At 70.2% G+C, this 57,671-nt stretch carries 48 protein-coding genes (1 of these 48 running past the window's edge); 25 read left to right on the top strand and 23 right to left on the bottom strand.

Features of this window, described 5'->3' with window-relative positions; translation table 11 throughout:
- The 5 genes from ACWEOO_RS39240 to ACWEOO_RS39220 all read right to left on the bottom strand — a co-directional run.
- A protein-coding gene (locus tag ACWEOO_RS39240) for an AAA family ATPase (RefSeq protein ID WP_452147379.1) crosses the window boundary here: on the bottom strand, positions 1–2,304 show its 5' portion. 456 nt of this gene lie to the left of the window's left edge; only the first 2,304 of its 2,760 coding nucleotides appear in the window; its start codon is at positions 2,302–2,304; its stop codon lies off the left edge, out of view.
- 39 nt (positions 2,305–2,343) lie between these two features.
- Entirely contained in the window at positions 2,344–3,747 is a 1,404-nt protein-coding gene (gene pdxR, locus ACWEOO_RS39235) for a MocR-like pyridoxine biosynthesis transcription factor PdxR (RefSeq protein WP_452147378.1), read from the bottom strand.
- A gap of 63 nt (positions 3,748–3,810) precedes the next feature.
- Positions 3,811–4,803 carry an aldo/keto reductase gene (locus ACWEOO_RS39230; protein WP_363708362.1) on the bottom strand — a complete coding sequence of 331 codons (993 nt, stop codon included), beginning with the start codon at positions 4,801–4,803 and terminating at the stop codon, positions 3,811–3,813.
- Positions 4,804–4,907: 104 nt separating this feature from the next.
- Positions 4,908–6,353 (bottom strand): sensor histidine kinase, encoded by a 1,446-nt coding sequence (locus ACWEOO_RS39225; protein WP_452147377.1) that lies wholly within the window; start codon positions 6,351–6,353, stop codon positions 4,908–4,910.
- A complete protein-coding gene (locus ACWEOO_RS39220) occupies positions 6,346–7,023 on the bottom strand; it encodes a response regulator transcription factor (protein WP_452147376.1) in 678 nt (225 codons plus the stop codon). The genes ACWEOO_RS39225 and ACWEOO_RS39220 overlap by 8 nt, the downstream gene beginning before the upstream one ends.
- 92 nt (positions 7,024–7,115) lie before the next feature.
- On the opposite strand from ACWEOO_RS39220, the gene ACWEOO_RS39215 reads away from it, so the two are divergent.
- The 3 genes from ACWEOO_RS39215 to ACWEOO_RS39205 are packed head-to-tail and all read left to right on the top strand — an operon-like array spanning position 7,116 to position 11,871.
- A complete protein-coding gene (locus ACWEOO_RS39215; RefSeq protein ID WP_452147375.1) occupies positions 7,116–8,504 on the top strand; it encodes a DUF2079 domain-containing protein in 1,389 nt (462 codons plus the stop codon).
- Entirely contained in the window at positions 8,486–9,433 is a 948-nt protein-coding gene (locus ACWEOO_RS39210; RefSeq protein WP_452147374.1) for a glycosyltransferase, read from the top strand. Before ACWEOO_RS39215 ends, ACWEOO_RS39210 begins: the two co-directional genes overlap by 19 nt.
- Positions 9,430–11,871 (top strand): YfhO family protein, encoded by a 2,442-nt coding sequence (locus tag ACWEOO_RS39205; protein ID WP_452147373.1) that lies wholly within the window; start codon positions 9,430–9,432, stop codon positions 11,869–11,871. The genes ACWEOO_RS39210 and ACWEOO_RS39205 overlap by 4 nt, the downstream gene beginning before the upstream one ends.
- Here the strand turns inward: ACWEOO_RS39205 and ACWEOO_RS39200 are convergent.
- Positions 11,823–15,314, bottom strand: coding sequence for an indolepyruvate ferredoxin oxidoreductase family protein (locus tag ACWEOO_RS39200; protein WP_452147372.1), 3,492 nt, complete (start codon positions 15,312–15,314; stop codon positions 11,823–11,825). The two genes, ACWEOO_RS39205 and ACWEOO_RS39200, sit on opposite strands and share 49 nt — an antisense overlap.
- A 157-nt stretch (positions 15,315–15,471) precedes the next feature.
- Here ACWEOO_RS39200 and ACWEOO_RS39195 point away from each other — a divergent pair, with 157 nt between their 5' ends.
- Together ACWEOO_RS39195 and ACWEOO_RS39190 are read left to right on the top strand one after the other, a co-directional pair.
- Positions 15,472–15,921, top strand: coding sequence for an Lrp/AsnC family transcriptional regulator (locus ACWEOO_RS39195; protein WP_355477749.1), 450 nt, complete (start codon positions 15,472–15,474; stop codon positions 15,919–15,921).
- A gap of 164 nt (positions 15,922–16,085) precedes the next feature.
- Positions 16,086–16,994 (top strand): NADP-dependent oxidoreductase, encoded by a 909-nt coding sequence (locus ACWEOO_RS39190; RefSeq protein WP_452147371.1) that lies wholly within the window; start codon positions 16,086–16,088, stop codon positions 16,992–16,994.
- Between the two features lie 71 nt (positions 16,995–17,065).
- Here the strand turns inward: ACWEOO_RS39190 and ACWEOO_RS39185 are convergent, their stop codons facing one another.
- Positions 17,066–17,248 (bottom strand): hypothetical protein, encoded by a 183-nt coding sequence (locus ACWEOO_RS39185; RefSeq protein ID WP_452147370.1) that lies wholly within the window; start codon positions 17,246–17,248, stop codon positions 17,066–17,068.
- 162 nt (positions 17,249–17,410) lie between these two features.
- On the opposite strand from ACWEOO_RS39185, the gene ACWEOO_RS39180 reads away from it, so the two are divergent.
- Positions 17,411–18,130, top strand: a complete 720-nt coding sequence (locus ACWEOO_RS39180; RefSeq protein ID WP_452147369.1) for an ANTAR domain-containing protein — start codon at positions 17,411–17,413, stop codon at positions 18,128–18,130.
- On the opposite strand, the gene ACWEOO_RS39175 is transcribed toward ACWEOO_RS39180, so the two are convergent.
- From ACWEOO_RS39175 to ACWEOO_RS39165, 3 genes are all read right to left on the bottom strand, one after another.
- Positions 18,131–18,919, bottom strand: coding sequence for an SDR family NAD(P)-dependent oxidoreductase (locus tag ACWEOO_RS39175; RefSeq protein WP_452147368.1), 789 nt, complete (start codon positions 18,917–18,919; stop codon positions 18,131–18,133).
- Positions 18,916–19,707: an alpha/beta hydrolase gene (locus ACWEOO_RS39170; protein WP_452147367.1), complete on the bottom strand. Its 792-nt coding sequence runs from the start codon at positions 19,705–19,707 to the stop codon at positions 18,916–18,918. The genes ACWEOO_RS39175 and ACWEOO_RS39170 overlap by 4 nt, the downstream gene beginning before the upstream one ends.
- 104 nt (positions 19,708–19,811) lie before the next feature.
- Positions 19,812–22,592: an ATP-binding protein gene (locus ACWEOO_RS39165; RefSeq protein ID WP_452147366.1), complete on the bottom strand. Its 2,781-nt coding sequence runs from the start codon at positions 22,590–22,592 to the stop codon at positions 19,812–19,814.
- 79 nt (positions 22,593–22,671) lie between these two features.
- On the opposite strand from ACWEOO_RS39165, the gene ACWEOO_RS39160 reads away from it, so the two are divergent.
- The 3 genes from ACWEOO_RS39160 to ACWEOO_RS39150 are packed head-to-tail and all read left to right on the top strand — an operon-like array spanning position 22,672 to position 25,198.
- The gene (locus ACWEOO_RS39160; protein WP_452147365.1) at positions 22,672–23,346 is read left to right on the top strand and encodes a response regulator transcription factor; all 675 of its coding nucleotides are present in this window, start codon (positions 22,672–22,674) and stop codon (positions 23,344–23,346) included.
- Positions 23,347–23,385: 39 nt separating this feature from the next.
- The gene (locus tag ACWEOO_RS39155; RefSeq protein ID WP_452147364.1) at positions 23,386–24,795 is read left to right on the top strand and encodes a CHASE3 domain-containing protein; all 1,410 of its coding nucleotides are present in this window, start codon (positions 23,386–23,388) and stop codon (positions 24,793–24,795) included.
- A gap of 40 nt (positions 24,796–24,835) precedes the next feature.
- A complete protein-coding gene (locus tag ACWEOO_RS39150) occupies positions 24,836–25,198 on the top strand; it encodes a LytR/AlgR family response regulator transcription factor (protein ID WP_359924382.1) in 363 nt (120 codons plus the stop codon).
- A gap of 49 nt (positions 25,199–25,247) precedes the next feature.
- On the opposite strand, the gene ACWEOO_RS39145 is transcribed toward ACWEOO_RS39150, so the two are convergent.
- From ACWEOO_RS39145 to ACWEOO_RS39125, 5 genes are all read right to left on the bottom strand, one after another.
- Positions 25,248–26,525, bottom strand: a complete 1,278-nt coding sequence (locus tag ACWEOO_RS39145) for a sugar ABC transporter permease (protein ID WP_452147363.1) — start codon at positions 26,523–26,525, stop codon at positions 25,248–25,250.
- Positions 26,522–27,304, bottom strand: a complete 783-nt coding sequence (locus ACWEOO_RS39140) for an ATP-binding cassette domain-containing protein (protein WP_355692224.1) — start codon at positions 27,302–27,304, stop codon at positions 26,522–26,524. The genes ACWEOO_RS39145 and ACWEOO_RS39140 overlap by 4 nt, the downstream gene beginning before the upstream one ends.
- A 9-nt stretch (positions 27,305–27,313) precedes the next feature.
- The gene (locus ACWEOO_RS39135; RefSeq protein WP_452147362.1) at positions 27,314–28,408 is read right to left on the bottom strand and encodes a sugar ABC transporter substrate-binding protein; all 1,095 of its coding nucleotides are present in this window, start codon (positions 28,406–28,408) and stop codon (positions 27,314–27,316) included.
- A gap of 189 nt (positions 28,409–28,597) precedes the next feature.
- A complete protein-coding gene (locus ACWEOO_RS39130; RefSeq protein WP_452147361.1) occupies positions 28,598–28,984 on the bottom strand; it encodes a hypothetical protein in 387 nt (128 codons plus the stop codon).
- Complete coding sequence (locus ACWEOO_RS39125; protein ID WP_452147360.1) at positions 28,918–30,087, bottom strand: carboxylesterase/lipase family protein; 1,170 nt, start codon at positions 30,085–30,087, stop codon at positions 28,918–28,920. Before ACWEOO_RS39125 ends, ACWEOO_RS39130 begins: the two co-directional genes overlap by 67 nt.
- A gap of 192 nt (positions 30,088–30,279) precedes the next feature.
- Here ACWEOO_RS39125 and ACWEOO_RS39120 point away from each other — a divergent pair, with 192 nt between their 5' ends.
- Positions 30,280–31,038, top strand: coding sequence for a peptidoglycan-binding domain-containing protein (locus tag ACWEOO_RS39120; RefSeq protein ID WP_452147359.1), 759 nt, complete (start codon positions 30,280–30,282; stop codon positions 31,036–31,038).
- Here the strand turns inward: ACWEOO_RS39120 and ACWEOO_RS39115 are convergent.
- On the bottom strand, positions 31,031–31,786 hold the full coding sequence (locus tag ACWEOO_RS39115; RefSeq protein WP_452147358.1) for an alpha/beta fold hydrolase: 756 nt from the start codon (positions 31,784–31,786) through the stop codon (positions 31,031–31,033). The two genes, ACWEOO_RS39120 and ACWEOO_RS39115, sit on opposite strands and share 8 nt — an antisense overlap.
- A gap of 83 nt (positions 31,787–31,869) precedes the next feature.
- Here ACWEOO_RS39115 and ACWEOO_RS39110 point away from each other — a divergent pair, with 83 nt between their 5' ends.
- Positions 31,870–32,919, top strand: a complete 1,050-nt coding sequence (locus ACWEOO_RS39110; protein WP_452147357.1) for a LacI family DNA-binding transcriptional regulator — start codon at positions 31,870–31,872, stop codon at positions 32,917–32,919.
- Complete coding sequence (locus tag ACWEOO_RS39105; RefSeq protein WP_452147356.1) at positions 32,916–34,025, top strand: LacI family DNA-binding transcriptional regulator; 1,110 nt, start codon at positions 32,916–32,918, stop codon at positions 34,023–34,025. The genes ACWEOO_RS39110 and ACWEOO_RS39105 overlap by 4 nt, the downstream gene beginning before the upstream one ends.
- On the opposite strand, the gene ACWEOO_RS39100 is transcribed toward ACWEOO_RS39105, so the two are convergent.
- The 5 genes from ACWEOO_RS39100 to ACWEOO_RS39080 all read right to left on the bottom strand — a co-directional run bounded on the left by ACWEOO_RS39100 (position 33,993) and on the right by ACWEOO_RS39080 (position 39,099).
- Positions 33,993–34,523: a LacI family DNA-binding transcriptional regulator gene (locus tag ACWEOO_RS39100; protein WP_452147355.1), complete on the bottom strand. Its 531-nt coding sequence runs from the start codon at positions 34,521–34,523 to the stop codon at positions 33,993–33,995. The genes ACWEOO_RS39105 and ACWEOO_RS39100 overlap by 33 nt on opposite strands.
- 6 nt (positions 34,524–34,529) lie before the next feature.
- Complete coding sequence (locus ACWEOO_RS39095; RefSeq protein ID WP_452147354.1) at positions 34,530–36,086, bottom strand: ABC transporter substrate-binding protein; 1,557 nt, start codon at positions 36,084–36,086, stop codon at positions 34,530–34,532.
- A 43-nt stretch (positions 36,087–36,129) separates the two neighbouring features.
- Positions 36,130–37,062 carry a carbohydrate ABC transporter permease gene (locus ACWEOO_RS39090; protein WP_452147353.1) on the bottom strand — a complete coding sequence of 311 codons (933 nt, stop codon included), beginning with the start codon at positions 37,060–37,062 and terminating at the stop codon, positions 36,130–36,132.
- The gene (locus ACWEOO_RS39085) at positions 37,059–37,997 is read right to left on the bottom strand and encodes an ABC transporter permease (protein ID WP_452147352.1); all 939 of its coding nucleotides are present in this window, start codon (positions 37,995–37,997) and stop codon (positions 37,059–37,061) included. The genes ACWEOO_RS39090 and ACWEOO_RS39085 overlap by 4 nt, the downstream gene beginning before the upstream one ends.
- Before the next feature lie 109 nt (positions 37,998–38,106).
- Entirely contained in the window at positions 38,107–39,099 is a 993-nt protein-coding gene (locus ACWEOO_RS39080) for a hydroxyacid dehydrogenase (RefSeq protein ID WP_452147351.1), read from the bottom strand.
- A 190-nt stretch (positions 39,100–39,289) separates the two neighbouring features.
- Between ACWEOO_RS39080 and ACWEOO_RS39075 the strand changes: the two genes are divergently transcribed.
- From ACWEOO_RS39075 to ACWEOO_RS39055, 5 genes are read left to right on the top strand one after another with little or no spacing between them, the layout of a single operon-like run.
- A complete protein-coding gene (locus ACWEOO_RS39075) occupies positions 39,290–42,760 on the top strand; it encodes a putative Ig domain-containing protein (RefSeq protein WP_452147350.1) in 3,471 nt (1,156 codons plus the stop codon).
- Between the two features lie 15 nt (positions 42,761–42,775).
- On the top strand, positions 42,776–46,036 hold the full coding sequence (locus ACWEOO_RS39070) for an alginate lyase family protein (RefSeq protein ID WP_452147349.1): 3,261 nt from the start codon (positions 42,776–42,778) through the stop codon (positions 46,034–46,036).
- Positions 46,037–46,062: 26 nt separating this feature from the next.
- Positions 46,063–47,817 (top strand): putative Ig domain-containing protein, encoded by a 1,755-nt coding sequence (locus ACWEOO_RS39065; RefSeq protein ID WP_452147348.1) that lies wholly within the window; start codon positions 46,063–46,065, stop codon positions 47,815–47,817.
- A gap of 23 nt (positions 47,818–47,840) precedes the next feature.
- Positions 47,841–49,049: an alginate lyase family protein gene (locus tag ACWEOO_RS39060; protein ID WP_452147347.1), complete on the top strand. Its 1,209-nt coding sequence runs from the start codon at positions 47,841–47,843 to the stop codon at positions 49,047–49,049.
- A 21-nt stretch (positions 49,050–49,070) separates the two neighbouring features.
- On the top strand, positions 49,071–50,057 hold the full coding sequence (locus tag ACWEOO_RS39055; protein ID WP_452147346.1) for an NAD-dependent epimerase/dehydratase family protein: 987 nt from the start codon (positions 49,071–49,073) through the stop codon (positions 50,055–50,057).
- Positions 50,058–50,075: 18 nt separating this feature from the next.
- On the opposite strand, the gene ACWEOO_RS39050 is transcribed toward ACWEOO_RS39055, so the two are convergent.
- Positions 50,076–51,719 (bottom strand): DUF4091 domain-containing protein, encoded by a 1,644-nt coding sequence (locus ACWEOO_RS39050; protein WP_452147345.1) that lies wholly within the window; start codon positions 51,717–51,719, stop codon positions 50,076–50,078.
- Positions 51,720–51,887: 168 nt separating this feature from the next.
- Between ACWEOO_RS39050 and ACWEOO_RS39045 the strand changes: the two genes are divergently transcribed.
- From ACWEOO_RS39045 to ACWEOO_RS39020, 6 genes are all read left to right on the top strand, one after another.
- Positions 51,888–52,463 (top strand): hemerythrin domain-containing protein, encoded by a 576-nt coding sequence (locus ACWEOO_RS39045; RefSeq protein ID WP_452147344.1) that lies wholly within the window; start codon positions 51,888–51,890, stop codon positions 52,461–52,463.
- 53 nt (positions 52,464–52,516) lie between these two features.
- A complete protein-coding gene (locus tag ACWEOO_RS39040) occupies positions 52,517–53,227 on the top strand; it encodes a GAF and ANTAR domain-containing protein (protein WP_452147343.1) in 711 nt (236 codons plus the stop codon).
- Positions 53,228–53,274: 47 nt separating this feature from the next.
- The gene (locus tag ACWEOO_RS39035) at positions 53,275–53,667 is read left to right on the top strand and encodes a PfkB family carbohydrate kinase (RefSeq protein ID WP_452147342.1); all 393 of its coding nucleotides are present in this window, start codon (positions 53,275–53,277) and stop codon (positions 53,665–53,667) included.
- Entirely contained in the window at positions 53,660–54,559 is a 900-nt protein-coding gene (locus tag ACWEOO_RS39030; RefSeq protein WP_452147341.1) for a pseudouridine-5'-phosphate glycosidase, read from the top strand. Before ACWEOO_RS39035 ends, ACWEOO_RS39030 begins: the two co-directional genes overlap by 8 nt.
- Positions 54,560–54,647: 88 nt before the next feature.
- Entirely contained in the window at positions 54,648–55,127 is a 480-nt protein-coding gene (locus tag ACWEOO_RS39025) for a DUF6328 family protein (RefSeq protein ID WP_452147340.1), read from the top strand.
- A 15-nt stretch (positions 55,128–55,142) separates the two neighbouring features.
- Positions 55,143–55,820 carry a GAF and ANTAR domain-containing protein gene (locus tag ACWEOO_RS39020; RefSeq protein WP_452147339.1) on the top strand — a complete coding sequence of 226 codons (678 nt, stop codon included), beginning with the start codon at positions 55,143–55,145 and terminating at the stop codon, positions 55,818–55,820.
- A 146-nt stretch (positions 55,821–55,966) separates the two neighbouring features.
- Here ACWEOO_RS39020 and ACWEOO_RS39015 read toward each other — a convergent pair whose 3' ends face one another.
- Complete coding sequence (locus tag ACWEOO_RS39015; protein WP_355692203.1) at positions 55,967–56,110, bottom strand: GPGG-motif small membrane protein; 144 nt, start codon at positions 56,108–56,110, stop codon at positions 55,967–55,969.
- Positions 56,111–56,235: 125 nt separating this feature from the next.
- Here ACWEOO_RS39015 and ACWEOO_RS39010 point away from each other — a divergent pair, with 125 nt between their 5' ends.
- The gene (locus tag ACWEOO_RS39010; RefSeq protein ID WP_452147338.1) at positions 56,236–57,543 is read left to right on the top strand and encodes a cytochrome P450; all 1,308 of its coding nucleotides are present in this window, start codon (positions 56,236–56,238) and stop codon (positions 57,541–57,543) included.
- Positions 57,544–57,553: 10 nt separating this feature from the next.
- Positions 57,554–57,671 (top strand): SDR family NAD(P)-dependent oxidoreductase (locus tag ACWEOO_RS39005; protein ID WP_452147397.1); only part of this gene is annotated, 118 nt, incomplete at its 3' end.

The raw sequence follows: 57,671 nt of genomic DNA, 5'->3' as shown, positions 1-57,671 counted from the left end.
CTCGCTCAGCAGAGCGCGTGCGCACGCCTCGGCGCCGAGTGCCCAGTCCGTGCCGCTGGCCCGAGCTGTCTCCGAGAGTTGCTCCAGAGAGTTGTACGCCGCCTGGGGTGAACCACCGCGGACGGCCGCCTCGATCAGCTCGGCGAGCGCCCATCGCGGCGCACCGAATTCCTCCTGGTACCTGGCTGCCCTGGCCGCCGCGCTCATCGCCTCGTCGTACCGGGCCAGGCCGTTGCAGAGGACCGCGTGGTGGCAGTTCGCAACTGTCACGCCAAGTCCCTGACCGTGGAGGGTCCCTTCCTTCACCGTCGCATCGATCAGCACGCGGGCGTCTCGCTCCTGACCACGCGCCGCGGCCAGGGCCAGCGCTCCGAAGGGCGGTTGGACGGTGCCGGTCGCCGTACTCACCGTTCGCACCTCCTCGACCACCGCAGCCGCTGCCGTCAGCTCACCGGCGAAGACCAGCACGACAGCCGACGAGTCCAGAGCCAGCGGAAGCCCGCTGAGCGCTCCCGTCCGGCGGGTGAGCTCCACATGGCGTGTCGTGACCGTCTGCCACCGTTCGAGATCCCACAGGTCCGCCGCGATCACTCCCGCCAGCAAGAGCCAGCGGAGCGACTCTTGGACCGGAAGGTCGTCGGCCGAGAAGGCCGTGAGCGCCCTCTCGATCATCGGCACCGAGGCGGTGAAGCCTTCGGTCAGACGGACCGCCAGCGCATCAAGGAGCTCGTCGGTCGCCCGTGGCGACGGCGACGGCGGCGCACCACGCGCCGCCGCTCCGACCTCCAGCCATCCCGGACTCCTCGCGAGGTGACCGTTGAAGATCACTGCCGAAAGGGCTTCCAGGTAGGTCTCACGAGCCAGTGCGCCGTCGAGTTTCTCGAGCCGGCGCGCCGCGCGGAGCAGCGGAGCGGGAGCGTCCAGGCCCCGGCCCTGTGCGAACGCGAGACCGCCCCGCAGGACGTCGATGCGGGCTCGTGCCAGTTCGTCGGGCGGGTCGGCACTCGCGGTCGCCAGGAGATTCGTCGCCGGTTCGAACGCCCCTGCCTGGAACTTCGCGTACGCGGCGTCCAGCGCGCGGGTCGAGCGGCGGCCGGGATCGCCGGTCAGCTCAGACGCGCGCTCCAGGAACGCGGCCACCGCCGCGGCGCCGCCACGCGCCTCAGCGCGGACGGCCGAGCGCTCCAGCTCCGCCGCCACGTCCTCGTCGGGGCCCTGTGCGGCCTGCGCGCGATGCCAGGCCCGGCGATCGGGATCCACCTCCGGATCGATCGAGTCCGCCAGCGCGCGATGCACCGCCCGGCGATCCGTCCCGGATGCGACCCGGTACGTCGCGGAGCGGACCAGCGGATGCCGGAACCGGACGTCGGTGCTCACGTCCAGCAGCTCCGACGCGCTCGCGACGGCGGGACCGACGTCGATCCCCAGACGCTCGGCCGCCCGGTGCAACAGCCCAGCGTCGCCGACCGGCTCGACGGCGGCGACGACCATCAGCGATCGGGCCCCGGCCGGGAGCGACTGGATCCGGCGGACGAACTCCCGCTCGATCTGGCTCTCCAGCAGCGGCGCCTCCGCCGCGACGCCGCCGGCCGCGCCCGCCTCCGTCCAGCTGTGCGGCAGTTCGAGCAGGGCCAGCGGATTGCCGCCGGCCTCGGCCACGATGCGGTCGAGGATCCGCGGATCGAGCGGACCGGTGACGGCGGAGTCGAGCAGCCGCCGGGCGTCCCGGTCGCGCAGCCCCGGGACCGGCAGGTCGGGAAGCCCTACCAGCGACTGATGCGGCGCAGGTTCACGGACAGCCAGCAGCAGTACGACGGACTCCGCCAGCAGTCGGCGGCCGACGAAGCCCAACGTCAACGCCGACGCCTGGTCCAGCCACTGCGCGTCGTCGACGAGACAGAGCAGCGGCTGCTCAGCTGCGGCGTGCGCGAGCAACCCGAGGGCGGCGAGGCCGACGAGGAACCGGTCCGGCGCGATCCCCGTACGGAGGCCGAACGCTGCGCCGAGCGCGTCACGCTGCGGCTCCGGAAGGTGATCGAGACCGGCCAGAAGCGGAGCGCAGAGCTGGTGCAGACCGGCGTACGACAGTTCCATGTCCGACTGGATGCCGGCCGCTCGCACCAGGCGGCATCCGTCCGACCGCTCGAGGACGTACTTCAGCAGGGCAGTCTTGCCGATCCCCGCTTCCCCGCGCAGGACGAGGGCCGCACTCCGCCCCACCCTGGCGCCTCGCAAGAGGTCATCAAGGGCTCGACACTCGTTTCGCCGCCCGATCAGTCCGGCGCCCTGGGGGCCAGGTGCCACCGATCGAGAGTACCGGCAATCGCCTCCGGGCCGATACGGCTACGAGGCGCGTAGTCGCACCAGGCACGTGGCCAGGGTTCGGATGGCCGGGGCGACCTCGTTGTCGGCGATGTTGCCGTAGCCGAGGACTATGCCGTCGTCGCTGCCATTGGCCTGAATGCGGTACGCGGCGAGCGGGACGATCCGGGTTCCGGCGTCGCGGGCGGCGATCGTGAGCCGGGCAGTGTCGAGGCTCGCGGGATGGGTCAGCGTCAGATGCAGGCCGGCCGCTGCCCCGCCGATCGTCCACGTCGGCAACTCCCGGCGTACCGCGGCCAGAAGCTGATCCCGGCGGCGCTTGTAGCGGCGCTGCATGGCGCGCAGATGGCGGTCGTACGCACCGGCCGCCATCAGTTCCGCGAATGTCGCCTGGTCGAGCGTCGACGGTCCGTGCCCGGACGATCGTTCCAGCAGCTCCCGCCAGCGTCCCTGGGCGACGAGCCAGCCGATCCCGATCGCGGGGCTCAGCGTCTTGCTGACCGAGCCGAGCAGTACGACGTGCTCCGGCGCCATCCCCTGCAGCGTGCCGACCGGGCTGCGGTCGTACCGGAACTCGGCGTCGTAGTCGTCCTCCAGGATCACGCCGCCGTTCCGCCGCGCCCACTCGATCAGCTCCAGCCGTCGCTGCGGCGCGAGGACGACGCCGGTCGGGAACTGATGGGCCGCGGTGACGAGCACGGCGCGCAGATCGTCCCGCCGGGCGAGCCGCTCGACGTCGAGACCGTGCTGATCGACCGGCACCGGCTCGGTCCGCACACCCGCCGACTCGATCACGGCACGCAGGCGCGTCCAGCCCGGGTCCTCGACGGCGATTCGATCGATGCCCGTCGCGCGCAGGCCCGTGCAGAGTTGGCGGACACTCGCGCTGACACCGCTGCGGATGACAACGTCCTCGGCCGTCACGATCGCTCCGCGACTACGCTGCAGGTAGTCGGACATCAGCTCGCGCAACGGCAGATAGCCCTGCTCGTCCGGATACCCGAGGCCGGCGGTCGGTATCGTCCGCGAGGCCGCCCGGGCTGCCTCCGCCCACCGCGTGCGCGGGAACGCGCGCAGGTCGGGCGCGCCCGGCGCCAGATCGAACCTGTACGTCGGCACGCCGGCCGTAGCCGTACGGCGAACCGGCGGCCGGCTGGAGCCGGACCAGCTGACCCAGGTCCCGGACCCGACTCGCGTAGCCAGGTAGCCCTCGGTCACGAGCTGGCCGTACGCCTGGGTGACGGCCCACCGCGAGCAGCCGAGCTGCGCTGCCAGCTCACGGCTGGGCGGCAGCACCGTGCCGCTCGACACGCGTCCCGATCGGACGGCCTCCCGCAACGCGCGCTCGACCTGTTGGTGGAGCTTGCCGAGACCGTCCAGGGTCAGGACCACAGTCCAGGCCGCGCGCGTGGACTGCCTCGCCATGACCACAGATCCTAGTCACGACGTCCGAGGGCCGGTACGGCGCGTCGCCGCACCGGCCCCAGGTCAGCGCTGGAAGTTGCGGAGCAGGTCGTACGGGTAGACCGGCTGCTTCTCGCTGACTGCCGTCAGGCGGTCGAGCTGCTCCTCGGTGAGGGACCAGCCGACGGCGCCGATGTTGTCGACGTAGTGCTCCAGCGTGCGCGGTCCGATGATCGGAGCGGTGACCGGCTCCGTCTGGATCAGCCACCGCAGCGCGATCTGAGACACGCTCCGACCGGTCGCGGCCGCGATGTCGTGCAGCGCGTCGAGAACGCTCCAGGTCCGCTCGTTGTCGTAGTAGTCCCACGCCTCCAGCAGCCCACGGTCCGCCGCGGCCGCCACCCGGCTGTCCGCCGGCGGCGCCTCCATGCCGCGATGGAACCGGCCTGCCAGCCACCCGGCCCGCAGCGGACTCCATGGCATCACGCCGAGGCCCTCGTTGCGGCAGATCGCCAGGAGCTCCCACTCGGCCTCACGGTCGAGCAGGTTGTACAGCGGCTGCAGCGCGGTGTACCGGTTCGGCCCCGCGAGGTCGATGGCCTTCTGCAGCTGCCAGCCGGTGACGTTGCTCGCTCCGAGGTACCGGACCTTGCCCGACGTGACGAGGGTGTCGAGCGTCGCCAGCGTCTCCTCGATCGGCGTAGCCGTGTCCCAGACATGGGTGTAGTACAGGTCGATGTAGTCGGTGCCGAGGCGCCGCAGGCTCGCTTCGACGGCGGACAGGATGTGCTTGCGGCTCAGCCCGTCGTCGTTCGGTCCGTCGCCCATCGCGCCGTACACCTTGGTTGCGATCACGAACGCGTCGCGGTCGCGGCCCTTGAGCCAGCGGCCGAGAACCGCCTCGGACTCACCCGCGTTGTACACGTCGGCCGTGTCGACGAAGGTGCCGCCGGCGTCGGCGAACTCGTCGAGGATCCGGACGCTGGTCTGCTCGTCCGTCGGTCCGCCGAAGTGCATCGCGCCGAGGCAGACCTCGCTGACCTTCAGTCCCGTCCTACCCAGATTGCGGTACTCCATGTATCGATCCAGTTCCTTTGCACCGTTGGTCACTCCGCACGGCCAATCTAGGTGCGGGTCCGGCGGTATCCACGCCCAATCGGCCCGCGGAATCGCGGACCAATTCAGCCGGCGACCATGCTCAGCGTGAACCGGGAGCCGCCGGACTCCGGCGTGGAGGCGGTGAGCGTGCCGTGGTGGCGATGGGCGATCTCCCGCGCGATGGCCAGGCCGAGCCCGGCTCCCCCGGCATCGCGGGTGCGGGCCTCGTCCAGGCGGGTGAACCGCTCGAAGACGCGCTCGCGGTCGGCCGCCGGGATGCCGGGGCCGTCGTCGTCGACGTGCAGTACGACGTGGTCGGCGCGCTGCTCGATCCGCACGGTGACGCTGGTCCGCGCATGCCGTACGGCGTTGTCGAGCAGGTTGCGGAGCAGCCGGTCCAGCTGCCGGGGATCGCCTTCCACCATCGCAGACTGGGCCGACTCGAAGTCGAGGTCCGGGCCGTCGCCGATTCGCCGTGCCAGCTGCCGGCGAGCCAGCTCGGCCAGGTCGACCGGCTGCAGGGTGGTTGTGGCGTCGGCGTCGAGTCGCGCCATCAGGAGCAGGTCGTCGGCGAGTTGCTGGAGCCGCTGGACCTCCTCGACCGCGACCCGGTTCACCCGCGGCCAGTCGGCGCGCTCGGGATGCGCGCCCGCCACCTCCAAGGTGGTGCGCAACGTGGCGATCGGGCTGCGTAGTTCGTGGGCCGCGTCGGCGACGAAGCCGCGTTGCTGGTCGGCGGCCGCCTCCAGCCGGGCGAGCGTGTCGTTCAGCGTCGCCGCCAGCCGCGCGACCGCGTCTCCGGTCGGAGGAATCGGCAGCCGCTCGTGCAGGTTCCGCTGGCTGATCGCCGCTGCCCGGGCCCGCATCCGCTCGATCGGCCGGAGCGCCAGCCGGGTGCCGACGTACGCGCCGACCATGATCAGCAGGACCGCCAGCGGCAGCGTCCGCTGCAGGACGCGGTCCACCTCGGCGGCCGCGTCCTCGGCCTCGAACGGCAGAACGAAGACCGACACCACCACGACGTCGTTCGGATCGCCTTTCAGCAGGACATCGCGGACCGCGACGACCTGCCGGTCCACCCACACGCGCCGTCCGGCCATCCTGGTGGCGATGGCACAGTCGCCCTGCGGCGCGGCGGCGCAGTGGGAGTCGGGGCCGAGTCCGCGGACAGTCACGAACATACTGTCCGTCAGGTCGTACCGGTTCGGACGGGGCGCGACCGGAACCGCTCCGAGGGCACCGATCACCGGGCTCGACTCGACGACCTTGCCGGTGTCGTCGACGACCTCGAACACCGCGTCCGTGGGAGCCTGGGCAAAGCTCCCGGTGACAGGCTGGAGGGTTCGGTACCCGTACATGTTCGCGATGAGCTGTTGCCGGTCGCTGTCCGCCTGACGCTCGAGATCGTGGTAGCGCGAGGTGAAGATCTGGTGGTGGATCCAGAACGCGAAGCCGACGGCCAGCACCGCCGCGACCAGTCCCGCGACCACAGCGGCGCGGAGGGCGGTCGACAGCCGGAGGTCAGGCATGGCTGCTGCCGGTGAGGCGGTAGCCCATGCCGCGCACGGTTTGCAGGGTGTTCCGGCCGAACGGCTGGTCGATCTTGCGGCGCAGGGCGCTGACGTGGACCTCGACCACGTTCACGTCGCCGTCGTAGTGGGCGTCCCAGACCTGTTCGAGGATCTCGCGTTTGGTCACCACCACGTCGCGCCGCCGCGCCAGGCACTCCAGGATCGCGAACTCGCGCGCGGTCAGGTCGATCGCCCGCTCGCCGCGGCGGCAGGTCCGGGCCGCCGGGTCGATGACCAGATCGCCGACCTCGAGCTCGACCCGCACCGCGCCGCTGCGCCGTAGCAGTGCGCGCAGGCGGGCCACCAGGACGACGTACGAGAACGGCTTGGTCAGGTAGTCGTCGGCGCCGGTGTCCAGCCCTTCGGCCTGGTCGTACTCGCCGTCCTTCGCGGTCAGCATCAGGATCGGCGTCGCGTCGCCGCCGCGGCGCAGACTCTCGCAGACGCGGTAGCCGTTCAGGCCGGGCAGCATCACGTCGAGGATGATCGCGGCGTACGCGTTCTCCTCCGCGGCCCACAGCGCCTCGGGCCCGCTGTGCACGACGTCGACGGTGAAGCCGTGCGACTCCAGGCCCCACTTCAGCGCGGCGGCGAGCCGGCGCTCGTCCTCCACCACCAGTAGCCGCACCGTCCCAGGATCACACATCCCGCGGACCATCCTGAAGAAGTCTTCAGGTTGCTTCAGGCCCCCTTTGGTACGCCGGCCGCAGACTCCCCCGCATGCTTCTCGCCCATCGCCCGGCCACGCGCCGGCTCACGCGTTCCCTGGCCGCGGTCGCGGACCGTCGCGCGAGCCCCTGGCCGTCGGCCGCCCAGGCCGCCGGGTTCGCAGCCGCCTACACCTGGTTCGCGGTGCAGCGCCACTGGGCCTATCGCTCCGGCGGCTTCGATCTCGGCATCTTCGACCAGGCCGTGCGGAGTTACGCCCACGGCCGGCTCCCGGTGTCGACGATCCGGGACCCGCAGCTGATCCTGCTCGGCGACCACTTCCATCCGATCCTGATCGTGCTCGCGCCGTTCTACCGGCTCTTCCCAACGGCCGAGACGCTGTTGGTCGCGCAGGCGCTGCTGCTCGCGGTGTCCGTCTTCCCCATCACCCGCCTCGCTTGTACGACGCTCGGCACCAGAACCGGATTGGTCGTCGGGACCTGCTACGGCTTGTCCTGGGGCCTGCTGAACGCAATCACGTTCGACTTCCACGAGATCGCGTTCGCCGTACCGCTGATCGCCTTCGCCCTGACCGAACTGCTCCACGGCCGGCCGGGGCGCGCCGTCGCAATCGCCGCTCCCCTGGTCCTGGTCAAGGAGGACCTCGGACTGACGCTGGCCGTGCTGGGACTGCTGATCGCCCTACGCCCCGGCACCCGTCGGCTCGGGCTGCTCATCGCGGCCGGCGGCACCGCGGCGTCGCTGCTCAGCGTGTTCGTGATCATCCCGGCCTTCAGTGCCTACGGCAACTACCGCTATCTGGGCGCACGTGGTCTCCGGCCACCGGAGCCCGCCCTGGCCGGCGACTTGCTCTCGCCGGGAAAGCTTCACCTGGTCGTGCTGCTTCTGCTGCCGACACTCTTCCTCGCGCTCAGGTCGCCCCTTGTGCTGTTGCTGGTGCCGACCTTGGGCTGGCGTCTGACAAGCACGTACATCCTCTACTGGATCCCGACCTTCCACTACGACGCCGTACTCATGCCGATGCTCTTCTGCGCGCTGATCCACGGACTGGTCCTGCTCCGGCCACGCCTGCGCGGCCTCCTGCCTGTCGTCTCCGCGGCTCTGGCGGCGACCTGCGTGACGCTGTTCCTGCAGTCATCCGCCGCGAACGGTCCCGGGCACCGGTCGGAGTTCACGGCCGCCGCCGACCGACTGATCACCAGGATCCCGGACGGCGCCACAGTGAGTACGACGGACACGATCGCGCCGCACCTCTCGTCCCGGACCGACGTGTACCTGCTCAAGGCGAAACGGCCGACCGAGTGGACGTTGGCGCCGTACGACGACCCGCACGTGTCGCCGCGCGCGGACGATCTCGTCGTCCGGGACGGCGCCCTGATCCTGCTCCGGCACGTCGCGCCGCACAACACCGAAGGAGAGACATGGCCGCGGTCGCGGTGATCGTGCCGTGCTACAACGAGGCCGCGGCGGTGCGGAAGGTGGTTACCGAACTGCGCGACTCGTTGCCGGCAGCACAGATCTACGTCTACGACAACAACTCGACCGACGAGACTGCCGCGATCGCTGCCGCCGCGGGGGCGACCGTCCGGCACGTCGCGCGCCGCGGCAAGGGGAATGTGGTCCGGCGTGCGTTCGCGGACGTGGAGGCCGACGTCTACCTGCTGATCGACGGCGACGACACGTACGAGGCGGCCCGCGCGGCCGACCTGGTGAACGCCCTGCTGGCCGGTCCGTACGACCAAGTGGTCGGCGTACGGCGGCACTCCGACTCCGCGGCGTACCGGCCGGGCCACACCCTCGGGAACCGGGTGCTGACCGCCGCCGTCGGCGCGCTGTTCGGCCGCGACATCACCGACATGCTGAGCGGCTACCGGGCCTTCTCGCGGCGGTACGTGAAGTCGTTCCCCGCGCTCGCCCCGGAGTTCGAGATCGAAACGGAGCTCACCATCCACACACTGCACCTACGGGTCCCGGTCGCTGAGGTCGAGGTCGGCTACAAGGAGCGGCCGGCCGGCGGCGAGAGCAAGCTGCGGACGTATCGCGACGGGCTGCGGATCCTGCGCTGGATCCTGCACCTCGCACGACTGGAGCGGCCGGTGCTGTTCCACGGCGTGATCGCGGCGATCCTCGGTACGGCGGCGTTGGCGCTGGGCGCTCCCGTCGTCCTGGAGTTCGTGCGGACCGGGCTCGTCCCGCGGTTCCCGACCGCGATCCTCGCGTCGTCAATCGGGCTGGCGGCGATCCTGACGCTGGTGCTCGGTTATCTGCTCGACGCGATCGGCCGGAGCCGGCAGGAGGCCGCGCGGTTGAGCTACTTGACACATCCGGCGCCTTCGCAGGCCCCGGCGACGGTCGGGGCCGGTTCATGAGGCGGCACTGGCCGGCGCCGGTCGCCGCGCTCGCCGCCGGGCTGACCTTCGTGCTGAGCGGGATCCTGCGCCACACCTATCCGTTCGGGGACCGGCCGCGGAGCACCAACGACCTCGGTCAGCAGATCGTGCCGATGTACGCGCACTACCGCGACGTCCTGACCGGCCACGGCGGCGATCTGTTCTTCAACTGGTCGAGCGGGTTCGGCGTACCGTTCCTGGGCGACTTCATGGCCTACGTCGGCTCCACGTTGTCGTGGATCACCGTGCTGATGCCACGGGATCACGTCGACCTGGCCTTGTTCCTCGTCGACGTGCTGGCGATCGGGCTCGCGGCCGGCGCGATGACGGCGTACCTGCGGTACCTGCGTCCGGGCCCGGCCTGGCCGGCGGTGATCGCGGGCGTGTCGTACGGCGCGTGCGGGTGGGCGATCGACGATGCGGCGTACATGAGTGTCTGGCTGAACGGGCTGGTCGCGTTCCCGGTGATCTGCCTGCTGTGCGAATGGATCCTGCGGCGGCGGTCAACGCTGTCGTTGCTGGTGACGTCGCTCGTCGTCGCGCTGTTGTGGACGTCGCACTTCTACACCGTCTACATGGCGATGATCGGCGCGGCGCTCGTCGTGGTGGCGCGTCTGCTCGCGGACGACGCGACGGTGTCGTGGCGGCATCGGCTGACCGGCGCGTTGCGCTGCTTCGTTGCCATCGGCCTCGGAACCGGACTGGCGGCTCCGCTGCTGCTGCCGACGTTCGAGGCCGTGCGCGCCGCGCGGCCCAGCCCGGAGGTGGTCTTCCAGCCGGTCCTCCCGCTCACCTTCCTGGCCCGGCTGCTGCCCGGCAGCGAAGGAGTCGGCACGACCCCGGGGCTCGCGGTCGGCACAGTCATGCTGCTGCTCGCGGTCAGCCTGCCGCTCAACCGGCTCGTTCCGGCCCGCGAACGGATCGTGTGGACCGCTACCGTCGTGCTCACGATGGTCAGCCTGCAGATCCGGATCACCCACGAGATCTGGCACGGCTTCGACGCGCCGAACGGCAGCCCGTACCGGCAGGCGTTCGTCGTGGCCGGATTGCTGGTCATCGTCGGCTGGATCTCCTGGTCCGCCGGGGTCCGCACCGTACTGACGGTCGCTGCCCCGATTGGCGCTGTGCTGCTGCTGTACGTCGTGTCCTGGGACGTCCGCAGTACGACGCGGGCCACGCAGCTCGTCGTACCGGTGCTGGTCGTCGTCGCGCTCGGGGCGTGGTTCCTGAGCCGGTCGCCACGATGGGTACGGCGGGGAGCGGCGGCGGTGCTCGTCGCCGCCGTGTTCGTGGAGGTCTCGTTGTCGTCGGTGGCGATCGACGAGCGGCGGAGCAAGATCCTGAGTGCGAAGGCGCCGTGGGGCGCCGAGCACACCGCGCTGCGCTCGATGGTCACCTCCGCGGCGGACTGGCCGACGTACCGCACGGCGCCCGGAGCGGAGCAGACCGTCAACGATCCGATGCTGATCGGCGGACAGGGGCCGCAGTACTACTCGAGCACGATGCCCGACCGGGTGTCGCAACAGCTGCTCGATCTCGGGTTCGGGTACAGCTCGTACGGACGGGCGCTGGTCGACCCGCGGAACCCGGTGGCCGACGCGATCTTCGCGATCCGGTCGCGCGTCGTGGGCCGGCTGTCGCTGGAGAAGTACGACGTACCGCCGCTGGTCACCGTTCGACCGGCGGCGGCCTGGTCGTCAAGCGATCCCGGACCGTTCGGCGCGCAGGAGTCGGCGCTCGGCGCGGACGTCTACACCGTGCCGCGTGTGCGCACCGAGAACGGACACGTGCTGGTCGCGTCCTGCGCACCCGGCTCGGAGATCTGGTTCGCGGCGCCGGAGTTCGTCGGCTCGGTCCTGGTCGCCGGCCGCGGCTGGGTCGTCAACCTGTCCGCGAAGGTGAAGTCCCCCGGCGTCTACGCGGGCGCGCCGATGCTCCGGGTCGGCACCGCAAGCGCGGACGGCGTCGCCGCCGTACCCATCCGCCTCAGCCCCCGCGCGACACTCCCCTCATCCCCCATCGGCTGCCTCGATCGATCCCGCCTCGCCACCGCCGTCCACACTCTCACTCCACCCAGCCCGCCGGCAGTCGACGTCAGCGGCCACGCAATCCACATCCGCCTTCACCCGAGCGATACGTCTGCCTCGCTCGTCATCGCAACAGTCCGAATCGAGGGCTGGCGCTGCTCCGTCGACAACGGCCCCGCCCACACCCCCGACAACCGGGCAGGCCTTCTCGCCGTACCCCTACCGGCAGGCGCGTCCACGGTCTCCTGCACCTACCACCCGCCCGGCCTGATCCCGGGCCTGGCAAGCGGGGCGCTCGCCGCCCTGGTCCTCCTGGCAGCCGCTGCACTGTCCCTGGTCCGTCATACCGCAGGGGGTTCGACGTTCAGTTCGCGGAGGGCGGTGGCGTAGCGGTCGACGTTGCGGAGTTTGACGGACTCGTAGCCTCGGACGAGGTCTGGGAGTTCGGCCAGTTGTACGGCGCGGTCGTACGAGGTGGGGCTGAGGTCGGCGGCCAGGCCGGTCATCAGGGTGCGGTAGTGGTCGCGCAGGGTGCGCTCGACCTTGCGGAGGTGCGCGTAGCCGAAGAGGTCCGCGCGGGTGCCGCGGAGTGACTTGAGCCTGGAGAGGACGCGCAGCGTGCCGTGCGACTTGGGGCCGAACGAGATCTTCTTCTTGCGGCCCATCGCACGCAGCACGGGCGGGTGCAGCTTGAACGACACCACACCACCCGGGAAGGACTCGCCGGTGGAGTCGAGGAACGCCGGGTCGGTGAGAAGCCGCGCGACCTCGTACTCGTCCTTGTACGCCGTCAGCTTGAACAGGTTGCGGGCGACCGCCTCGCTGAGCCGCGTCTCCATGGTGACGGCTCTCTCGGCGGCAGCGATCCGCGCCACGAAGTCGACGTACGAGTCCGCGAGCTTCACGTTCTGGTAGGCGACCAGGTCGGCGGCGCGCCGCGCGACGAGGCGCAGCACCTCGCCCTCGAGCCCGGAGGCCGCGACCGAAGCAGGTACGTCGGGACTCGCAACCGCGGCCGACTGCTTCCCGGCGGCGCGGAACACGGCCGGGTCAGCGACCGCCACACGCCCCCAGGTGAAAGCGGCGATGTTCGCGGCAACCGCGGTGCCGTTGATCTGGATGGCTTCCTCGATCGCCGCTGCCGGCAGGCGGAGAGCACCGGTCTGGTAGGCGGCGCCGACGAGCAGGAAGTTCGCCGCGATCGTGTTGCCGAAGATCCGGTCCGCGGCCTCGAGCGCGTCGAAGTCGAACGTCTCCGCGCTCGCGGTCCGGACCCGCTCCAGCAACCCGGCCTCGTCGGGGTGCTGGACGGCAGGGTCGTACACCATCGCGCCGGTCGCGGTGCGGCTGGTCGAGACCACGGTCCGGGTTACGGCACCGTTGCCGTAGGCAAGGTTCCGGTCCTCGGCGAGTGTCAGCAGGTCGAACCCGAGCAGGCAGTCCGCGGACCCGGGAGTGAGCCGGTTGGCGGGCTCGAGCTCGCAGTCGGCGAACCGCAGGTGACCGGTGACAGGGCCGGCCTTCTGGCTCAGCCCGGTCTGGTCGAGCGACTCGACGGCGTACCCGGCGCGATGCGCGGCGGTCGCGAGCACCTGGTTGACCGTGACGATGCCGGTGCCGCCGATGCCGGCCAGGAAGACGTTCTGGGTATCGGCGACGCGGTCCTCGGCGCTGCTCGGCGGCACCGACGGCGGCGCGGGAAACGCCGCCTTCTTCCGGGCTGCCGTCCGGGTGGACCGCGGTGCCGTCTCGACGACCACGAATGACGGGCAGTCGCCGTCGAGACAGCTGTAGTCGGTGTTGCAGGAGGTCTGCTCGATGCGGGTCTTGCGACCGTACTCGGTCTCGACCGGCTGCACCGACAGGCAGTTGCTCTTCACACCGCAGTCGCCGCAGCCCTCGCACACGGCCTCGTTGATGACGACGCGCTGCGTGCGGGCCGGCAGGCTGCCGCGCTTGCGCTGCCGCCGTGCGTCGGCGGCGCAGTGCTGGTCGTAGATCAGCACCGTGACGCCGGGGGTTTCGCGCAGCATCCGCTGGGCCTCGTCGAGACGGTCACGGCTCCACAGCAGCGTGCCGGGCGCGAGGTCGCGACGACGGTGCCGTTCCGGCTCGTCGGCGCAGACCACGATCTTCCGCACGCCCTCGACTGACAGCTTGTGGGTCAGCTGCGGCACGCTGAGCGCGCCCTCGGCGTCCTGCGCGCCGGTCATCGCGACGACGTCGTTGTACAGCACCTTGTAGGTGATGTTCACGCCGGCGGCGATGCAGGCCTGGACGGCGAGCTGCCCGGAGTGGAAGAAGGTGCCGTCACCGACGTTCTGGAAGATGTGGCCGGCGTCGGTGAACCACGCCTGGCCGATCCACTGGGCTCCCTCACCGCCCATCTGGGTGACTCCGGTGACGGCGCTATCCTGCCGGTCGGAGATCGTCACCATGGCGTGGCAGCCGATCCCGCCGCCGCCCATCGACCCCTCGGGAAGCGCGGTCGAGCGGTTGTGCGGGCAGCCGCTGCAGAAGTACGCCGAGCGACTGGTCGAGAGCAACGGCAGCGAGATCCGCCGCGGCGGGGGCGGCGTGACGGCGACCAGGTCCTGCAGCAGGGACCGCAGCGGCGCGAGCAGCCGGCCCGCCGTGAGCTCACCGTCGGCGGGAATCAGCAGCCGGCCGGCGGTGTCGCGTTTGCCGACGATCTGCGGCGCGTCCGGCGTACCGTAGAGGATCTCCCGGATCTGGGTCTCGACGAACGCGGTCTTGTCCTCGACCACGACGATCCGGTCCAGCCCCTCGGCGAACGAGCGCACGGTGCCGGGTGCGACAGGGCTCATCAGCCCGAGCCGCAGCACCCGGACGCCCGCCCGCGCGAGCGCCTCGTCCGTGACGCCGAGGTCCTTCATCGCCTGCCGCATCGAGTCGTAGCAGCTGCCGGAGGCAACGAATCCGACACGGGCGTGCGCCGGGTCGACGTCGACCACGTCGAGGCCGTTCTCGACGGCGTACGCGCGCACCAGCTCGGTGCGCGGCCCGACCAGGTCCGCCTCGGCACGCACGATCGCGTCCGGCCGGACGACCATCGGGCGCTGCTCGTACCGGTAGGGCTTGCCGTCCCACTCGATCGCGGGGACGACCGGCAGTACGTCGCCCGCGGCGGCGTCGACCGCCCAGGCGCCGTCGGCGACGTCCGCGACGATCTTCAGCGCGACGACGCAGCCGGTCACCCGCGACAGCTCGATCGCGTGCAGGCCGAGCGTCACGATCTCGGCCGCGTTGCGCGGGAAGAGGACCGGGATCCCCAGTGCGGCCAGGGACCGCTCGCTGACCGCCGGTACGGTCGACGACTTCGAGGCAGGGTCGTCACCGACCAGGAGCACGGCGCCGCCGCGCGGGTTCACGCCGTACATGTTGGCGTGCCGCAGCGCGTCGGTCGCGCGGTCCACACCGGGGCCCTTGCCGTACCAGAAGCCGGTGACCCCGTCATGGGTGCCGGTGCCGAGCGGCAGCTCGATCTGGCTGCCCCACACCGACGTCGCGGCGAGTTCCTCGTTGAGCCCGGGGACGAACCGGATGTCGTTCTCGTCGAGCACGTCCCGCAGGCCCGCCAGCAGCCGGTCGAGGCCGCCGAGCGGGCTGCCCTGGTAGCCGGAAACGAAGGATGCGGTCCGCAGCCCGCGGCGCCGGTCGAGCGCGCGGTGCTCGACCAGGAGTCGCGCGATCGCCTGGACGCCGGTCAGCAGCGTCGGCGGACCGGCCGGCCGGAACCGGTCGTCGAGGTCGTACGGCGGAGCAGCGGCGAGTCGCTCCGCGCTGATCTCGGCGGGGGCGATGGCGGTCATCGGCTCTCCAGGGGTCCGCGGCAGTTCCCCAGAGCGTGCGGGCTGGGTGGGCCGAGTCACAAGAGTTGTCGTCGAGTTTGGCGACGATCCGCAATCCCTGCCACGACGATCGCCGTCCAGACGCAACAAAGGACGCCTCCGGAGTAGAGTCCGTTGCGTGCCTGAGCAAGCCAGCCTGGACGACACCGATCGCGCGATCCTCGACCTGCTGCGCGACAACGCCCGCCGCCCGCTGCGCGAGATCGCGACCGCGGTCGGCCTCACCGTCGCGCCCGTCCAGCGCCGGATCACCCGGCTGGAGAAACTCGGCGTCATCGAGCGCTACACGGTGCAGATCAACCACGGCCGGATCGCCGGCGGCATCGAGGCGATGACCGAACTGCACTTCGCCGACGACCTCGATCTCGCGCAGATCATGGAGTTCGTCGCCCAGGTCCCCGAGGTCAAGGAGGTCCTCACCCTGGCCGGTGACCCGGACGCCCTGGTCCGCATCCAGGTCGAGGGCGTGGAGGATCTGCGCCGCGTCGTCAGCTCACTACGCTCCGCCGAAGCGATCGCAAGCACCAAGACGCTTGTCGTCCTCGAGCAATGGACCCGCCGAGGCTGAGGAACTCGCCGCGCCCGCGCGGCTGGTCCATTCCGACGGCGGGATGCTGGGCCACCGGCCGCCGAAATGGCCCATCGACACAGGCCGCGAATGGCGTCCCGGCAGCGGTCCACCAGCGCGTAGCGTCGAAAGTGAACCAGCAGCTGTCTACTCCGAGGATCATCATGCGTGCCATCACCGTTCGGGACCCCGAGGCCGAGGACTTCGGGCTGTCCCTCTCCGAGCTCCCCCATCCCCATGCCGCCGAGAACGACGTCGTCGTGCAGGTCCACGCCGCGGGCTTCATCCGCACCGAACCGCAGTGGCCCGCGACCTGGGTCGACCGCGCCGGCCGCGACCGCACGCCGAGCGTGCTCGGCCACGAACTGTCCGGCGTGGTCGTCGAGCTCGGCTACGGCACGACGGGCCTCTCGATCGGTCAGCGGGTCTTCGGGCTGACCGACTGGGCCCGCAACGGAACGCTCGCCGAGTACACCGCCGTCGAGGCCCGCAACCTGGCGCCGCTTCCCGCCGACGTCGACCACGTCACCGCGGCCGCCCTGCCGATGCCCGGTCTGACGGCCTGGCAGGCCCTCTACGACCACGCTCACCTGCAGACGGGGCAGACCGTCCTCATCCACGGCACCGGCGGTTCCGTCGGCTCGCTCGCCGTACAGCTCGCCCGTGAGACCGGCGCCCACATCATCGGCACCGGCCGGGCCGCCGACCGGAAGCTCGCCGAGAGCCTGGGCGCCCACGAGTTCGTCGACCTGGACAACGACCGCCTCGAGGACACCGGCGAGGTGGACGTGGTGTTCGACGTGATCGGCAGCGAGATCCTCAACCGCTCCACCGCACTGTTGCGGCCGGGCGGCACACTCGTGACTGTCGCCGAGCCGCCGACCGTCCAGCCTCGCGACGGCAGGGCGATCTTCTTCGTCGTCGAGCCCGATCGTGCACAGACGACCCAGCTGGCCGCCCGGCTGCGCGACGGCCGCCTCGTCCCCCTCGTCAGCGCGGTCCGCGAGCTGGCCGACGTACCGGCCACGTTCGGCAGCCGCGGCAAGACGATCGTCAAGGTCACGACGGACTGAAGGATTGCGATTGCGGGCCCGTCCCCCTCCCCTGTGCTGCGACGGGCCCGCAATCGGTCTGTGGGTTGCGGTCACGCGACGGCGGACCGATGCCGGCGACGGCAGGCCAGAACCGTGAGAATCCGGCGTTTGCGCTCGATGACGGCCGTCAGCTGCTCGCGGTCGGCCTGCCGGCGCGCCGTCCGCAACTCGTCCTCGACGGCCTGCAGGGCGTGCAGCAGTTCACGAACGGTGCGGGGATCGGAATCGCGCATGACGGCCTCGGCAAGCTCGAAGAATTCGGCGCCCGGCTGTCTGAGGCTGAACCACTATGACCGGACGAACGTGTTCTGGGCAAGCCCCGTCCGGAACATTCTTTTCCTGCTGGACGACCCCGGCCGGTCGGTGCTATCCAGAAATGGTCCGAGGGAATTTCCATGACCGATTCCGGCTCGCCACCAAATGCCAGGCACGACCAACTCGCCCGCGACCTCAGCGAACTGGCCCGTGACCTGCACCGCGCCGACGCGCCGGACGACGTACTGCGGGAGGCGGTGCAGGCCGCGCTCGAACTGGTGCCGGGCGCCCAGGACGGTTCGGTGACCACGATCGTGGTCGGCAAACTCGTGTCCCACAAGGCCGAGTCCGGCACCCTGCCGATGCGCGTCGACTCCCTGATGTCGGAGCTCGGCGAAGGCCCGTGCGTGGACGCGCTGCGCGATCACAAGGCGGTGGTTCGCGTCGACGACATGCGTACCGAGTCCCGCTGGCCGCAACTGGCTCCCCGGGCCGCCGAGCTGGGCGCACTCAGTGTGCTGACGTTCCCGCTGTTCTCCAAGGACGACAACCTCTGTGCGCTCAACCTGTACGCCGGTACCGCGAACGCGTTCTCCGCGGAGTCCGAGCAGATCGGCTGCCTGATCGCCATCCACGCCGCGGTGGCCTACGCGGGCGCCCAGCGCACGGAGAACCTCCTGGCCGCCCTGGAGACCCGCGACCAGATCGGCCAGGCGGTCGGCCTCCTGATGGAGCGCTACTCGATCACCTCCGAGCGCGCCTTCAGCACCCTCGTCCGCTTCAGCCGCCAGACCAACCGCAAACTCCGCGACGTGGCCGCCGAACTCATCGCCGACGCCGAGGCCGGCGCCCACCGGTAGTCAGATCGTGGTGACCATGCCGCCGTCGATCAGCACGTCACATCCGGTCATGTTGCCTGCGGCTCCGGAGGCGAGGACCAGCACCAGCTGAGCCACCTCCTCCGGACGGGTGAATCGTCCGGTCGGTGTACCGGCAACTGCCGCGTCCCGGACCGCGGTGGGATCGAGTCCCTGTGCCCGGCCGACGGTCTCCGCCACCCCGCCGGGGCCCAGCCAGAGCGCGGTTTCGACCGGTCCCGGACTGATGGTGTTCACCCGGACACCAGCGGGTCCGAGCTCCTTGGACAGCGACTTGGAGAAGCTCCGCAGCGCGGCCTTCGCCGCGCTGTAGTCGATGACGCCGGGATCGGGCAGCGTGGCGTTCACCGAGCAGATCGTGACGATGGCGGACGGCGCACTCGCCACCAGGTGCGGCACCGCGGCCCGCGTCGCACGCACTGCCGACAGCAGGTTCACTTCCAGCGCCCACTGCCACTCCGCGTCCGTGACGGCGAGGAAACCCTCGGTGCGCGGACGTACTCCGCCCACGTTGTTCACGAGCACGTCGACGCCACCGAATCGCGTCACGGCCGCCCCCACCAGGGCCTCGCATCCGGCCGCGGTGGTGAGATCGCCCAGCACGACCTCGACCTCACCGTCCGCGGCCAACGCGTTCAGTTCGGGTGAACCGCCGAGCGCACCGGCGGCGACCCGCATGCCCTCGCCGAGCAGCGCCTGCGTGACCGCGAGACCGATGCCCTTGCTCGCGCCGGTCACCACTGCCGTCCGGCCGGCCAGGTCGAGCTTCACAGGGACTGCTCCTTCAGCCAGGCCAAGCACGCCGTGGCGATATCGGACCAGCCGGAGTCGACGACGAGCGAGTGGCCGCGGTCCGGGAAGGTCCGCAGGTCGGTGACGGCGTCGGAGTGGCGGTACTGCTTGAGCGTCGCGCGGGTCACCGACTCGGGGACGGTGTGGTCCTTCCCGCTGGCGATCAGCAGCAGCGGCCCGCGCTTCTGGTTGCCGGTGTCGACCTTGGCCGGCGAGTGCGGGTTGAAGTTCGCCGACGCCGCCTCGAACAGCGGCCGGCCGGGCGCCGGAATGGTCCAGCGCTCGAACAGCAGGTCGGACTCCTCCCGCGAGACCGCGTTGCCGAACGCGAACCGGAACTGCTCGGCGGTCAGCGAGACGGCCCGGTGCTTGTTGGCCGGGTTCTTGAACACCGGCAGCGTGGCCCGCAGCGCGGACAGCGGGACGGGCAGCACGCCCTTGATCTGGGCGGCGTCGATCGCGATCGCCGCCCGGGCGCGGTCCTGCCCGAGCAGCTTCTGTGCGACCATGCCGCCGAACGAGTGCCCGATCAGGATCGGCGGCTCGGGGAGCTCCTCGATGACGGCGGCGAAATGCGCCACGACATCGTCGATGCCGTGATCGCCGATCGCCTCCGGGTCCTGCCGGGACGCCTCGACGGTCGGGCCGTCGCCGGGCCAGCCCGGCGCCGCGGGTTCGTACCCTTCGGTGCGGAATCGCGTCAGCCACGCGTCCCACGACGTCGCGTGCAGCCAGAGCCCGTGGATGAAGAGCACCGGTGTTCCCACAGTCGTCCTCCTGGTCGGTCCCGAGGTGCTCCTCCTGGTCGGTCCCGAGGTGCTGGACACACCGCGTTGGAACCGACCTTAGGACGTCCGGGCCGCGGCCGTCTTCAGTCGAATGACTGTGCCTGCCTCAGCATGTGTTCCGGAGCACCGGTGAGTACGCCGGCGAGCTGCTGGCGGCTGGTGATGCCGAGCTTCGGAAAGATCCGGTACAGGTGCGAGCCGATCGTGCGGTGCGACAGGAAGAGTCGCTGGGCAATGTCCCGGTTGGACAGTCCCCGGGCAGCGAGCTCGGCGATCTGCGCCTCCTGGGGCGAAAGCTGCTCCCGGCCACTCGACGTCGGCTGCCAGCCCCGCTCTCCCGTCGCCCTCAGCTCCTGGTCGGCGCGAAGCGCCCACGGTTTGGCACCCAGCGCGTCGAAGGCGCCGCGCGCCGCCCGGAGCGGATCGCGGGACTCGGTCACCCGCCGCCGGCGGCGCAGCCAGGAGCCGTACGCCAACTGCAGGCGGGCCTGATGCCACGGGAACGGCCGGCTCGCACCGTCCAGCGCGCCCCGAAACAACTCCTCGGCCGATGCGTCGTCGGCCAGAACCGCGCGGGAGTACTCCAGAGCGATCGTCGTACCGACGGCGGGCGTGCCTCGCGCCGCCCGTTCGACGGTACCGACCAACGACCTCGCCTCGTCCCGGCGACCGGCCCGTACGGCGGCCTCGGCGAGGTAACTGACCGTCCACAATTGCTGAACGCGCTGATAGGCGGCGTCGGTCGGTACGAACACGCGGAGCATCTCGCCGTACGCCTGCTCGGCACGCTCCGCGCCGAGTTCGCCGAGCCCGCGGACCAACTGAGCCCCCGCGAGCAGGGACGAGCTCGCGTTCGGCAGTTGCAGAGCGGTGCGCTCGGCGTCGGCGAGCAGGGCGTGCCGGGGGTTCCAGCCGCCGCCGATCGCGTCGATCAGTGCCGCCGCGATCCGGGCAGTACCGGCCCACACCCGCTGGCCGGTCTCGTCGGCCAGGCGCATGCTCTCGGCGGCGGACCGCGACGCGTCGAAGACGCCCAGGTTGATCTCGGCCCAGGCGCGGATCGCGAGTGCCTCGGCGAGCAGGCTCAGCCGCCCGTCCGCGCGCAGCTCGTGCACGGCCACCGACAGGAACGACTCCGCGCGCACGAAGTCACCGGCGCCGAAGGCCGCGATGCCGAGCAGGGCCGCGGGTTCCGCCCGGCCGCCGCCGTCCGCGGGCCACAGTTCGAGCTGCTCGATGATCTGCGCGCTCGATTCCAGCGACTCCGCGAGACCGAGCACCGCGAGCAGCCTGGGGTCACCGGCAGCCAGCGGAACCGCCCGCGCGGCGCCGACGATCTCCCGCCGTACCGACTCGCCCGGATCGCGCCACCAGACCCTGCGGGCGGCCCCGAACAGCAACTGCATGGCAAGTTCGACGTCGTCCTCGGCGGTCGCCTGCCGGGCCAGATCGACCAGGTGGCGGACCTCCGCCGGATCGCTCGTGGCGCCGTCGTGGAAGACACCCATCAGCCAGGTGAGGCGGGACCGATCTCGCGGTCGAAGTGTCATCCGCGTCACCCGGGCCTTGATCTGTTCGACCTGGGTGAACCTGCCGAGTTCATAGCCCAGTTCCGCCGCACCCAGGAGCCGGGCCGCCTGGTCCAGGGGATCGGGGCTCAGAGCGGCCGCCCGCTCGAGCCGCGCCAGCGCAGTGGCGTACGCCCCGCGCCGGCGGGCTTCGCCGGCCGCCCGCTCGAGCTCTGCGGCGATGGGTTCGTCGCGGCCGGCCACCGCGCCGGCCCGATGCCAGATCGCGCGGTCGGGCTCGGCGGACAGAGCGGTCGCGAGGGCGGCGTGTGCCCGCGCACGGCGGTCCGCGGGCATCACCTGGCGCAGTGCCGACCCCATCAACGGGTGCCCGATGGCGTACGTCGGTCCGGCGATCGTGAGGAAGCCGAGCTCGACGGCCGGTAGCGCCGTACCGCGGTCGACGGCGACGCCGGACAGGATCGCCGCCGCGGCCAGGACCTGCTCGATGTCGTCGCCGTCATCCAGCGCGGCCACGTCTAGGACCGCGCGAGCGGGCGGTTCCAGTTCGTCGGCACGCGCTACGAAGGCACGCTCCAGGCGAGCCGTCATCGGCAGGTCGTCGTCCACCTCGGTCCAGGCGTACGGCCCGGACTGCCAAGCGGCGGCGAACTCGACCAGCGCCAAGGGATTACCGGCGGCGTGGCCGAGAACCCGATCGCGCAGCCCGGGTGCCAGATCGGGAGCTCGCGACCGCAGCAACGCCTGCGCGTCCGCTTCCGGCAAGGCGCCCAGCTCGACCCAGCTGACGGTCTGCTCGTCGCCGAGAAGCTGCGATGCGGAGCGAGATGTACACAGCAGCACCACCCGCTCCGCCGCGACACGACGGGCCACGAAGGCGAGCGTGTCCACACTGGGCCGGTCCATCCAGTGCAGGTCGTCGAGGCTCATCAGCACCGGCGCCCTCCCGGCGCACTCCACCAGGAGCTCCAGGACCGCGAGCGACGTGAAGAACGGGTTCACCTGGCCTGCTTCGACCATTCCGAAACAGGCCAGCAAGGAGTCTCGCTGCTGGGCCGGGAGCGTGTCCACGTGCGACAGAACCGGGCGCAGCAGTTGATGCAGACCGGCGTAGGGCAGGTGGGTCTCGGACTGGCTGCCGTGCGCGCGCAGAACTGTGAAGCCCCGGGACTCCGCGTGCTCGGCGACGCGCGCCTGCACCACGCTCTTGCCCACTCCCGGCTCGCCGCTCAGTCCGATCGCGAAACCGCCGGCCTCCACCTCGTCGAGCCTGGCCGTCAGCCGACCGAGGATCTGGTCGCGACCGAACAACTGTTCGTCGTCGGTCGCGGCCATGAGTAGAGCATGAGTCCCCCGCTGCGATCCGTCCAATCACCTGCTCGGGCACCGGGTGCCCGGGGCTACACTCGCCGCCATGAGCGGGACGCGGGTGGCGATTGCGGACGACGACGTCCTGCTACGGGAAGGGCTCGCGAGTCTGCTGGCAGCGTCGGGATTCGACGTCGTCGGGCAGGCCGGAAACAGCCCGGACCTGCTGGACCTGGTCCGCAGCCGGCGTCCGGAGCTGGTCGTCGTGGACATCCGAATGCCGCCCGGCCACGCGACCGAAGGGCTCGAAGCCGCCGAGGTGATCCGTCGCGAGCGCCCGAAGACCGCCGTCCTGCTGTTGTCGGCGTACGTGGACGTCGAGCAGGCCGTGCAGCTGATGGCCGCCGGTCACGGAATCGGGTATCTGCTCAAGCGCCGGGTCACCGACGTCGAGGAGTTCCTCGACAGCGTACGGCGGGTCGCGAACGGCGGCTCCGTCGTCGATCCCGCACTGGTGCAGGAGCTGGTCGACGTCCGGCGCCGCCACGACCCGCTCGCCTCCCTCAGCGACCGGGAACGTGAGGTGCTGGCGCTGGTCGCCGAGGGCCGCTCCAACGCCGGCGTCGCCCGGCGCCTCTGGGTCACCGAGGGCACCGTCGAGAAACACGTCCGCAGCATCCTCACCAAGCTCGACCTGCCGGAGACCGACGACGACCACCGTCGCGTCCGGGCGGTCCTGGCCTACCTCCAGGGCGACCGTCGTACGGCGGACGACCGGTGACGGAGCTGTTCGCACCGGCGACCTCGGGGTGACCGGCCGATGACCGGCGGGGTCTCGCGTCGCGTGATCGTCGCCAGTGCGCTGCTGATGCTGCTCGTCGGCGCCGGGTTCGCCGTGTTGCTGGCGTCGGTCCAGGATCTGCGCGACTCGGAGCGCCAGGCCCGGCAGGCGGCGGCGGTGCTCGCGGCCGCGAACCAGGTCGAGCGCTCGGTCGTCGACCTGGAGACCGGCCAGCAGGCGTTCGCCATCACCGGTCAGGAGCAGTTCCTCGCGCCGTGGCAGACCGCGCGGTCCCAGCTTCCGGACCGGCTCGCGGCGCTGGGACGCGTGGTCGCGGACGAGCCGGCGCAACGCGCCAGCGCCGAGGAGATCAGCCGCAGCGCGACGTCGTACCTCCGGGACTACTCGGAGCCGCTGGTCGCAGCGATCCGCGGTCGTCCTGTCTCGGCGCCGGCGCAGGCCGCGACCACCGAGGGCCAGCGCCGGGTCGACGCGATCAGGACCGTCCTCGACGGGTTGATCACGACCGAGCGAGGTCTCTCGGCCGCCGCGCAGGCCCGGTCCGACGCCGCAGCCGGCCGGGCGGTCATCGCGGCCGCGACCGGGCTCGTCGGATCGGTGCTGCTCATCCTGGCATTCACCTGGTACCTGTCCCGCGCCGTGGTCCGCCCGGTGCTGATCACCGCCGCCATGGCCGACCGGCTCGCGGCGGGCGACCTCGCCGTTCGGGTGCCCGAAGACGGAGTCGGCGAGATCGGCGGTCTGGAGCGCACCTTCAACAGCATGGCGGCCTCGCTCGCCCAGGCCCGTACCGATCTGGCGTCCTCGCGGGCCCGCCTCGTGGCGTCGGCCGACGAGACCAGGCGGCGGATCGAGCGCGACCTGCACGACGGCATCCAACAACGGCTGGTGACCCTGGCCCTGGAACTGCGCACGGTCCAGGCCGGCCTGACCGGCGAGCAGGGCGACCTGCGGACCCGGCTCGACGAGATCACGGACGACCTCGGCAGCACCCTCGACGAACTGCGGGAGATCTCCCACGGCATCCATCCGGCGATCCTGTCCGACGGCGGTATCGGTCCCGCGGTGAGGATGCTGGCCCGCCGGTCCGCGATCCCGGTCGAGGCGGAGGTCACCGTCACGGAGCGCCTCCCACCGGCCGTCGAGTCGGCCGCGTATTACGTCGTCTCCGAAGCACTCACCAACGCCGCGAAACACGCGGACGCCTCGGTCGTGTACGTCGACGTACGGCTGCTCGACGGCTCGTTGCGGCTCGCCGTCCGCGACGACGGAGCCGGTGGGGCCGACCCGGCGAACGGCTCCGGCCTGATCGGGCTCACCGACCGGGTCCAGGCGCTCGGCGGCACGCTCACCGTCGACAGCCCGGCCGGCCAGGGCACCACCCTGCAGATCACGTTGCCGGTAGCCCCTGAGGAGATCTCCAGCTAGCAGGAATGCCACCGCGGCCGGACCCTGCGACCCTGGTGTCATGCTGCGTTGCGCGATCGTCGACGACAACCGGCGTTTCCTCGACGCCGCACGCGGACTCCTGGAACGCGAAGGCGTCGCCGTCGTCGGTACGGCGACGAGCGGCGCCGGCGCCGTCGACCTGGTCGAGGACTCGCACCCGGACGTGGTCCTGGTGGACATCGACCTCGGCGCGGAGAGCGGCTTCGACATCGTCGCCCGGCTGCACCGGCTGAGCCCGCCGCCCCGGGTGATCCTGATCTCGACGTACGCCGAGCAGGACTACGCCGAGCTGATCGACGCGAGTGCGGCGATCGGCTTCGTGCCGAAGACGCGCCTGTCGGCGGTTGCCATCGGCAATCTTCTCCGGCGTGCGACACACTGAGGCCGCCGGGTCGGTGACGACCCGGCGGCCTTGGTGTTTCCCGACCGGCCTATCTGCGGGCGCGGCGGACGACGGCGTCGAAGCCGGCCGCCAGCAGCAGGACCGCGCCGGTGACCACCCATTCGTAGCCGGCCGAGTTCGCGCCCTGGATCAGGTCGCTCATCCCGTTGATGATGACCGCGACGACGAGACCACCCAGGACGGCGTCGATGACGCGGCCGCGCCCGCCGAACAGCGACGTACCGCCGATGACCGCGGCGCCCACCGCCAGCAGCAGCGTGTTGCCCGCGCCGGCGTTCGACTGGACGGACTGCAGCAACGAGGCCGCGACGACACCGGAGACCGCCGCCATCCCGGAACAGATCACGAACACCGAGATGCGGATGCGGGACACGACCACCCCCGCCCGTCGTGAAGCCTCCTCGTTGCCGCCGACGGCGTACACGTGCCGGCCGTAGCGGGTCCGGCTGAGGACGAGGTGCCACACCGAGAACAGCACCACCAGCAGGACGACCACCCACGGCATCCCCTGCGCCTTGTTGGTGAAGAACGCGTTGGTCGTGACGTTGCGGTTGACGCCCATCTCGAAGGTGAACGCCGCCCCGAGTGCGGCCACCACGGCGACCTTGACCGCGATCACGGCGTACGGCGTGCCCGGGAGCCCGGCCCGCCGGGCGGTCCGTGCGTCGGCCAGTTTGAGCGCGGCGTACCCGATCACGAACACCGCCAGCAGCGTCCAGCCGAGCCAGAGCGGCAGGAAGCTGTTCTCCAGGCCGATCAGTGGCGAGCCGGCCGGGAGCGTCACCGATCCCTGGCCGCCGACGATGATCAGCGTGACGCCCTGGAAGGCCAGGAACGTGGCCAGCGTGATGACGAACGACGGGATGCCGATCCGCGCCCGCAGCCAGCCTGTGCCGAACCCGACCAGCATGCCCACCGCGAGCCCGGCGACCGCCGCGATCCACCACGCGACCCCGTGCCGCAGGATCAGGATCGCCGTGATCGCCGAGCACAGCCCTCCCGTCGTACCGGCGGAGAGGTCGATCTCGCCGAGCAGCAGGACGAACACCAGGCCCATGGCCATCACGATGATCGGCGCGGCCTGGATCACCAGCGCCTCGAGGTTGTAGGCGCTGAGGAATCCCTGGTGCACGATGGCGAAGAACGCCGTGATGACGACCAGACCCACGAGTGCGGGAACGGCGCCCAGCTCGCCGCCCCGCAGCCGCGCGACATAGCCCCTCGCATAGGCGCCGACACCTGATGAGCCGGCCGGCGACTCGTGGCGCTGCTCCGCGCCGCCGTGTTCCAGCAGTTGCGCGTTCACAGCGTCGCTCCCGCCTGGGTGGGCGACAGTCCCAGCGCGCCCGATCGACCGGTCGTGATCAGCTCGACCACCTGCGTCTGGGTCACCTCCGCGCGCCGGACCTGCGCTGCCGTCCGGCCGAGGAACAGGACGGCGATGGAGTCGGCGACCCGCAGTACGTCGTTCATGTTGTGCGACACCAGGATCACCGCCACGCCCTGCTCCGCGAGCCGGCGGACGAGATCGAGCACCTGCGCGGTCTGGGCGACGCCGAGTGCGGCGGTCGGCTCGTCGAGGATCACGATCTTCGACTGCCACAGCACCGCCTTCGCGATCGCCACGGTCTGCCGCTGGCCGCCCGACAGGCTCGCCACCAGCTGGCGCGCCGACCGGATCGTGGTCACCGACAACGAGTCCAGTGCCTGACGGGCCAGCGTTTCCATCGAGTTCTCGTCCAGCGTGTGCAGCCGCGTGAGGTGCTCGCGGCCGAGGAACATGTTGCCGACGACGTCGAGGTTGTCGCACAACGCGAGGTCCTGGTGCACGATCTCGACGCCGAGCCGCGCGGCGTCGCGCGGCTCGCCGACGCTGTGCGCCGTACCGTCGAAGAGCAGCTCCCCCGCGTCGATTCGGTGGATGCCGCCGATGCACTTCACCAGCGTCGACTTGCCGGCGCCGTTGTCGCCGACCAGGGCCGTCACCTCGCCTGCCTTCGCGACGAGGTTCACCGACGACAGCGCCTGGACCGGTCCGAACGCCTTGTCGACGCCCCGGAGCTCGAGAGTAGGAACAGTAGTCATGCCGTCCCCCTACGGTGTGTGGATGCCGTTGGCGGCGCACAGCTGCTGCAGCGCCGGCGTCGGGCAGACGGACGCGGCGGTCTCGTACCCGTCGGTGACCGGGAGCGCTACGTTCGCCTTGGTGATGACGGTCGGGTTCGCCAGGTACGACGGGATCTCACGACCGGTCGTCGGGTCCTTGGTCGTCGTGGGAGCGGTCGGCTTCTGACCCGCCAGGATCTGGGCCGCCAGCTTGATCGCCACGTCCGCCTCACCGGCGACCGGCTTGTAGATGGTGAAGGCCTGGGTGCCGGCCATGATGTTGTCGAGGCCGCCGGCGGTGGCGTCCTGCCCGGAGACCGCGACCTTGCCCGCCAGGCCCTGGGCCTTCAGGACGTTGATGACCGACTGCGCCATCGTGTCGTTGGCCACCATCACCGCGTTGATGTCGGGGTGCTGTCCGAGCATCGTGGTGAACACCGTCTGCGCGGTGGCGGCGTCCCAGTTGCCGGTCTGGTCGGCCAGCTTCTTCCAGCCGGGTTGCTTCGACAGCACCGAGTTGTAGCCCTCAGCGAAGAGCGTCGCGTTGTTGTCGGTGGGTGCGCCGTCGATCTCGACGTAGTTGACCGAGCTCTTGCCCTTCACCTGCGGCGCCTGCGTCAGTGCGGTGCCCTGGTCCTGGCCGACCTTCACGTTGTCGTACGAGACGTAGTACGACGCGCTGCCGCCCTGGGTCAGCCGGTCGTAGTCGATGGTCACGACGTTGTGCTGCTGGGCGAGGGACTCGATCGCCTTGCCCGAGCCGGAGTCGAGGTTCACGACCAGCAGGACGCCCACGCCGGCGTTGATCAGCGCCTGCGCCTGGGCCTGCTGCGTGGTGGCGCTGCCGTTGGCGTTGTCGATGTAGCAGGTGAGCTTGTTCGCCGCGCACTGCTGCTTCAGTTCGGTGGGATCGGCCGACACCCAGCGCGGCGACGACGCCGTGTCGGGGAGCAGGATCCCTACCTTCGTGTTCGCCGGCGCGGCGCTGCCGGTCGACGTGCTGTTGTTGCCACAGGCGGTCAGTGTGGCCATCAGCGCCAGGACCGTTCCGGCCAGCGCTACCGCCCTCCTTGGTGTTCGCATCGGTGCGTCCTTTGATCGTGCGAGATGGAGCCCGTCGTACTCCGAGAGCCGCAGTACTCCGTCAGCATGCGTTCGAAGGGCGGATGAATTCGTCGCTGCAGGCACCCAACTCCGGCTTCCAGCTAGCCGGGTACGCGACCGGCTCGCCGAGCGAGGACCCCCCTGCCAGCGGTAAGAGCGGGATTGCAGTCAGCGGGAGCCGACCGGCCCGAGCGCTGCGAACTCGTGCTTGCGCCAGAGCAGGCGGGAGGCTTCCTCCGGGTACGCCGTGACGGTCGACGGCGCATCGAAGAGCCGCGTCAGGCGACGGTCGACGTCGTACGCCGGCCACCCTGGATCGCCGTGCGTGGCGAACGCGGTCCACGCCGAACGGAACTGCGCGGACAGGTCGATCGCCTCCGGGGACGGCGGATCCCCGATGAGCATCGCGGGCTGACCGCTGGTGAGGTTGCCGAACACCAGCGGTACGTCGAGTCCGTGGCAGGCACCGAGGGCCGGTGCCGGCCAGGTCAGTTCGTACAGATGCGCCCGGCCGCCACCGGCGACCTGCGCCTCGGCCAGTTGCAGGCTCGGCATCCGGACAGCCAGTCCGCGTTGACGAGTTCGTACAGCTCCTCGTCGGAGGCGGCCGGGTACGCGTCGCGGTAGCGATGAGGCTCTGGCGCGAGCATCCGCAGGGCGGTCTCGGTCTGCTCGCGGGTGACCTGGCCGAGGACGCCGTCGATCAGGCTGAACAGCCGATGCTCGTCACGGGTGTGCCCGGCCAGCAGCTCGATGTCGCGCGCGGCGCCGGCGGCCAGCGCCTGCCACGGCGCCACCGGAAGAACGTTGCCATCGACAACTGGTGCGAACGGGATCGGCCGGTGGGTGATCGGTCCCCACCGCTCCCGCCACGCGGCCATCTTCGGCAGGATCGCATCGCCGCCCTCGGGCAGTCGGGCGGGAGGTATCGCCGACAGCACCTGCGCTGTCGGCCGGACACCCAACTCGCCGGCCAGAGCCACGGCGATCTCACCGGCCAGCTCGGCGGAGAAGAACGTGCCCGGCACACTCTGCGCGATCGCCCGGCGGAACAGCCCCGCGGCGCACGGCATTGCGAGCAGCGCCGCGACCGAGCCGCCGCCGGCCGACTCCCCGAAGATCGTCACCCGATCCGGATCGCCGCCGAACACGCCGATGGTGTCCTGCACCCAGCGCAGCGCGGCCACCTGGTCGAGCAGTCCCCGGTTGGCCGGCGCTCCGTCGAGCTGCGTGAACCCCTCGATCCCGAGGCGGTAGTTGACGGTGACGACGACGACACCGTTCGCGACGAGGTGCGTGGCGTCGTACTCCGGGAGGCTCGAATTGCCCAGTGCATAACCGCCACCGGGGATCCACACCATGACCGGGAGCCTGGCCGCGAGATCCGGCGTCCACACGTTCAAAGTCAGCCAGTCGTCACCGGAGGCGGCCTGAGCCGATCCGAGCAGACCGGACTGCGGTGGCGGCGGACCGTACGTCGTCGCCGGCCGGACGCCGTCCCACGCGCGCACCGGTTCAGGCGCCTGGAATCGAAGCCGGCCGACCGGCGGCGCGGCGTACGGGATGCCGCGGAACACCAGCAGCCCGTCCGCACTGCTGCCGCGCAGCACACCGCTCGCCGTGCGAACCTCCCGGCCACCACTCGCCTCACCGGCCACCTGCCGAGCATCACGCCACCTGTCCACGGAGAGCAACCCAATAAGCAGGGCCGTGCTCTGCCTCGTAAAGACCTTGCCAGTGGGCGGTGGCGGGCGTTCACTGAAATGGACATGTTCGCGGACCCGGGGGGTCGGGGGCGGCGCCGCGGGTTCGAGGCCGGGTGGGACCGGCCTTGAGGGGGGAGGAAGACCGTGCCGAATGCATTTCTGGACAAGGTTTCGCTGGGCAGGGACTCGTCGGGACGACCATTGGTGGTCAATCGCCGCACGATGGCGATGCTCGAGGCCGCCGAGCGCAAACTCGGGCGCAAACTCGTGATCGTGCAGGGATCGTTCCTGGCTGGGAAGGCCGCGAAGCGCTCCGGCCCGACGCACAACCGGGCCGGCGTGATCGACATCCGCACCAAGGACCAGACGCCCGCACAGCAGGCGCAGACGCTGCTCGAGCTACGCAAGATCTCGTTCGCGGCGTTCCACCGGACGACGAAGCAGGGCTTCGCCGACCACATCCACGCCGTCGCGATCGGCGATCCCGGCCTCGACCCGTCCGCCGCTCGGCAGGTGGAGGCGTACAAGAACGGCCGGGACGGGCTGAAAGGCAACGGACCGCTCGACGGGCCACGGGTGAAGATCACGGTGTTCCCGTTGACGATGCCGGCGAGCATCGCCCCGGCCGTGCGCGCCGCACGACCTGTCGTGCATCTGGCGTCGGTGCAGGCGCAGTTCCGGGCCGGCGGCACCAAAGCACTGCCTGACGTGAAGACCATCCAGCTGGCACTCAACGCCCGGCTCAAGCTGACCCTGCTCGTCGACGGCAAGGCCGGCAAGTTCACCCGGGAGGCCTACAAGAAGCACCAGAAGGCGATCGGCAACGCGCCCAAGTTCATCGACGGCATCCCGGGCCCGAAGGACCTCACCAACCTCGGTCTCGGCCGCTTCCAGGTCATCTGAGCAACAGCTCCTGGTGCCAGTTGTCGACCAGACGGACGAAGGCGTCCGGACGGTCGTGGTGCAGGAAGTGGCTGGTGCCGGGCCAGACGACGACGCGGGATCCAGGAGGAAGGGCGCACGTCAGGTCCCACGCCGCCATCGACGGTGTTGGCCGGATACACAACACCGGCTGCGTCAGTCGCGCGACCGTCCTCGCGGTGGCCGGGCGAGCTCCGAACGCACCGGGATCGGTGTACATCCCGGCATAACTGGCAGCCAGCACCTGACCCGGCGTACGCGACAACTGTTCGCGTGCGCCGGTCGGCAATGGGCCTAGCTGCCGTACGGCGGCGGCCGCGCCGTCGCGCCGGAGCTCGGCCAGCCGCCGGTGGAACGTCGCGGCCTCGGCCTCGTCAGCGCCGTACGCCGGATCGACGACCACCAGCGCGCGAACTAGGTCGGGATGATCCAGGGCCAGCCGTACGACGATCTGGCCGCCCATCGAATGACCGACCGCGACCACCGGCGCGAGCCCCGATGCGCGCACCAGTGCGGCCAGATCCCCGGCGTAGTCCGCGGGCCGGTAGCCGTCGGCCGGGGCCGGCGACCGCCCGTGCCCGCGCAGGTCGACCGTCATCACCCGCCGGCCGGCGAACCGGACGGGCTGCCACGCGCGGCCGTCCCCGCCCCACCCGTGCACCAGCAGCATCGCGTCGCGGTCGTCGCCGCCGGTGACGACACTGTGCAGGGTTTCGACATCGGGCTGCATGAATGGCAGCATAGTTAACGTTTTCTATCCCCAACTGTCCACTGCCGCGGCAGAAAGTTTCGATCCGGGAGGAGCACGTCCAGGTGGCCCGAACGACCTCCGGCCGACGGCCGACCGTCAAGGACGTCGCCGCGTCCGCCGGCGTCAGCGCCACCACCGTCTCCCGGGTTCTCGGCGGCAGCTACCCGGTGAGCGCCTCCACCCGGAACCGGGTGCTGCGGGCGGTGCGCGACCTCGACTACGTCATCAACGCCCAGGCCCGCGCTCTCGTCGGCGGTTCGACCCGCACGGTCGCGTTCATCGTCCGCGACCTGGTCGGCCCGCTGTTCGCCTATATCGGCCAGGGCGTCGAACTGCAGGCGACCGCCGAGGGTCGGGTCTGCCTGGTCTGCACCCATCACGGCGACCCCGATCGCGAGCTCGAACTCATCGAGCTGATGCGCCAGCAGGGCGCCGAGGCGGTCGTCCTGGTCGGCGGCGGGCTGCGGACCGAGGCGCACGTCCGCCGGATGGCCGAGATCGCGCACTCGCTCGACCGCGCCGGGTCGCGCCTGGTGCTGTGCGGCCGGCCGCCGATCGGCGCGGACGTCCCGGCGACCGTCGTCGAGTACGACAACGAGGGCGGTGCCTTCGCGGTCACCGACTACCTGATCTCGCTGGGGCACCGCCGGATCGCGTTCGTCGGCGCCGGTGAGCCCGAGCACACCACGACCGGGGCGCGACTCAGCGGCTTCCTCGACGCCCACGCCACCCGCGGACTGGAGGTCGACCAGGAACTGGTTGTCAGCGGCAACTACGATCGCGAGTCCGGCTATCGGCAGACCAAGATGCTGCTGGACCGCGGTGCTGGGATGACGGCTGTCGTCGCCGTCACCGATGTGGTGGCCAGCGGCGTGCTGGCCGCGCTCCGGGACGCCGGAGTCCGCGTCCCGGAGGACGTCTCGGTCGTCGGGTACGACGACATCCCGCTCAGCGGCGACCTCGACCTGACGACCGTGCACCTCCCCCACGAGGAACTCGGCCGGGCCGCCGTACGGCTCGCGCTGCACCGCGACGAGTACGCGCTCGACCAGCACCTGAAGCTCGGCACCCATGTCGTCATCCGGTCGTCCACCGCGAAGAGGGAGTCATGACAGAGTCAACGCCGGGGCGCCGCCGGCCTTCCACCGGCCCGACGCTCGCCGACGTCGCGGCCCACGCAGGCCTCTCCCCCGCGACCGTCTCCCGCGTCCTGGCCGACAACTACCCGGTCTCCCGGTCGGCACGGCAACGCGTCATGAACGCGGTCCGGGAGCTGAACTACTCCGCGAACACGCACGCGCGAGCGCTCGCCGCGGGGGCCCGGTCGAAGACGATCGCGTTCATCCTCGCCGACGTCCGCGGGCAGTCCTTCGCCGACGCCGCCCACGGTGTCGAGCAGGAGGCCGCCAAGCAGGGCTGGCTGAGTCTGATCGGCACCACGCAGGGCGATCCGGACCGGGAGCTCGCCCTCGTCCAACTGATGCGCGAGCAGCGGGCCGGTGCGGTCGTGCTGATCGGCGGCATCATGGAGGACGCTGCCGACTACCGGCAGAAGCTGACCGAGCTGGCCCGGTCGCTGCACGCGGCCGGCTCGCTGCTCGTGCTGTGCGGACGCCCGTCCCTCGGCGACAACGTACCCGCCGCGGTGATCGAGTACGACAACGAGAACGGCGCCTACGCGCTGACGAGTCATCTGCTGTCACAGGGCCATCGGCGCATCCTGTTCCTCGCCGGACCGGAGCGGCAGAGCACCAGCAACGAGCGGCTCGCCGGACATCGCAGGGCGCTGTCCGACTTCGGCGTACCGGACGCACCCGAGCTCGTGGAGCACGGCGTCTTCACCCGCGCGTCCGGCTATCAGTCGATGCGTCGCGTCGTAGCCGCCGGCACCGACTTCACCGCCGTGTTCGCGGCCACCGACGTCGTGGCCGCCGGGGTGTACGCCGCCGCGGCCGAGCACGGGCTGACGATCCCCGGCGACCTGTCCGTCGTCGGGTACGACGACGTCGAGCTCGCCCAGGACCTGCGCCCCCGGCTGACCACGGTGCACGTGCCGTACGAGGATCTCGGGCGGACGGCCGCGCAGATCGCCGTCGACGACCAGCACCTGCAGCCGGGCTGGACGGGCGACCACCGGCTGTTCAAGACCCACGTGGTGATCCGGAGCTCGGTCACCCGGCCGGAATCACCCCGCCAGGTCGACGGGAACCGCGGCTGATCCGTCCAGGACGACGGCCAGCGCCGGCCCGACCGCGTCCTCGGCATCGGGCCCGACCTGCACGCACGGGATGTCGTGTGCCGTGAGGTAGCCGAGCTGCGCGGCGGTGAACTCGGCGCCCAGCCCGATGACGCCGCGCGTGCCGCGCGCGAACACCTGCTCCAGCCAAGCCCTCGGCACCGGCGATCCCGGCGCGACCGTCGTGACCACGACGGCCAGCCCGGGCTCCCGGACCCGCTCGGCGAGGCCGGCGAGAACCTCGCCGGCCCAGCTCCGCTCACGATCCGCGACGACGACGTCGACCAGCGCCGACTCCTCCCGCCGTACGCCGGCCGCGGCCTTCTCCACCGGGTACCCGAACCGCCGCAGCGCCTCGCGCACCCGGGCCCGCGTCGCCGGCGCGACGTCCGGATAGGCCCGGAGCACCTTCGACACCGTCGACACCGAGACGCCGGCCTCCCGGGCGACGACCGCGAGCTTCCTCCGTGGGGCGGTCATCGACGCTCACTGACCCTTGAGGTACGCGTTCGCCTGCTTCTCGAGCTCCGCCTGGAGATCGGCCAGCCCAGCCTTCTCGACCGCCTTCTTCAGCGCGTCGAGCCCCTTGTCCACGTCGACCGCGCCGATCCACAGCGGGTTGCCGTACTGCGTCATCGCCGCGCTCACCTGGCTGTCCTGCCGCTTCACCGGCGTCACGTCCGGGACGAACGACGCGTACGGGTCGACGCTGAAGTTGTTGTAGTCCTGCGCCCAGTCGAACCAGGCCTCCTCGGTCGGCGTGATGCCCTTGATCTTCAACTCGAGCTTCTGCCGCCAGCACAGGGCGTACCCAGGGAAGCCGTACTGCGAGAGCTGTTCGAACTTGTCCTCGCCGACCGGCTTCCAGTCCGTGCCTTCGATGCCGTAGCTGATCAGATCGTGGTTCTCCTTGATCGAGACCCAGTCCTGGAGCTGCATCGCCCGCTCGTTGCTCTTGCCCTTGACGTTCAGGACGACGAAGTTGTCGGCCTGGAACGTCTGGTTCGGTTTCGCGCTCTTGCCGCCGGCCAGCGGCATGACGTTCGCGATCTGCGCGGTCGGCACCGCCTTGCGGAGCGGGGTCAGCGACTGCGACGACAGGCCGTCGGTCATCGCCCACCGGGTCGCGATCCGGCCGGACTCGAACTGGGTGCCGATCGTCGAGGAGTCGACGTTCAGCGCGTCCTTGTTGATGATGCCGTCCAGGTAGTACTTGCGGACCCGCCGCAGGGCGTCGACGACCCCGGGCGCCTCCCAGAACGGGATCGGGTGCGCCGAGCCGGTCGTCTTCCCGTCCTGCGCCAGGTAGAACGGGAACGAGCCGCCGCTGAACGACTGCACGCTGACGTGCGGGTTCTCCCAGTCGTGCTGGTTCAGCCAGCCGACCGGCGCGAACGCGACGAGCAGCTTGGGCATGTTGGAGGAGATGCCGACCGGCGTGACCTTCTCCTTCTGCTTGACGTCGTACCAGTACTTCTCCAACTGGTCGAACGTCGTGATCTCGCCGATGCCGAGCTTGTCGGCCAGGTCCTGACGGACGGTGAAGTGATGGAACCGGGCGGCCGAGTTCACCTGCGGGATCCCGTACAGCTTGCCGGACCATTTGTTCTGCTCGAGCAGCTGCGGATCGAGCGTCTTGCTCAGGTTCGGGTACTTGCCGATCAGGTCGCCGACCGGGACCAGCGACTTGCTCGCGACCAGCTGGAGCATGTTCAGCCAGCGGGCCTGCAGGGCGGTGTCGAAGGTGTCGCCCGCGGTGAACTTGAGCAGCGACTGCTGCTGGTAGTTCGACCAGGCGACGAACTGCGGCGCGATGGTGAAGCCGAGGTCGTTCTTCAGCTTCTCGTTGACCTTGGCCAGGACGGTGTCCCAGCCCGGCTTCGCGTCCCCGGGGAGCAGCACGGTCAGCGTGTCGGCGCTGTTCTTGGTGCCGGACGACGAGTCGCCGCAGCCGTTCAAGCCGAGCAGGGCCGCGATGGACAGGCCGCCGCTCGCGGCCAGGAAGCCGCGCCTGCTGAGGCCGGCTGGGGATGTGGCGGGCACGATTCCTCCAGAAATGTAGTGCCTGAGGTGAGGGAGGGAGCCGTCAGCCCTTCGTGGCTCCGAGGGTGATGCCTTTGACGAAGTAGCGCTGCGCGAACGGGTACGCGAGCAGGATCGGGCCGATGGTCACGACCGTCAGGGCGAGCCGGAGCTGGTAGACCGGCGTCGATTGCTCCGCGGCCGTCGGCAGCATCTGCGAGAACGAGACGTTCGAGATGAGGTTCTGCAGCAGCAGCGGGAGCGGGTACTTGTGGATGTCCGACATGAACAGCAGCGCGGTGAACCATTCGTTCCAGTAGTGGACCGCGTAGAACAGGCCGACCACCGCGAGGATCGGCTTCGACAGCGGCAGCCCGATCCGGAAGAAGATCTGCATCTCCCCGGCCCCGTCGACCCGCGCCGAGTCGAGGATCTCCTCCGGCAGCTGACGGAACGCCGAGACCTGGATGAACACCAGGAACGGTGCCACCAGCAACGGGAGGATGACGGCGAAGTAGCTGTTCTGGAGCTTCAGGTACTGCGTGACGAGCAGGTAGAGCGGGACGAGTCCGCCGCTGAACAGCATCGGGATGTAGGCGAACACCGACAGCGGCCTGCTGATGTACGGCAGCCGGCGCGCGATCACCCAGCTCAGTCCGGACGTGCAGGCGAGCGCCAGCGCCGTACCGACGAGCGTGATGAACACGCTCGCGGCGTACGCGCTCAGCAGCGTCGGGCCGGTGAAGATCAGGTCGTACGCCGCGGTGGAGAACGGTCGCGGGACGACGCTGTAGCCGGTCGTCGCGAGCGTCTGCTCGTCGGTGAACGACCCGGACACGATCATCCAGAACGGCACCAGGCAGACGATCATGAACGCGGTCACGCCGATGACGCTGAACACGGTGAACGCCTCCGGCCGCCGGCGCCGGCGGGTCGCCGTCCGGGCGGACGTCTTGGCGAGGCTCGAGGTCAGGGCCTCGGTAGCAGCAGGGGTCACAGCAGGCTCGTTTCCTTCGAGTACTTGCGCTGGATCAGCACCGCCGTCGCCACCAGGACGAACCCGACGACCGACTGGAACAGGCCGATCGCGGCCGTGGTGCCGAAGTCGCCGATCTGGCGCAGCGAGCGGAAGACGTAGGTGTCGATGACGTCGGTGGTCGGGAACAACGTGCCGTTGTCGCCGACGATCGCGTAGATCGTGCCGAAGTCGCCGTAGAAGATCCGGCCGACGCCGAGCACGAGCAGCACCGCGGCCGTCGGCTTGAGCAGCGGCAGTGTGATCCGCAGCGCCATCTGGGCCCGGCTCGCGCCGTCGATCTGACCGGCCTCGTAGACATCCTCGGGGATGGACGTGATCGCGGCCAGGAAGATGACGCTCAGGTAGCCGCCGAGCTGCCAGACCTTCACCACCGTGAGGATCCACGGCCACGGCCCTGGCTCGGTGTACCAGCTGACGGTCGGCAGACCGAAGCCGGCCAGTGCGTCGTTCACCGCGCCGCCGGATCCGGCCGGGCCGGACAGCAGCACCTGGAGCATGATCGCGATCACGACCGGCGACACGAAGTACGGGAAGAAGATCGTGGACTGGGCGATGCGCTTGAAGTACCGGCCGCGCAGCTCGTTGAGCATGATCGCGAGCGTCACGCCGGCCGCCAGCGTCGCGGCCAGGAACAGCACGTTCAGCAGCAGCGTGTTCACCAGGATCCGCTGGGCGTCACCGGAGCTGAAGAAGTACCGGAAGTTGTCCAGGCCGTTCCACGCGCTGCCGAAGATGCCCTTGCTGATGTCGAACTCCTTGAAGGCCACCACCAGGCCGGCCATCGGCGCGTAGCTGAACACCAGGAAGAACGCCACGGCGGGCAGCGCCAGCACCGCGAGCCACAGATTGCCCCGCAGAGTCGCACGACGGCGATCTCTCGTCCGGTCGAACACGGCGATCTCCTTTCTCGAATAGAAAGCGCTTTCCATCTGGCTGTGACCGTAGCTGCGGCGATCGAAGGGTGTCAAGGCCTGAGCGGCGTAGGCATCGTTGTCCTGCCGGTCACGCGCCGCGGTCGAGGTCGGCCAGCCCGACCGGGTGCCGCAGCGGTTCGCCGGCCAGGAACCGCGCCAGCTCGTCCGCGACACAGGCGCCGAGCCGGGCCAGCTCGTTGCCGTGCGATCCGGCGACGTGCGGCGTCACGAAGGCGTTCGGCAGCCCGAACAGCGGTGAGCCGGCCGGCAGCGGTTCGGGGTCGGTGACGTCGAGGACCGCCGAGAGGCGCCCGGAGCGCAACTCCGCGATCAGCGCGTCGGTGTCGACGAGCTGCCCGCGGGCGGTGTTGACGAGCGTGGCGCCGTCCGGCATCAGGGCGAGCTCCGCACGGCCGAGCATCCGGTACGTCTCGGCCGTCGCCGGGGCGTGCACGCTGACCACGTCGCTCGAGGCGAGCAGCATCCGCAGGTCGACGAGGGGTACGTCGAGATCGTCCGCGTACGGGTCGTACACCACCAGCTCGACGTCGAACGGCCGCAACAGGTCGATCACCTGACGGCCGATCCGCGACGCGCCGATGATGCCCACGGTGCGCCGGTAGTTCCCGACGTCGGGATGGATGAACCCCAGCTCGAAGAAGCGTTCCCGGCGATAGCGTTCCCGGAACCCGAACGCGCCCTTGCCGGCCAGCAGGATCGCGGCGAGCGCGAACTCGGCGACCGGTACGGCGTTGGCGGCGGCCGCCGACGAGACCGCGATGCCGCGGTCCCAGACCTGCGGGGACAGGTGGCCCTTCACGCTGCCGGCCGCGTGCAGCACGGCACGCAGTTTCGGCATCGCGTCGAGCGCCGGCCCGTCGATCGCCGGGCAGCCCCAGCCGGTGATCAGGACCTCCACGTCCGCCAGCCGTGCCCCCAGCCGCGGGTCGTCGAATGAGTCCACGATCAGCGCCGGGTCGAACGCGACCAGGTCGCCGACCCGGCGGCGGACGGGGTCCGGGAACAGCGACGGCCAGTGCACTGCGGACATGGCGATGACGGCCGCCGGTCGATCGGACACGGGTACCTCCAGGAGTCTGAGCGCATCGAGAGCGCCTTCTGAAGCACGCAGGAATCTGCGCCTCAGCGTCGCATAGCAAACGTTGTCTTTGAGGTTCGGAAAATTTCGGACCGGGCTGCGTTCTTGGCCGCGGCCGACGGCGATGCCAGGCTCCCGATCGCGCCGAGACCGACGACCTGGGAGTGCAGCGATGGCTGATCCGGACCGAGTTCCCCCGCCCCGACCGACCCGATTCCGCGGCAGCCGGCTGGTTGTTACGGCGGTGATCGCGGTCCTCTGCGGCCTGCTCGGCACGCCGTCCGCTGAGGCGCGCGCAGAGTCGTATCCGCTGCCCGCCATCGAGCGGGTGACGTCGGCCGCCGGGTTCGTGCATCCCGGTATCGCGGTCAGCGCATCCGCGCTCGAACGGGCCCGCACACAGGTGCAGCAGGGCGCCGAACCATGGGCGTCGTACTACGCCGCGATGGTCGCGACGTCGTACGCGTCGGCGGCGTTCAGCTCGAGGAACGCCGGCCCGGGCACCGACCAGCCGGCGAACGCCGCGTTCAACTCCCAGGGCGTGCAGTCGCTGTTCATCGACGACGCGTTCCGCGCCTACACACAGGCGATCCAGTACGTCGTCACCGGCGACCCGGCGTACCGCGAGAACGGGCTACGGCTGGTCCGGATCTGGAGTCACATGGATTCGGCCAAGTACGCCTACTACCCGGACGCGCACATCCACAGCGGACCGCCGCTGATGCGGATGCTCGCGGCGGCGGAGATCCTGCGGTTCACGAGCGTGAACGCCGGGACGACCGGCTACGACCTGCGCTGGAACGCCGAGGACACCGCGAACCTGACCGCGAACCTGATCGTGCCGATGACGCAGACGTTCCTGTACCGCAACCGCAACTTCATGAACCAGCACAGCTACTCGCTCGTCGGCGCGATCGCCGGCTACATCTTCACCGACAACCTCCCCCGCTACCGCGAGGCGGTCGAGTGGTTCTCGGTCAACGCCACCAACCCCGACGACGACACCAACGGCGCCCTCAGCAAGGTGATGCCCGTCATCGCCGCGAACGACCCGCGCAATCCGTACCGCCGCACGTTCGTCCAGCTCCAGGAGATGGGCCGCGACCAGGCGCACGCGTGGGACGACGTCACGATGCTGACCCAGCTGGCCCGGGTGATCGACGTCCAGGGAACCCGCCTCGACCCGGTCCGCGGCACGCCGTCGACGCGGCGCGACGCGGTCTCGCCGTACGTCTTCGGCGGCTACCGGCTGCTGCGTGGGTCCGAGCAGTTCTTCGCGTTCATGATGGGCAAGGACGTCCCGTGGATCGACACCACCCAGCGCGGCGGTGTGCTTTCGCAGGCCTATCGCGGGCGGCTGTTCGACCCGACGAACGAGCTGTACCACCTCTACAAGGACCTGCTCGGGCCGGCGATCTCCACGCTCGCGCCGAGTATCACCGAGTTCGCGACCACCCAGGAGGGCGGCCCTCGGTTCTTCTGGGGCACGTCGCCGTACAACTACTGGAACAGCAACCCGGACTTCAACCCCGACGCCTGGCTGTCCTTCCCCGCCTCGGCCGCCTTGCCGCCGGTGCAGCAGGACGCGTTGGTGCAGGCCGAGACCCGCACCGTGCCGGTCACGCCCGGGACCTCGGTACGGCAGGAGGACGGGCGGACCTTCGTCCGGATGAAGAGTCGAGCCACCCTCGCCGTTCGCACCTTGATGTACGCCGACCGGACCGGGTACAGCCCCGTCGGTGTCCTGATCCGGACGAACGGTACGGCGACGCTGCAGATCCGCAAGGAACGACCACTCGCGCCTTACTCGACGGTGACGCTTCCGGACACGCACGGGCAGTGGCGCTACATCACCTACGACATGAGCACCAGCAAGCTCCGGGGCAGCGCCGGCGGCGAGAACCTCGCGTACTACACGATCCTCAGCTCGCCGGGCGTCGACGTGGACGTCGATGCCGTCAACCTGCAGGCCAAGACCCAACTCACGCCGCCGCAGTTCCCGCAAGGCGCCGACGTACGCCTGCTCGCCGTCGCCGGTGAGCAGCTGACAGCTCCATTGGCCGCCACGGACCAGGACGCACTGACGTACGCGGCGGGCACGACGCTGCCCGCCGGCGCGAGTCTCGACGCCGGCACCGGGACGCTCACCTGGAAGCCCACGTCGCAGCAGGTCGGCGAACATCAGACCCTAGTGGTGGCGTCCGATGCCGCCACCGACGCCGTACTGCGGGTCCGGCTCACCGTCAGCCCGGATCGGCGTAGCGCCGTCGACGCCGCGCTGAACGGCTACGATCCCGCCGCCCAGTACGTCGAGGCGACGAAGAACGCTCTCGAGCATGCGAAGTCGGTCGCCGAGTCGCAGCTGGACAGTGCGGACGCGGCGATGTTCGCGGCCGATCTGACCGCCGTCCAGGCCGCGGTCGCCGGGCTGGAGAAGCTGACGCCGACGATGGCCGACGACGGGTCGTTCGACTACTACGGACGCGCCACCTCGGCAGCACTCTCCCAGATTGCCCTGGGCAACCTGCTCGACGGTGACTTCAACACCTTCTCCGGGGACCTGCGGGCACCGGCAGTCATCGACTACGGCGCCGCCTTCCGGATCCGGTCCGACGCGTTCGGTCTGCGGGCGCGCTACAACTTCGCCAACCGGTCCCAGGGCGCCAACGTGTACGGCTCGAACGACGGCCGGACGTGGACCCTGCTGACCTCTCGCGAGACCACCGACACGTCGGGCAACGGCTTCGCCCTGGAACGGATCCCGGTCCGCGACGAGGTCAAGAACGAGAGCTTCCGGTTCCTGAAACTTCAGGTCGACCACCCGGGCGTACCGACCGACCCGGCGTACCCCGGGCTGTCGAGCTTCAGCGAGTTCCGGATCTACGGCGAACGCGTCGAGATGAGTACGGCGTTGACCGCGGTCTCGATCGCGTCGAGCAACACCGACCCCAAGGTCGCGCAGAACGGCGACAAGGTGACGCTCACCCTGGCCGCCACCGAGCCGCTGGGCACGGTCACCGCGACCATCGAGGGCGTCGACGCGCAGGTCGACCGCACCGATCCGGCACACTGGACCGCAACCGTGACGCTGCCGGACAACGTGGCGTACGGGCGAGCGCTGCGCTTCACCGTCGACTACACGACGGCCGCCGGACGTGCCGGCGCCACGATCGTCGACACCACCGACGGCACCGCGCTCCAGCTCTGGAACACCGCCGTTCGCACAGTCGCCGTCGATCCGAGCTGGGTGACCGCGTCCAGCCCGGCCTTCCCCGGCGTCGGCACGCCGGAGGCGAACGGCCGGCGCATGTTCGACGGCGACCTCACCACCTTCACCGACACCACCAGCGGCAACGGCTGGGTCACTGTCACCCCGCCCGCCGGCACGTCCCTCGACTTCGACACCGTCCGGGTGCACCCGCGGAGCAACTTCCCGGCCCGCGCCAACGGCGACCTCGTGCAGGGGTCCTCGGACGGCGGCGCCACCTGGACGACGCTCGCCACCATCACCGGCATCACCGACGGGAACCAGTGGTACGCCTTCCCGCTCGCGGCGCCCACCTCGCAACCGATGCTCCGGATCTACGACGGCCACGGCGGCTTCACCAATCTCGCCGAGGTCCAGCTCCTCGACGCCCCCTGACCGGAGGAATCCAGCGTGAACCCACGACCCAGCCGCCGGACCGTCCTGCTCGCGACCGGCGGATCGCTCCTCGCCACCCATCTCTGTTTCGAAACGGCCTCCGCGGCGACCACCGGATTCGCCCATCCGGGGATCCTGCACAGCGCGGCGGACCTGGACCGGATGCGCGCCGCGGTCGCCGGCCGCCAGGCCCCGCAGTACGACGGTTTCCTGGCGCTCGCCGCGCATCCCCGATCGTCGTACGACTACGTGGTCCGCAACACCGGTCACATCACCTCCTGGGGTCGCGGTCCGGCCAACTTCATGGCGGAGGCGGTCAGCGATTCGTGCGCGGCGTACCAGAACGCGCTGATGTGGGCCGTCACCGGTGACGTCCGGTACGCCGACAAGGCGCGCGACATCCTCGACGCCTGGGCCGGGAGCCTCGAGGCGATCACCGGCGCGGACGGGCAGCTCGGCTCCGGCCTGCAGGGTTTCAAGTTCGTCAACGCGGCCGAGCTCCTCCGTCACACCGGCTACACCGGCTGGCCGGCAGCGTCCGTGGACAGGTGCCGCGAGTCGTTCCGCAGGGTCTGGTACCGCTCGTTCGCCGGCAACGCGCTGTTCGCGAACGGCAACTGGGACGTCGCCGCGCTGCAGACGATCATCGCGATCGCGGTGTTCTGCGACGACCGGGTGATGTTCGAGAACGCCGTCCGGTACGCCGTCGCCGGTGCGGGGAACGGGCGGATCGAGCACATCGTGGTCGAGGCGACCGGTCAGGGCCAGGAGAGCGGGCGCAGTCAGGCCTACGCACAACTCGCGCTCGGCCTGCTGGCCGACACGGCCGCGGTCGCCTGGAACCAGGGAGTCGATCTCTTCGGCCACGCCGAGGACCGCCTGCTGAAGGGTTTCGAGTACACCGCCCGCTACAACCTCGGCGACGACAGCGTGCCGTTCACGCCCGACCTCGACCGCACCGGGAAGTACATCAAGACAGTCATTGCCACCGGCAACCGCGGTCAGTTCCAGCCGATCTACGAGCTTGCCTACGGCCACTACGCCGGACGTCGCGGACTACCCACGCCGTACCTCGAACAAGTCGTGTTCCGCAACGGCAGCCGCTTCGTCGAAGGAACCAACGACGACCATCCCGGCTGGGGCACGCTCACCCATGCCAACCCGCAGATTCCGCAGACGGCGCCGAGCCGCCCGCCCGGGACGCCGTACGGCCTCAGCGCGCAGACCGGTCCGGCCGGCGTCGTACTGCGCTGGGCCCGATCCGTCGAACCGCTGAGCTGTACGGACGCCGCGAGCTACACCGTCAAGCGTGCGACCGGCGACTCGTTCGCGACGATCGCGACCGGGCTGACGGACGCGGTGTTCACGGACAGCACAGTGCGACCGGGCCGGACGTACTACTACCTCGTCGAGGCAACGAACGCGGCAGGCACCAGCGCGGCCTCGCTGCCGGTCGCGGCGGAGCGATCGCCGTGGACCAGCCAGGACATCGGACCGGTCCGGCGCCCCGGCAGGACCGATTTCGACGGCCGTACCTTCGTGCTCGAGGCCGGCGGCTCCGACATCGGCGGGACGCGGGACAGCTTCCGGTTCGCTTCCATGCCGATGACCGGCGACGGCGTCGTGACGGCGCGCGTCGTCGCGCCGGTGAGTTCGCAGTACGCGAGCGTCGGCGTGATGCTGCGGCGTTCGCTCGAGCCCGGATCGGCGCACGCGTCCATGCTGATCAAGGGTCTCCCGCTGCACACGTGGAGCGGGGTGTGGACGGTCAGGCCTGGTACCGACGCCCCGACCACGGGTACCGGCAGCACGCTGGTCCCGCCTTCCCAGCAAAGCGCGATCACGGTCGGCGCCGGGTTCCCGATCTCGAACCTCGGCTCCCTGCCACAGTCCGCGACACCGCTCGAGGCGCCGTACGTCGAGGCGGCGAGCGACGGCTACCGGCTGCGCAGGCCGTACTGGGTCCGGGTCGTCCGCAAGGGCACCACCTTCACCGGCCTCATCTCCCCCGACGGCACGACCTGGACCGAAGTCGGCTCGTCGAAGCTCCAGCTCGGTGCCACCCTGTACGTCGGAATCGCCGCATGCTCCGCGCTCGACGCGACCTACACCGAGACGACAACCGCCGCCTTCGACAACGTCACCGTGCCGGGCTGGTCGGTTCGTCGGCCGGACAGGCTCACCGGCCCGCTGACCGCACGCAGCGCGTCGAGTGCGATCGAGCTGGCCTGGACCGATCTGGACGTCGCGGCCTCCTACACGATCCACCGCAGCGCAGGCAGCCGGTACCAGACGATCGCGCGCGACGTCACCGGATTCGGTGTCGAGACCCGCTACCGCGACGCGACCGGCGTACCGGGAACGACCTATCGCTACGTGGTCACGAAGACCAACGTCGCGGGATCCGGCGAACGGTCGGCGGAAGCCAGTGCGACGATGCCGACCCAGGCCGCGCCCGAGATCACCAGCGCGACCGTCGCGTACGCCAACGCGGGCCAACCGTTCCGGTACCGGATCGTGGCGACGAACGACCCCGCGTCTTACTCCGCGACCGCACTCCCCCGCGGACTCTCGCTGGATCCGCGCACCGGCGTCATCTCGGGAACACCTGTTGAACAAGGACTTTTCACGATCACCATCGGGGCGGGTCCGTCGACCGCACGGGTCGCGCTGACCGTCGCCGCGCCGCCGCCCGAGCCGTGGGCGTACCGCGACATCGGTGACTACGTGCTCGACGAGCGCGAACTCGCCACGTACAGCGCCGTCGCGATCCGGACGCCCGGCATCACCAGTCATGCCGACGGGAGGTTCACCGTTCGCGGCGCCGGCTCGGACCTCAACGTGATCAACCAGGGCATGACCGCGCAGTACGCGTCCGTGCTGCTCACCGGCGACCACACCATCACCGCGCGCATCGCGAGCACCGACCCCGGCGGCCGGGTCGGACTGATCATGGCCAAGTCGCTGTCGCCGTTCGACCAGCAGGCCGGTGCGATCGTGTCCGGCGACAAGACGCAGTTCGTACGACGCCTGCGCGTGGCGACCGGTCTCGTCACCACCGAGGTCGCCGGCGCGGCGGTCTGGCTGCGGCTCCGCCGAGCCGGCGAGACGTTCGCGGCCGAGACCTCTCTCGACGGCACCACTTGGACGCCGCTCGGTGAGCTCGCCGCGATCGCGGGCTTCGGCGACGCGCCCTATCACGCCGGTCTGGCGGTCGTGTCCCGCAATCCCTTCGTCCTCAACACCACCGTGTTCGACAACGTGTCGATCAGCTAGCCGATCAGCCAAGGAGCGCCCCGCCGATGAACTCAGACATCACCCGACGCCGGCTGCTGCAAGCCACCGGCGCGACCATCGCCGCCGGTTACGTCACCACGCAGGCGAGCACAGCGACCGCTACTGCCGCCGTACCGGCTGTGGTCACGTACCCGATCCCGGACGGGATCGCGCAGGCCACCACGTTCGAGGTCAAGGTCCGCACCCCGCGCGGCCGGTGGCAGCCGGTGGCGACGTACTCGGTCAACCTCAAGCAGATCAACGCCACGACCGGCGCGGGGCAGGTGCTGAAGTCCTCGCTCGCGTACTTCGACTTCGACGGAGCGGTCGAGGTCATGGTCAGGTACACCAAAGGCACCGTCGAGACCGCGCGGATCCGGCCGCTGTCGTACGGCATCGAACCGCGGATCGAGGACGACACGGTCCGGTTCACGCTGACCGGGCCGCGCAAGATCGTGGTCGAGGTGAACGGCGAGATCTTCGACTGCCTGCATCTGCTCACCCGGCCGGTCGAGACCGCCGCGCCGGCTCCGGACGACCCGGACGTCATCTACTTCGGCCCGGGCGTGCACACGACCGCGACCGGTCAGCTGATGGTCCCGAGCGGCAAGACCGTCTACCTGGCCGGCGGCGCCGTACTGAAGACGTCGGTGATCTTCAGCAACGTCACCGACGCCCGGTTGCGCGGGCGCGGCGTCATCTACGGCACCAACGGCGGCGGCTGCACGATCGTGGGTTCGAAGAACATCAGCGTCGACGGCATCTCGATGCTCAACCTGGCGACCGGGTACGCCGTCACCGCCGGCATGTCCGACCAGGTCTCGATCACCGACTTCGGCTACTTCAGCGCCGGGCAGTGGGGTGACGGGATCGACATCTTCTCCAGCAGCGAGGTGCTGATCGACCGCTCGTTCCTGCGCTGCTCCGACGACTGCGTGGCCCTCTACACGCACCGCTGGGACTACTACGGCGACACCCGCAACGTCACCGTCTCGAACTCCAGCCTGTGGGCGGACGTCGCGCATCCGGTCAACGTCGGGACGCACGGCAACACCGACGACCCCGAGGTGCTGGAGAACCTCACGATCAGCAACGTCGACATCCTCGACCATCGCGAACCGCAGAAGTGGTATCAGGGCTGCATCGCGCTCAACCCCGGCGACAGCAACCTCGTCCGGAGCGTCCGGATCGAGAACGTCCGGGTCGAGGACTTCCGCTGGGGACAGTTCCTGCACCTGCGCGTCGCCTACAATAAGTCGTACAACACCTCGCCGGGCCGCGGCATCGAGGGCGTGTACGTCAAGGACCTCACCTACACCGGCCGGAACGCCGAGACCGCGATGATGCTCGGGTACGACGAGTCGCGCGGCATCAAGGACGTCACATTCCAGAACCTCGTCGTGAACGGCACCGTGATGGCGTCGACGATGCGCAAACCCGGCTGGTTCACGGTCGCCGACATGGCGAACATGCACGTCAACGAACACGTCACCAACCTGCGCTGGCTGGACGCGGCCACGGCGCCGACGACGGCACCGCCGGCGATCACGACCCCGGATACCGCAGCGGTCACGGCCGGCGCACCCGTCGTACTCACGATCACCGCAACCGGCTTCCCGACCGGCTTCGGCGCCCAGGGCCTGCCCGCCGGCCTGACCGTCGATGCGGTCACCGGCGTCGTCTCGGGAACTCCGGCCGGCCCCGGCGTCCACAACGTGACGCTGACCGTCACGAACGTCGCGGGGACCACCACCAAGAGCCTCATCCTGACCGTTTCCTGACACCACCGCCCCGAAGGAGAAGCATGAAACACAGGGAGATCGATCGACGAACCTTGCTCACAGCCGCTGGAGGTGCGGCCGTCGCCGGGCTGGCCGCCACCGCCTTCGCCCGAAGCGCCGACGCGGCGCCGGCCACCTTCACCCACCCCGGTGGGTTGCACAGCTGGGGCGACCTGAACCGGGCGAAGGTCCGGGTCGCGGCCGGTGACAACCCGTGGCTGTCGGGCTGGAACCGGCTGACCGCCAACGCGCACGCCCAGTCCACCTGGCAACCGAATCCGCAGGCGACCGTCGTCCGCGGCGGCACCGGTGAGAACTACGGCATCCTCTACAACGACATCCACGCCGCGTACCAGAACGCGCTGCGCTGGTGGGTCCAAGGCTCGACCGCGCACGGCGACTGTGCGCGCAACATCCTGAACGCCTGGTCGGCCACGCTCACGACCGTGACAGGTAACGCAGACCGGTTCCTGGCGGCCGGCATCTACGGGTACCAGTTCGCGACCGTGGCCGAGCTGATGCGCGGCTACGCCGGCTTCGACCTGGCCCGGTTCAAGACCATGATGCTGAACGTCTTCTACCCGCTGAACAACTCGTTCCTGCTGAACCACAACGACGCGTGCATCACCAACTACTGGGCCAACTGGGACCTGTGCTCGATGAACTCGATCCTTGCCATCGGCATCCTCTGCGACGACGCCGCGAAGTACGACCAGGCGGTGAACTACTTCAAGAACGGCGCCGGCAACGGCTCGATCCGGCACGCGATCCCGTTCGTCTACGACGACCAAGGCCTCGCGCAGTGGCAGGAATCCGGGCGGGACCAGGGCCACACGCTGATGGGCATCGGCCAGCTGGGCGCCTTCTGCGAGATGGCGTGGAACCAGGGCGAGGACCTGTACGGGTACGACGACAACCGTTTCCTGAAGGCCGCGCAGTACGTCGCGAAGTACAACCTCGGCGAGGACGTGCCGTTCACCAAGTACACCTGGGGCACCGGGCAGAACTGCGCCTACCAGGAGCACACCGTGATCTCGAGCGCGAGCCGCGGTCAGCTCCGGCCGGTCTGGGAGATCCTGCACTACCACTACACCCGGCGGAAGTACCTCTCCGTGCCGTACATCTCGGCGATGGCCGCGCAGGTCCGTCCCGAGGGCGGTGGCGGCGACTACGGATCCACGAGCGGCGGGTTCGATCAGACCGGCTTCGGCACCCTGGCGTACGCCAAGTAGATAGCGAGTAGATTGCGAGGTATGAGTAGCCTGCGTGTGCTGTTCCTCGGCGGGACCGGAATCATCAGCTCGGCCTGTTCGTGGCGAGCGATCGAATCAGGCCTCGACCTGACGATCGTCAACCGCGGCAAGACCGCCGGCCGTCCGGTCCCGCCCGAGGCGCGGGTGATCACCGCCGACCTCGACGCCCCGGCGACGCTGACCGAGATCGCCGCGCAGGACTTCGACGTGGTGGTCGACTGGATCGCGTTCACGCCTGATCACGTGCGTGCCCGGACCGACGCGCTGCGCGGGCACGTCGGCCAGTACGTCTTCATCAGCTCGGCATCGGCCTACCAGACGCCGCCGGGCCGGTTGCCGATCACCGAGTCGACGCCGCTGCGGAACCCCTTCTGGCAGTACTCGCGCAACAAGATCGCCTGCGAGGACCTGCTCACCGCGCTCTACCGCGACGAGGGCTACCCGGTGACTGTCATCCGGCCGTCGCACACGTACGACCGCACCCTGGTCCCCTTCGACGGCGGCTGGACCATCGTCGAGCGGATGCGCCGTGGGCAGCCGGTCGTCGTCCACGGCGACGGCACCTCGCTGTGGACCCTGACGCACCACCGCGACTTCGCGCGCGGTCTGGTCCCGCTGCTCGGCCATCCCCGCACCCTCGGCGACACCTTCCAGATCACGTCCGACGACGTCCTGACCTGGGACCAGATCGCGCACGCCCTGGCCGCCGCGGCCGGCACGACGGCACAGATCGTGCACGTCCCCTCGGACGCCATCGCTGCGGTCCATCAAGGCTGGGGCGACGGTTTGCTCGGCGACAAGACCCACTCGGCGGTCTTCGACAACAGCAAGCTGCGCAGTGTCGTCCCCGACTACGTCGCCACCATCCCGTTCGAGACCGGCGCCCGCGAGATCGTCGCCTGGTACGACGAGGACCCGGCTCGCCGCCGCGTCGACCCGGCCGTCGACGAGGCGATGAACACGCTCATCGCCCTCTACCGTCCCTAAACCGCGTAATTCGCTGCGCTAGGCCGTCAGCGCCGCGGTCATGCGCCGGCGGGCTTCGTAGTAGTGGTTCGGGTCGAGGACCGGGCGGTCGAAGCGCAAGGTCCGGTCGGGGTCGACGATGTCCTGCGCGGCGGCGCCGCCTTGAGAGGCGCGGACTGCCTGGAGCGCGCGGTGGTCCCACATCGCCTGCGCGAAGACGCGATGCCGGAGCGACGGCCAGGGCGTGCCGTCCGGGCCGGGGTAGACGGCGAACGGATCGCCGGACGGGAACGCACCGCCGGCCGAGGTGTCCGCGAACGGGTCGATCCGGCGCAGCGCGTGCCAGGTGTACCAGAAGTTGAATCCCCAATGCAGGAAGCCGTCCACACCCGATGCGAAGAGCTGGTGCCCGATTGCCCGGTTGCGCGCCGAAGGCATCCCGACGAAGCGGTTCGCGACATCGCGATCCTGGCTGACGCAGTAGTAGACCCACAGGCGTTCCGGTCGCTCGGCCAGGAACGGTTCGACGTGATCGGTGGCGACGACGGGTAGAGCGACGGCTCCGGACGTGTAGAACGAGTGCTCGCTGAGCGCGTCGACGACCGTCCAGCCCTTCAGCAGATCGGAGACGACGGCCTTCGCCGCGAGGTAGCTGGCGAGTCCTTCCTCACCCGACGGCTCGTCCGAGACGTGGAAGACCACATGCTCACGGTCCCACTCCTCGTCCAGCACAGCTTGCAGCGCCGGTAGCAGCGCTTGCATCAGTTCGCGGTACCGCGCGTCGGTGGCCGGGACGTCCCAGCCGAAGGCGCGCTCCTCGTTCACCACGATGGCAGGCGTGGCCTTCGCGCCCCACTGGGTGAACAGATGCGCGACCTCGACCCCGGTGATCCCGGTACGCCGGCACAGGTCGAGCCAGCGGCGCAGCCGCTCGAACCCGAAGCGGTACCCGTCGTCGGTCGTGGTGATCTCGATCAGCTGCACCACGGTGCGGTACGTGCCGATCGCGGTGTCGAGCGGCGGCGTCCAGACCGGCGCGAGCAATGATGTCGCGCCCATCTCCGCCGCCGACGCCATGAACCGCTCGACGACGGCCCAGTGTTCTTCGCCGAAGACTTCGAGGCCGTAATGATCCGCGAGCGCGTCGACGTGCATCCAGTGGCTGGACACGATGTCGAGCGGCGGCAACTGGATCCCGGTGAGCTCGACGGTGACGGGAGCGCGGAGCAGCTCGGAGCCGTCAGGCGCGTCCACCACGATCGTGAGCTCGTGGACGCCGGCCCGCGCCGGATCGGTCGCCGTGACGTCGAACCAGAGCGCTCCCCAGCTGCCGAACCACACCGGCACCTCGCCGTTCGGCAGCGGGCGCAGCACGTCCGGGTAGAGACCGGGTTCGTCGTACTCGTACCCGTCGTCGTGTCCCGGGAGGGCGACGAACGAGCACGGCACGAGCTCCACGCACGACACGGCGACCAGGTCGGCCGCCGCTCCCTCGACCCGCACCCGCAGCGGGCTCGGGTTGCGGAACGCCGGGTCGAGCGGCGGGCGGTACGCCAGCTGGAAGGACGCCGGCTCACCGAGGAACGCCTGGAACCGGGTCTGCGCGGACACCGGACGCGGCTCCCGGACCGGGTGCACCTTGGCCAGCGCATCGCAGAGCACGAACTCCCACTTCGCGGTCACTCCGGACCACCCCTCTCCCGATCCTGCGTATTCGTGGCACCAATGATGCAGATTCACGCAGCAACGCACAACGCCCGGTCCGTCCACCGAACCGGCGGCGCGTTTGCGGACCGAGCGCCGGGGCACCGCTCGTACACGTCGAGTTCGAGCAGATGACGAGGAGATGACATGGCTACCGTCTCCCCCGGAGACCGCAAGGACCTGATCGGTCTGATCGTCAGCGACCACCGAGCGGCCGAGCGGCTCTTCGCCGAGCTGATCGCCGGCGCGGGCGACGCGCAGCATCGCCGGGACCTGGCAGACCACCTGACGACCGAACTGGTCCGGCACTCGGTGGCCGAGGAGCTGTACCTGTACCCGACGGCGCGCCGGGCGCTGCCGGACGGGGACCAGGTCGCCGACCGCGGGATCGAGGAGCACGCCGACATCGAGCGAATCCTCAAGGACCTGGAAGGCGTGGACCCGGCCGATCGCAGCTTCGACGAGCTGATCGGAAGGCTGTACGTCGACGTCCAGGACCACGTCGCGCAGGAGGAACGCGAGGTGCTCCCGCGCATGCAGGACGCGTGCGATGCCGACGAGCTGCGGGAGCTCGGCGAGCTCGTTGCTCGCACCAACGCGGCGGCACCCACCCGGCCGCATCCGTCCGCCCCGGACACCCCGCCGCAGGACCTCGGCCTGGCTTCGGGCACCGGGATGATCGACAAGCTCCGCGACGCCCTGACCGGCGGGGACGCTCGATGAGTTCAGGTGCTCATCTCCTGTGGTCGTGGACAACGGCGATGCATCATGAACACGTGGACGAGATCAGCGGGACGAACGCCGGTGACGCCACCCTGACCGCGGCGACCTTCGCGCAGCTGGCGATGGAGATGCACGAGGCGGGGAGTGTGGAGGAGACCGTCCAGGCGGTCGTCGACTTCGCTCTGCACGCCCTGCACTGCGACTACGCAGGCGTGGCGCTGCGCACTGCCGACGGCCGGCCGGAAGTTCCGGCAGTCACTGATCCGGTGGTCGCCGAGATCTACAACTTCCAGTTGGCGGGTGCGGAGGGCGCGCTCGTGCAATGCATGCGCGACCGGTCGACGATTCGGGTGCCGGACACGGTGCAGGAGCTCCGCTGGCCCGAGTGGTCCGCGAAGGTCCGCGAGCTCGGCGTCCACAGCGTGCTCGACGTACCGCTCTGGGCCGGCGGCGGTACGGTCGGCGTCCTGGGCCTGTACAGCAAGCAGACGAACGCGTTCGGGGCGGACGAGGAGGCGATCGCCTACATCCTGGCCCGCCACGCGGCGGTGGCGGTCGCGACCGCCCGGCGCGAGGAGAACCTGTCGGTCGCCGTCGATGCCCGCAAGCTGGTCGGCCAGGCGATGGGCATCCTGATGGAGCGCTACAACCTGACCGGCGACGAGGCCTTCCAGGTCCTCAGACGCTACTCCCAAGACACCAACACCAAGCTCCGCGAGGTAGCCCAGCAACTCGTCGACAACCGCCGACTCCCCCGCACCTGAGCTCAGGTGTTGTGGAGGTGTTGCGGGAGGTGGCTGTGGGTCGAGGGATGTTGGTGTGTGTCGGGGATCTTGATCGGTCCGGACCGGTTCCGCGACCTGATCGGATCGCTGCGGCCGGCGTACCTGTTCGCGAACGGGATCGAGGCCGACGTCGGCTCCCTGCGCGACCTCGCCACCTCCGGTACGACGGTTGTGGTCAAGAACGGCGTCGAACCCACCGAGCGGTGCCGCGGGTCGGTGAGGTGCGGGACACGACCGGCGCCGGTGACGCGTTCGCCGCGGCATTCCTCACCGCCGTCCTCGCTGACGCCGACATGGTCGACGTGGTCGACGCGGTCTCGGCAGGTCATACGCTGGCTCAGCGGGTCCTCGCCGAACCGGGCGCGACCCTGTCCACGATGTCCGCGAAGGCCGAGAAGAACGGAACCACAGGTGATTGAACCCCTCCTGTCCGACGACGTGGCGCAAGCACTGTCCGGCGGGCGCGCGGTCGTGGCGCTCGAGTCGACGATCTTCTCGAACCTCGGCCTGCCCGCCCCGGCGAACGCCGACGCGCTCGAACAGTGCAAGCAGGCGGTCGCCGCCCACGGCGCCGTACCCGCCGTCACGGCGATCCTCGACGGCCGGCCACACCTCGGGCTGTCGCCGGACGAGGAGAAGCGGGTGCTCAACGGCACCCGCAAGGTCGCCGAACGCGATCTCGCGGTGGCGCAGGCGCAGCGCTGGGACGTCGGCGTCACCACGGTGTCGGCCACCGTGGCTCTGGCCCACGTCGCCGGGATCTCGGTGTTCGCCACCGGCGGTATCGGCGGCGTCCATCGCGGATCCGAACTGACCGGCGACATCTCGGCCGATCTCGATGCCCTCGCCAACCATCCGGTCGTTACCGTCTGCGCGGGCGCCAAGGCGTTCCTCGACCTGCCGCGGACGCTGGAGTACCTCGAGACCGCGGGCGTCCCGGTCCTCGCCTGGCAGCACCACTGGTTCCCTGCGTTCTACACGCGGTCGAGCGGTCTGCCCGTGCCGCACCGCGTCGACGACGAGCGCACTGTCTGCGACGTCCTGCGCTTCCGGTCGAGGCACGACACCGGCGTGCTGCTGACCGTTCCGATCCCCGTCGAGGACGAGATCCCGGCGGCCCGCATCGACGCGCAGATGAAAGCCGCGTTGGAGGCCAGCGCCCAGGCCGGAATCACCGGCCCGGCCGTCACGCCGTACGTCCTCGCGAGGATCGAGAAGGAGACCGACGGCCAGAGCATCCCGGCCAACCTCGCGCTGGCCCGCAACAACGCCGCCGTCGCGGCCCGGATCGCCGTCGCTCTGGCTCGTTAGTCCCATCGCGCCCCGTCTTGGCCTGCGCGGCAAGTCACCGGGGCGCAATCGCGTGTGGTGGCCGGTTTCGGTGGGTACCGGCTGGCTCGTGACGTACGTGCGGGACGACGAGGGTTCCGGTGAGCGCCTCGATCGGCACTGGAACGAGCTGCTGCAGGAGTTGCGGCTCGCTCAGACCGGGACGCAGATCCTGTTCGCCTTCTTGCTGGGCATCGCGTTCCAGAATCAGTTTCACTCGGCGGACGCCTTCACGCACGCGGTGTATGCGGGCACGCTGGTCGCGTCCGCGCTGGCCGCGGCGTTCTTCCTTGCGCCGGTCGCACTGCACCGGGTCCTGTACGGGCGTGGTTTGCGTGATCGGCTGGTCACTGTCACGGACCGACTGGCGCGCGGCGGCATGACGCTGCTTCTCGCCTCGATGTCCGGCGGCGTCCTGATCGCGTTGGACGTCGTACTCCCGCGACCCGCTGCGGGCGCTATGGTCGGCGGTGTGCTGATCGTGTTCCTGGCGTTGTGGCTCGCGCTGCCGGCGTACGTCAGGCACAAGGGACCGGAGAAGCCCAACTGAACCCACGGAGACGCAGTGGATCGCGCGGCGGTGCTCGGACGACTCGGCAGGCTGCTTGCTGCCACTGATCGCCGAGAGCAGTTCGCCACCCGCCTGTGCGACGCGAGCCGGCGGCTCGTCGGCGGCCTGGGCGGCTCGATCAGTGTGAACAGCGACGACACCGAAGCCCGGTTGACGCTGGCCGCGACCGACGAGGTGGCGGCCGAGCTCGAGAGCCTGCAGGACATTCTCGGTGAGGGGCCGTGCCGGGAGGCGTACCGGCAGGACGAGGCGATCGTGACGGACCTGGACGATGCCGTCAGCACCTTGTGGCCGGAGTTCAGCCGCTCGGCCCTCGAGTCGGCGGGCGAAGTCACCCTGCACTGCTTCCCGATGCGTGCGGCGAGCCGTCCGTTCGGTGTCTACGCCGTTTACTCGTACGACGAACTCAGCGAGCCGGACGACGTCGTACAGTTCCTCGCCGACGTCATCGGAACCGCCGTACTGCGGGAGGCATCCGCCCCCGGGACGGACGACATGTGGTCGAGCCGGTCGGTCGTCTACCAGGCCACCGGCATGGTGTCGGTGCAACTGCAGGTGTCACCCGTCGACGCGCTCGCCATGCTGCGCGCCCACGCGTTCGCCCACGACACCACCTTGAACGAGATCGCGGAGTACGTCGTGGCCCGCCGCATCGACTTCCGCACCCGCTGACCACGATCGACGTGCGAGTACGACCACCCCGACAGCCAGCGGGCCCTCGAGCAGATCCATGAGCTGCTCGACGGCGGGCACGGCTGAACGGCAGCCGCGTCACCCCCACGACGAACTCCGTGGGGGTGACGCCGCGCCGGCTTCGGTCAGGTGAACAGGCTGACGCCACCCGGGCCGACCAGCAGGCCGATGACGATGAGCGCCGCGCCCCACAACATCTGACCGCGGAACAGCGACACGATTCCGGACACGACGAGGATCACAGCGATGATCCACAGAACAAACTCCATGGCCCTTCCCTTTCCGACACCGGGCACGCCCGGCAGTTGAAATCCCCGTGCGACCTTTCGGTGCCCGCGCGATCCGAGCGCAAACCTGACCGTTTCGGCGGCGGACCGGCGGACACCGGACAGGCATGCCGACACTCCTGCCGACCGCCTCCGCGCCGGACAGCGGCCGGATCCTGCGCGACGTCCTGGGACCTGTCGTGGCCCAAGGGGCGATCCTGCGCAGACCTGCTCTGGGCGCGCTCGCCGAGCGGCTGCGCGTCGACGATCGAGCACTGCGCTGTGTCCGCCGGCTGCGCCGTACGTACGGTGACGGACCCGTGCTGTTCCGCATCCCCGGCCGTACGCTCGCGCTCGTTCTCGCCGCGGCCGACGTCCACCGGCTGCTCGCGCAGACACCTGATCCGTTCGCCGCTGCGACCGACGAGAAAGTCGACGCGCTGAAGCATTTCCAGCCGCACGCGGTCCTGGTGACCGATCCCCCGCTCCGCGCTGCGCGCCGGGAGTTGAACGAACAGGCGCTCGACAGCCACAGCCCTGTGCACCGCCACGGCCATCGGTTCGTCGAGGTGGTCCGCGAGGAGCTGTCCGACCTGCACGCGACCCTCGGCTGGAACGAGTTCCGCGAGGTCTGGTCGCGGATCGTACGCCGGATCGTGCTCGGCGACGGCGCCCGCGACGACGTACAGCTCACCGCGCACCTCGACCAGCTCCGCGCCGACGCGAACTGGGCCCAGTTCGGTCCGAGCCACGACGAGCAGCGCTCGCGGTTCCTCGCCTCGCTGTCGCAGTACGTCGACAAGGCGGAACCCGGCAGTCTCGTCGAAGGTCTCGACCACCCGCCCGGCACGCTCGACCCCGCGGGCCAGGTGCCGCACTGGCTGTTCGCGTTCGACGCCGCCGGCATCGCGCTGTGGCGGTTGCTCGCCGTTCTCGGCACTCATCCGTCGGCTCTCCGGACGATCGTCTCCGAGGCCCGCCACCCGGAGGCCTCGCCGCTGCTGGCCGAGGCCGGAGCCGCGCTGCAGGAATCCCTCAGGCTCTGGCCCACCACGTTGGTCGTGCTGCGCCAGTCGTCGGCGGACACCGAGTGGCGGGGACGCTCCGCACCGGCCGGTACCGAGTTCGTGATCGTGAGCTCGGTGTTCCACCGCGACGACGACGCGCTCGACTTCGCGAACCGCTTCGAGCCGAGCGCGTGGCTGGACGGCCGCACCGACGGCGCGTGGCCGATCATCCCGTTCAGCGAAGGTCCGGCCGAGTGCCCCGGGCGCAACGTCGTCCTGCTCACCGCCAGCGCCGCGGTCAGCCACATCGCCGATCGCTACGACCTCGACGTCGATCCCGCCACCCGCGCGAAGCTCGGCGGCGAGCTGCCCCGCACGTTCAACCACGCCTGGGTACGGATCGGGTTCTGGCCCCGGGCAACCAACTGAGGAGTCATCGATGGGACAGGTTGTTGTGGTGACCGGGGCCAGCGCCGGCGTCGGCCGGGCGACCGCGGTGGCGTTCGCGCGGCGCGGCGCCAAGGTCGCGCTCCTGGCCCGCGGCGAGACCGGCCTGC

This window comes from Kribbella sp. NPDC004138, from assembly GCF_053603655.1.
Note: the sequence above shows the minus strand (reverse complement) of the source record. Positions and strands in the feature narration are given on the sequence as shown.

Bases quoted from the DNA above. Each gene is read 5' to 3' on its own strand.
- ACWEOO_RS39015 (WP_355692203.1), bottom strand. From the start codon at position 56,110: ATGGAGTTTGTTCTGTGGATCATCGCTGTGATCCTCGTCGTGTCCGGA.
- ACWEOO_RS39160 (WP_452147365.1), top strand. From the start codon at position 22,672: ATGAGCGGGACGCGGGTGGCGATTGCGGACGACGACGTCCTGCTACGG.
- ACWEOO_RS39155 (WP_452147364.1), top strand. From the start codon at position 23,386: ATGACCGGCGGGGTCTCGCGTCGCGTGATCGTCGCCAGTGCGCTGCTG.
- pdxR (WP_452147378.1), bottom strand. From the start codon at position 3,747: ATGGCGAGGCAGTCCACGCGCGCGGCCTGGACTGTGGTCCTGACCCTG.
- ACWEOO_RS39150 (WP_359924382.1), top strand. From the start codon at position 24,836: ATGCTGCGTTGCGCGATCGTCGACGACAACCGGCGTTTCCTCGACGCC.
- ACWEOO_RS39210 (WP_452147374.1), top strand. From the start codon at position 8,486: ATGGCCGCGGTCGCGGTGATCGTGCCGTGCTACAACGAGGCCGCGGCG.
- ACWEOO_RS39140 (WP_355692224.1), bottom strand. From the start codon at position 27,304: ATGACTACTGTTCCTACTCTCGAGCTCCGGGGCGTCGACAAGGCGTTC.
- ACWEOO_RS39130 (WP_452147361.1), bottom strand. From the start codon at position 28,984: ATGCCGAGCCTGCAACTGGCCGAGGCGCAGGTCGCCGGTGGCGGCCGG.
- ACWEOO_RS39045 (WP_452147344.1), top strand. From the start codon at position 51,888: ATGGCTACCGTCTCCCCCGGAGACCGCAAGGACCTGATCGGTCTGATC.
- ACWEOO_RS39180 (WP_452147369.1), top strand. From the start codon at position 17,411: ATGACCGATTCCGGCTCGCCACCAAATGCCAGGCACGACCAACTCGCC.
- ACWEOO_RS39035 (WP_452147342.1), top strand. From the start codon at position 53,275: ATGTTGGTGTGTGTCGGGGATCTTGATCGGTCCGGACCGGTTCCGCGA.
- ACWEOO_RS39065 (WP_452147348.1), top strand. From the start codon at position 46,063: ATGAACTCAGACATCACCCGACGCCGGCTGCTGCAAGCCACCGGCGCG.
- ACWEOO_RS39230 (WP_363708362.1), bottom strand. From the start codon at position 4,803: ATGGAGTACCGCAATCTGGGTAGGACGGGACTGAAGGTCAGCGAGGTC.
- ACWEOO_RS39115 (WP_452147358.1), bottom strand. From the start codon at position 31,786: ATGCAGCCCGATGTCGAAACCCTGCACAGTGTCGTCACCGGCGGCGAC.
- ACWEOO_RS39135 (WP_452147362.1), bottom strand. From the start codon at position 28,408: ATGCGAACACCAAGGAGGGCGGTAGCGCTGGCCGGAACGGTCCTGGCG.
- ACWEOO_RS39185 (WP_452147370.1), bottom strand. From the start codon at position 17,248: ATGCGCGATTCCGATCCCCGCACCGTTCGTGAACTGCTGCACGCCCTG.
- ACWEOO_RS39190 (WP_452147371.1), top strand. From the start codon at position 16,086: ATGCGTGCCATCACCGTTCGGGACCCCGAGGCCGAGGACTTCGGGCTG.
- ACWEOO_RS39060 (WP_452147347.1), top strand. From the start codon at position 47,841: ATGAAACACAGGGAGATCGATCGACGAACCTTGCTCACAGCCGCTGGA.
- ACWEOO_RS39100 (WP_452147355.1), bottom strand. From the start codon at position 34,523: ATGACCGCCCCACGGAGGAAGCTCGCGGTCGTCGCCCGGGAGGCCGGC.
- ACWEOO_RS39205 (WP_452147373.1), top strand. From the start codon at position 9,430: ATGAGGCGGCACTGGCCGGCGCCGGTCGCCGCGCTCGCCGCCGGGCTG.
- ACWEOO_RS39165 (WP_452147366.1), bottom strand. From the start codon at position 22,592: ATGGCCGCGACCGACGACGAACAGTTGTTCGGTCGCGACCAGATCCTC.
- ACWEOO_RS39200 (WP_452147372.1), bottom strand. From the start codon at position 15,314: ATGACCGCCATCGCCCCCGCCGAGATCAGCGCGGAGCGACTCGCCGCT.
- ACWEOO_RS39055 (WP_452147346.1), top strand. From the start codon at position 49,071: ATGAGTAGCCTGCGTGTGCTGTTCCTCGGCGGGACCGGAATCATCAGC.
- ACWEOO_RS39075 (WP_452147350.1), top strand. From the start codon at position 39,290: ATGGCTGATCCGGACCGAGTTCCCCCGCCCCGACCGACCCGATTCCGC.
- ACWEOO_RS39225 (WP_452147377.1), bottom strand. From the start codon at position 6,353: ATGCCTGACCTCCGGCTGTCGACCGCCCTCCGCGCCGCTGTGGTCGCG.
- ACWEOO_RS39105 (WP_452147356.1), top strand. From the start codon at position 32,916: ATGACAGAGTCAACGCCGGGGCGCCGCCGGCCTTCCACCGGCCCGACG.
- ACWEOO_RS39010 (WP_452147338.1), top strand. From the start codon at position 56,236: ATGCCGACACTCCTGCCGACCGCCTCCGCGCCGGACAGCGGCCGGATC.
- ACWEOO_RS39215 (WP_452147375.1), top strand. From the start codon at position 7,116: ATGCTTCTCGCCCATCGCCCGGCCACGCGCCGGCTCACGCGTTCCCTG.